Here is a 57671-nt window from a genome sequence, read left to right as displayed (position 1 = left end):
GTTGCAGTGACATGGCCCTGCACCTTTGATCCAATCTGGCGTAAATCTGCATCCCGCGCTTCGGCAATGACCAGCAGGTCATCAAAACGGTTGGATACCACACCGTACCAATAGTCGGCTTCTTCCCCGGCGCATCCATTCATTGCCATGCTGGATTTGTGAGCCAAGTCATCAATGCAAGATCGGGTGTAAGCGCCAGCGCATGACTTTCGTTCATTATCATTTTGCGCGGTTGCGTAGCAGGACGCGGCAATGGTTTCGTATCGGTCATGTTTGTTGTCATCAGCGACAGCCTGAGATGCCATGACTAAGACAATGCCGGAAAAAAATGAGCGTGTTTGGCAGGAAAAGAGGGTCATTTCGTCTGTCCCTCACTGGCGGCCCGCACTTTCAATTCCTTCCGAATGACCTTGCCCGTGACGGTCATGGGCAGCTTGTCGATAAACGCAATTTCCCTTGGGTAGGAATGCTTTGCAAGGCGTTCTTTGACCCAGTTTTGCAGCTCATCGGCCAATTCCGCCGTCACGTCGAACCCCGGCTTTAGCACCACGTAGGCCTTCACGATTTCGGTTCGTTCCGGGTCGGGTTTCCCCACAACACCCACAGTTGCCACGGCGGGATGGGTCAGCAGGCAGTCTTCGATCTCGGCCGGGCCGATGCGGTAGCCTGCGCTGGTGATCACGTCGTCGTCGCGGCCCACGAAGCGCAGATAGTCACCCTGCCAAATGCCTCGGTCGCCGGTCAGCATCCAGTCGCCGCGGAACTTTTCCGCCGTGGCGTCCGGGCGGCGCCAGTATTCCAGCAGCATAGCGGCCGAGCCACGGTGGATCGCCACGTCGCCTTCGTCGGTGGTGGGTTGCCCTGCCTGATCGATGACCTCGACCCGATGGCCGGGGACGGGTTTGCCGATGCAGCCGGGGCTGGCGGGGAACAGCGCGCCGCATGACGACACGACCATGTTGCATTCGGTCTGGCCATAGAATTCGTTAATCTGCAGGCCAAAGGCCTGTTGGCCCCAGTCCAGCATCTCGGCGCCCAGGGGTTCGCCGCCGCTGGCGACCGAGCGCAGGCCGGGTATCGAGGCATCGGCAGCCTTGAGCATCCGCAAGGCAGTGGGCGGGAAAAAGATATTTCTGACAGAGGCTTGCTGGCAGATGTTCATGCAAAAAACGGCAGAAAACTTATCGGTGCGCGCGGCCACAACCGGCACGCCCAACGCCAGACCAGGCATCAGCACGTCGAACAACCCGCCGATCCAGGCCCAGTCAGCGGGGGTCCAAAGGCAATCGTCCGGCTGACCCAGAAAATCATGACTTAGCTCGACCCCCGGCAGGTGTCCTGTCAGCAGACGATGCCCGTGCAACGCGCCCTTGGGCGCGCCGGTGGTGCCGCTGGTATAGATCAGGATCGCGGCATCGTCGGGGCCGGTTTCAGCCGGCTGACCCGCGTTTATGGCCTCGGGCAGAGTATCGGGCTGCAGCACATTCACCGCCAGCCCGTCCAGCATGTCTGGCGCGTCCGTGATCACAATGCGGGCGTCGGCATCAGTCAGCCGCGTTTCCAGGGCCTGCCGCTGAAACAGCTTGAACAGCGGCACCGAAATCGCCCCCATCCGCCAGATCGCAATATGCGCCGCCGCCGTCCAGGGGGACTGAGACAGCAGCACACCGATCCGGTCCGTGCGTTCGACACCCCGATCCAGCAGCGCATATTCGATCCGCCGCGACATGTCCCAAAGCTGCCCATAGCTGATGTTGCGGCGGGTGCCGTCGGACAGATCGATGATCGCCGTCTTGTCTGGCTGAGTCACCGCCCACCGGTCACAGGTCTGTTCGGCCATGTTCAACCGGTCCGGCAGGTCCCACCGAAAGCGGTCATAAAGCGCCTGATATGATCCGGTCTTGGTCAGCATCTACTTCATCTTGCGCAGGGCGATGACGCGGTCGACTGTCGTTTCAAGCAGGCATCGGACTTGTTCGGGCCCCTCGCCCGAACCGCCAAACATGGATTTCATGACCATGTGGCACTGCGCGTCGCGGTAGGTTTCCCATGCGGTTTGCGAGGCGAGGACGGATTGCGAGAAGCTGTATTCGTAAGGGGTGTCCTGATCGTATTCGGCGCCCATTTGCATCAGTCGGACAAGGTCTTGCGCCATCAGGCCGTTCCAGTACTCCAACTCACGCGAGGCGCAGAAGACAAAAGGTTCCTCGGCCTCACATTCTCGCGTCGACAAAAGGAAACAGTCGCGCAGTTTGGTGGGATCGTCGTTAATGCCGGAATTGTCCTGCACGCAGGTTTGGCTTGTCTGGGGAGAAGGTGGGGGTGGGTCGGCAAATAATGATCTGCAGAATAAAATCGAGAACAGCATGACGAACGAACAAAGCTTGAATTTGGTACGTTCTGAGCAAATCATTCAGCCATCTCAATATCCAAATAGGACTGAAGCCATTTGACTTCATCAATACGTCGATCAATCAGGCAGTCCACCAATGCAACTTCTGCTCCAATTGGCTGTTGAAAGCAGTTTTCTCTCGTATCAGCATGGCGCTGTTCCAGTTCAGCCAGAAACTCTTCTTCTGAGAAATCGGATTGTTTTACGTTATCGGGGGTGACCTGGCTTGAGTAGACAAGAGCCAATCGCGTCCACGCGTATTCTTCGACACGCGCACAATCGAACCTGCGCTTTACATCGTCAGCTTCAATCAAGGTATCTTCGCAAGATGATGCAACAGTGCTTTTGCAAACTGATATATCACGTTTATTTTCAATAGCTTCTTCAGTACATCGCTTCAAAGCGGCATAGTCAGAGGGCGAGGTGCCTGAAACAGGATTTGACCATGCCTGCATCGCCGCCCCCAAAATAATGAGAAGCGCTAGAACCCTCACCCCATCGCCCCCATCAATTCCCGACCGACCAGCATGCGGCGGATTTCGCTGGTACCGGCGCCGATTTCCATCAGTTTGGCGTCGCGGAACAGGCGGCTGACGGGGGTGTCGTTCATGAAGCCTGCACCGCCCATGGCCTGAACGGCCTGGTGGGCCTGTTTCATCGCCTCTTCACTGGAATAGAGCACACAAGCTGCTGCGTCCTGGCGGGTGACCTGCCCACGGTCGCAGGCCTTGGCGACCTCGTACACATAGGCGCGGGCGGTGTTCATGGCGGTGTACATATCGGCGATTTTGCCCTGCATCAGTTGGAAGCTGCCGATGGGTTTGCCGAACTGTTTGCGCTCGGACAGATAGGGCATGATTTCGTCCAGGCAGGCGGCCATGATGCCGGTGCCGATACCCGCCAGCACAACGCGTTCGTAATCCAGTCCCGACATCAGGACCTGAACGCCGCGGCCTTCCTCGCCCAGCACATTTTCAAAGGGGACCTCGACGTCTTCGAAGATCAGTTCAGCCGTGTTCGACCCGCGCATGCCCAGTTTGTCGAAATGGGGGCTGGTGCTGAAGCCCTTCATGGTTTTTTCGACAATAAAGGCGGTGATGCCTTTGGACCCCGCATCGGGGTCAGTCTTGGCGTAGACGACAAGCGTGTCGGCGTCGGGGCCATTGGTGATCCAATATTTCGTGCCGTTCAGGCGGTAGTGATCGTTGCGCTTTTCGGCACGCATTTTCATGCTGACGACATCGCTGCCTGCGCCAGCCTCGCTCATCGCCAGGGCACCCACGTGGTCACCGTTGATCAGGCCGGGCAGGTAATGCTGTTTCTGTTCTTCGGTCCCGTTCAGGCGGATCTGGTTGACGCACAGGTTCGAATGCGCCCCATAGGACAGCGAAACCGAGGCTGAGGCGCGCGCGATTTCCTCAATCGCGATGGTGTGGGCCAAATAGCCCATGCCCGCGCCGCCGTGTTCTTCGTCGACGGTGATGCCAAGCAGACCCAGTTCACCCATCTCAGGCCACAGCTCGGGCGGGAAATTGTTGGATTTGTCGATCTCGGCCGCCATCGGTTTGACGCGATCCTGCGCCCATCTGTGCACCATTTCGCGCAGTGCATTGACGTCCTCACCCAGATCGAATTGCATGGATGCAGTGAACATATCGGACCCTCCCTCGCGCATTATTGAACGCTTGTTCAATATTTAGCGCAGAGGATTTATTCTGTCGAGTCCTGTGTGGTTAGGTTACCGGCCCTCCTCCTCAAACGCCGCCTTGAAAATTATATCATGAAAGGAAGTGCAAAGGGCAGCGACCGTCCGCGGGTGGGCGTGAAGCGCCCGCCCATGGGGGGCGGTCGGGCGCTGCCCGGTGGTGCCCACCGGGCGAAAACGGTTCAACAGATCAGTAAGTTTTTTCAGGGCCTTGCCTTAGAAAGAAAAGGTCAGCCCGACCACGCCGCTGATCACCTGGTCTTCATCGACGATCGGACTGTCCGAGATTTCGTCGCCCAGAAAATCAGCCCGCAGACCCCCGATCAACATCGCGCGATCGGACAGGGGAAACCCGGACGAGACGCTGACAAAGGGTGTCGTTGTCGCATCAAGGTCATAGCGGGGGCGACCGGCGCGAACCTCATCAGAAAAAACGCCGAACATATAGTTGCTTAGATCATCACTTTTCCAGCTGATGCCAGCCCCAAGACGAACCGGCACGGGGCCAAGGCGCACTGTATTTTCGACCTCGCCAATGAATTCCTGTCCGTCATGTTCGCCGGTGACTTCCTGCAGCAGCGTGGCCGAGATCATCAGGTCATCGGTGAAATTATACGTGGCCTGCAAACCGGCGTCCAAGGTCAGGTCGCGGTCGATGCCGTCCAGTTCGTCGGCATCGGGATCATCCAGCGCGGTAAAACGCGGGCGCGCAACCAGGTCGAGTTTTGAGGTTTCGGCAGACAGCGCCGTGAAGGACGCCCCGCGTGTTCCGACGGAAAACCGGTCGCCACGATATTCCAGCAGCGGCAGCAGCGCGGGATCGTTTTCGTCACCGATATAAAGATCAGTGGAAAAGCCCAGTGCGACACCCGCGCTGAAGCCTGTTCGATTTTCCTGGGCAAGCGCAGGCGATACACCCAAGGCTGCAGACATCAGCACAGCTGAATGAAACTTCATCGTTTTCTCCGTCAGTTGAATTTTAATCCCTCTGCAGAGAATATTGATGCCGGGCGGGATCATATCAATGATCCCACTTCCTTATGTGATCAACACCGGCGAAAACCCGCGATCAGACGCGCAAAGCCTCGACAGTAGCGCCATAGCCGCCCTCATCGATAAAGGCCGCTTCGGACACGGTGGTTTCGCGGGCCAGGGCCTCATTCCGATAGGGGAAGCGGCCGAAGCGGCGAATGACTTCGCGGTGGGCCTTGGCATGCAGCAGGTTGTCAGCGCCTGTTTTCGGCATACGGGTCAGGATCAGCCGTACCGCACGTTCCTGATCGCACAGGTTTTCCGAATGCATCATGGGCAGATAGAAGAACTGCCGCGCCGGTTCGTCGATTTTCATATCCCACCCGTGGTCAACAGCCATCTTGGCCGCTGCCATCGCATGTTTGTCACTGGCAAAAGCCTTGGCCGTGCCGCGGAACATATTGCGGGGAAACTGATCCAGCAGGATGATATAAGCCAGCGTGCCGCTTGGATAGGTCAGCCACAGTCCGCAGGTGCCATCCATGGCGTCCTGCCAGGCCTGTTCGAATTTCTCGCGGATCTGCCGGTCCAATGCATCATTTGATTGGTACCAGTATTTCTGATCCACCTCATCCAGCCAAAAGGCCAAAATCTCTTCTGGTGTTGTCATTTCTTCCGGGCCTCCCTTCTTCGGCCACCCCCAAGGCTTGTTATCTATCAAAGCCTTACAAAAGAGATTTCAAGGCGCAACAGGTTTGCGTTAACAGGTCTGCAGATTTACGCCGATGCATCATTTTCAGCACTTTCGTCTTCAATAGATGTTTCAATGAACACCTCTTGTGCGACCTCAACCGCAACAGGTGACGCCGAGGGCGTCAGCGGGGCATAGGATGTGGTGTCGTCGACAGCGATGCCTGCGGGGCGCTGCGTCATCCGGTAAAGCGCATAGCCTGACAGGCCGAACATCAGGATGCCGACATAGACAAAGAACCCCGCCGGTCCGATCAAGCCCATGATCCAGCCTGTGATCAGCGGACCAAAGATGGCACCGATCCCGTTGATAAAGATCAGCCCGCCTGAAGCCGCCGCCATGTCTTCGTATTCCAGGTAGTCATTGGTATAGGCGATCAGCAGGGCGTAAAGCGGTGTCGACATACCCCCGATCAGAAAGGCCGACGTCAGAATGGCAGCATAGGTGCCGTTGAACAGAAAACCAATGGCGCTGCCAACACCACCAATGGCTGCCAGAATAAGGATAAGACGTCGCCGGTCCACCCGGTCTGAAATCCAGCCGATAGGATACTGCAACAGCAGCGCGCCCACATAAAAAGTCGAGATAAAGATCGAGATTTCGGTCAGCGACAGACCGGCCATCGTGGCATAGACCGCCGACATCCCGAATTGCGCCGCAAAGACACCGCCCAGCAAAAACATCCCCATGCAGCCCAGAGGGGATGCCTTGATAAGGTTTTGAATTGTCATGGGTTTTGCCGTGTCAAAGGCGGGCGTCGGCGAAATCGACAACAGGATCGGCGCAAAGGAAATCGACACCAGAACAGACGGGATCACGAACAGCAGAAAGCCCGACGGGTCAGGCAGCACCAGCATGCCCTGCGCGGTGACCACGCCTGCCATCTGAACAATCATATAGAGCGACAGCGCCTTGCCGCGATTGTCATTCGTCACCGCGTTGTTCAGCCAGCTTTCGGCGGTCACATAGACGCCTGAAAAGCAGAACCCGATCAGCATCCGGCCCAGGGTCCAACTGGTCAGATAGGGCAGCGTGGGGTACAGGATCAAGATGGCCGAGATGAATGAGGCGAGCGCCGCAAAGACGCGCACATGTCCCACACGGCGGATCAGCTCGGGCGCCAGGCGTGAACCGCCCAGAAAGCCCACGAAATAGGCCGACATGATCACCGACATTTCGAATGTGGAAAACCCGAAATCTTCGCCGCGAATACCGATCAGCGAACTTTGTAGGCCATTGCCGATCATCAGCAGCATGATCCCCAGAAGCAAAGCCCATGAGCCGCGCAGAACTTCAATCATCGGATGCTCCTGTTCAGTTCACGGGCAATGGACACGACACGGGCGGACAGATCAATCCGGTTTGCGTCGTTTTATGTCGTCTTCGGGTTGTCGGGGATCAAAAGCGATGCATCACCGTACGAGAAAAAACGGTAACCTTCGTGAACGGCGTGGGCATAAATCTGCTTAATGGGATCCACCCCCATCAGGGCCGAAACCAGCATCATCAGTGTCGATTTCGGCAAATGGAAGTTGGTCATCAGCCCGTCGGTGACACGGAATCGGTAACCGGGTGTGATGAAAATATCGGTGTCGCCGCGCCAGGCCTGCATGGTGCCGTCAGGTTGCGCCGCGCTTTCGATCAGGCGCAGGGCGGTGGTGCCCACGGGGATGATCCGACCACCGGCGGCACGGGTTTCGTTGATCTGGGCTGCGGCCTGCCCCGATACCTCGCCCCATTCGGAATGCATCTTGTGATCGGCGATATCATCAACCTTGACAGGCAGGAAGGTGCCCGCACCGACATGCAGGGTCACTTGCGTGAACTCAACGCCTTTGGCGGCGATCTGATCCAGTAGATCCTGATCGAAATGAAGCGAGGCCGTGGGCGCCGCAACCGCGCCTTTGTGTTTGGCAAAGACGGTCTGATAATCCTGGCTGTCCTGGGCATCGGCCTTGCGCTTGGCCTCAATATAAGGCGGCAGTGGCATGGCACCGGCTTCAGCAAGGGCGGCATCGAAATCATCACCGATCAGATTGAATTGCAAAATCGCCTGACCATCCTGCCGTCCGGTGACCGTGGCGCTTAGATCGGCGGCAAATTCGATCACTTCGCCATCCTTGACCTTGCGCAGGGGCTTTAACAGGGCGCTCCAACCGCCGTCGGGCTGCGGCGTCAGAAGCGTGACCTCGATCCTGGCTTCGACGAGGCCCTGCAAACTGTCGCGACGGCGTGTACCCGTCAGGCGGGCCGGGATCACCTTGGTATTATTCAGGATCAGCCGGTCGCCGGGGCGCAGAATGTCGGGCAGATCAAAGACATGTCTGTCCTGAAGGACGCCCCCCTGCGCCAGCAGCAGCCGGGCCGAGGTCCGAGGGCGGGCTGGCCGCGTGGCGATCAGCGCCTCGGGCAGGTCAAAGTCAAAGTCGCTGAGTTTCACTGGGATACGCTTGGTGGGGGTCTTCTGAATATTTCGCGGAACATGCCGGGCGTTAACGCGGAAAGCGGGTTGACCGCAACCCTTGGGTCGGATGCCGTGCCGCGCAGGTTAAAGTTGAAGCCGATCAGCCCTTCGCCCCGTCGGGTCAGGACCGATCCGATCGAATTCACCATATAGATGGGCGACAGCACGCCCTGCATATCCATCTGGCCGGAATTGAAGTTATAGGTCCCATCCATCGACAGGCCAATGGCAGGACCAACAGCACTGCTTTCGGTCAGGATCACCTGATTTGGCGTCAGGGCAAAGCGCGCCTGCACATCGCTGAACAGAATGCCCGAGTTCGCCATCTGATCCAACAGGCCCACGATGCTGACCGCACTTAGAATACTGGCCAGAGCGGGCGCGTTATGAATGCGCGTGTCCGCCACGGCCAGCCTTCCATTATAGGTGCCTTCGCGGCGTGCGGGCCAAAGCGTCATGTCGAAATCACCACCACGGGCCTGCGACAGGACACCGGCGGACCTCAGAACACCGCCCGCGTCGTCGGATCTGATGCGGATCGCGGTGCCGGTTTCACTGGGTGCCAACAGACCGCGCACCAGGGTCTGGCCATTGACGCGGCCGGTGAACTGCCCGTTGAAGGCGCCCTCGGCGCTGAAGGCCCCGCGAAACTCGGACAGGCGGATGCTGTCACTGACGATCATTTCGTCCAGTTCCAATTGCATCGGCCCGCCCTGCCCCGTGCCGCCGCCATCGCCAAAGGTCGTCTTGCGCAGATCGATGCGACCGCCGTTTATGACAACCTCGGGCGCACGGCCCGCGCCGCGTCCATTCAGCGTCACGGGCGCATCCAGCCATTCCCCGACACGCACCTGTGAAAACTGCGCGGTTCGCATACCACCGGTTTCGTTCAGTTCGACCGATCCCGCAGCCTGCAGGCCGCCGCCGCTGATCTCGACCGCGTCGATGCGGGCCGGCACCCCAAGCGCGCCGCTGATCGCAAACTGACCCGCCTGATTGGCGCGTTTTGTCCAGCCGATGTCGCGCAACTGCAGATCCATGCCCTGCAGATCCGATGACATCAGGAAGCGCACCGGCTGGTCGCGGTTGATCTGCAATGTGAAATCACCCTGCCCCGTGCCGCGTACACTGCCAGCGGGCAAAGCAATGCCGAATTCATCGATGAAACGTTCCGACAACTCAAGCGTGCCCTCGACCCGGCTGCCCGCCTGGTCCGAACCGGGGCCAAGGGGTTGCGTCCAGACGGCATCGACCGGCACCTGCCCCAGACGGGCGCGCCCGCCAACGGTCAGTTGTGTGGGGGTCGCCGTCACCTGCAGATTGGCCGCAGCCAGAAGACGGTTCTTGATCAACCGGCTGGTGCGCATGTTGCGCAGGTCGCCGCGCACGTCGAAATTGACATCCTGGATCGTCAGTCCGCGTTTCAGGGGCAGCGCCAGATCAATCGACATCAGCGCCTGCCCGTCGGCCAGATCAACCGGTTGATTGGCCTTGGTCAGAAATTCGAACGGTTTTTCGTCCAGGATCGCCAAAGCAGCAGTGATTGTGCTGTTGGTCTGAACACTGATTTCAGCAGGCGCCGGACGCGCCTTCAGATCGTTGATTTCGAATGTCGCGCCGGTCACATCGATCCGGCCACCCTGAGGCGCGGTGACCTGGGCCCGATCCACCACGGCGATCAGTCTGTCGTTGGTGATCGTCATGCGACCCACCGCATTGCGCATCACGGGCAGCGATTTGATATACCGCAACGCGCCATTTTTAAAATCAAATCCAACGTGAAAAATCGGCTTGCTGCCCGCATCAAAGCGCAGCACGGCGTGGCCATCGGTGACTTGCCCATTGATCACATTCTGCGCAAACCAGTCCCGGACGCGCGGCTTGAAGGTTGCGGGCCAGTGGGCCAGCACCTGTTGAGGTGACAGCTGTGACACCGTGCTGTCCATCTTGACCTGCCAGCCGTTTTCAGCCGCACGCACGCGGCCGCTGGCCTGCACCTTTGTATCGCCCTGCATCAGAACAACCTGTCCGACATCGACGGTAAAGGGGTCAAGCCGCAGCCTGAAATCCAATACGGCCTGTTCGAACGGCAGGGCTGTTTCAAAGATACCTTCGGGGTTCGCCGTCAGATCTGTCAGCGACAGTTGCGACAGCAGGGTCTGCGGCAATCCGTTTTCAAAATCGCGCAGATAAGTCCGCCCTTCGCCCTGAACAGAAACGGCGTCACTTATGACGTTGACCTGATCAAAGCTGATCAGTTCCTGTGCGGGGTCATAGGTGAAATAGGCCTGGGCCTTTTCAAAGCGGATCGGTTGCGTTTCAAGCGTTGGCTGCAGCGCGCCCTGGCCGATCTGCATCCGACCAAAGAGCGGCCCCAGGGTGGCGTCTTCGTTCACATCAAACCGCATATTGCCCGAAATCGGCGCGTCCAGACCGGCCATCCAGGCCAGCGCCGGGGTCTGCAGCGCAATATCGGTCGCCCGGACATTTTTCAGCGTCATCCCCATCTGTGCGGCGATCTGCCCTTTGGGGCTTTCGTAGGTCATCATCAGCGTTGCCACATCGGCCCCGCCACTGAGCAACGCAAAATCGGTGCGCAACCGCAGGCTTTGCGCATCTTGCGTCAGTACAACGCGGCCACCATCGGCGATCCAGACACGCCCCACGCGCAGATCTTCATAGCGCAGGGTCAGACCATTGATCGCAATGCGTCCGATGCTGGCGTGCTGCGGTTCCTGAAACAGTGCGTCAATACCGGCCAGCAGTTCGGCCAGCGTATCGGCCTGGTCGACGGCCTCGGCATCTTCGGCAAAGGCCACGTCCAGCGATCCGTCCTGCGCCCGCCGCAACCGCAACAGCAGACCATTCACATCCAACTGCTTGACGCTAAGTTCGCCGCGCATCAGATCACTGCGCGACAGTCTGGCCTGGATATTGCCCAGTTCCGCCAGCCGCCGCCCGTTAGCGTCATACAGGTTCAATTCGTTCAACCGGACCGTGGGCACAAGCGCGTCTGACACCTGAACCTCAATCTCACCCAGGGTCAGGCTGCCGCCCTGCAACATGGTTGAAATGCGGCCCTCGACCTCGGTCCGGATCCAGTCGGGCGCGGTGACAGGCTTGCCCAGCATCAGATATCCGGCAAAGGTCAGCGCACCGATCAAAAGTACAACCATCGCACCGGACCGCACACAAAAGCGTCCGACGCGGCGACCGATGGGCCGCTTGACAGGTTTCTTTTTCTCAGGTGCGTCGGTCATTCTGCGGCATGTTGCTGTTTCATCCCTTTAAGTCCATCTTACCGGCACTAGAACGGAAGTCACAACTGTTTGCATCAAGGAAGGCGAAAAAATGGCAGATATCGGAGAAAAGGCACCCGATTTCACACTTCCACGGGACGGCGAGGGCCAGGTCAGCCTGTCTGATCTGAAGGGCAAGAAGATTGTCCTGTATTTTTATCCCAAAGACGATACGTCGGGCTGCACGAAAGAGGCGATTGCCTTTACCGACCATATTGCGGCCTTCGAAGACGCAGGCGCAACCATTCTGGGTGTGTCAAAAGACAGCGTCAAGAAACACGACAAGTTCCGTGATAAGCATGAGCTGAAGGTGACACTGCTGTCGGATGAGGAAAGCGATGTCTGCGAACGCTATGGCGTGTGGGTCGAAAAGCAGATGTACGGCAAGAAATACATGGGCATCGAACGCGCGACGTTCCTGATTGATGGCGATGGCAAGATTGCGCAGGTCTGGCGCAAGGTGAAGGTGCCCGGTCATGCCGAAGCGGTGCTTGAAGCTGTGAAAGCGCTGTGATCAAGCCGCTTGCAGAAATGGCCTGCGACGTGTTGCAGACCGCCGATGCGGTGGCCAAGACGCAACTGTCGCGGCGCTATGCGGCGGATTGGTTTGCAGCGCGTCAGGATGATGCCCGCCCCGATATCGGTCGGGCTGATCCGCCGTTGCGCCCGGCGCGACCTGACAAACCGGAACTGTTGTCGCCCCGTGATGTCCCCCGCCGCCGCCCCGGCACGCCCGAGGGCCGCGCAGCCATTCTGCATGCGGTCGCTCATATCGAGCTGAACGCAGTTGATCTGCACTGGGACATCATCGCGCGGTTTTCCGATGTGCCGATGCCTATTGGGTTTTTCGACGATTGGGTGAAGGCGGCAGATGAGGAATCCAAACACTTCGGTCTGGTCTCGGACTGTCTGGCGCGGCTTGGCAGCCACTATGGCGCCCTGCCCGCCCATGCCGGCATGTGGCGCGCCGCCGAAGACACGGCACAGGATTTCATGGGGCGGCTGGCTGTCGTGCCCATGGTGCTTGAAGCGCGCGGCCTGGATGTGACCCCCGGCATGATCGACATCTTCCGCAAAGCCAAGGACGATCAGGCTGTAGCGGCACTTGAGGTCATCTATAGCGAAGAGGTGCACCATGTGGCCTATGGGTCGAAATGGTTTCACTTTCTGTGTGGGCGACATGACAAGGATCCGAAAGAGATCTTTCACGATCTTGTGCGCCGTTATTTTCACGGGCCCCTCAAGCCGCCTTTTAACGAAGAAAAACGCGCCGAAGCGGGCCTGCCACCTGATTTCTATTGGCCCCTGTCTGACGAGGTTCCGTTGCGGAAATAAGCAATTTTACGCCACCATAACGCAATAATGTCACTAAACTTGCCGATAGTTTTCCAAAAATCTTGCGGTTATCGCGCAGGAAAGCTAATTGAATTCAGGACCGCGTTTGGGGGAACGCGATAAAAGAACCCGGGTAACAGAACAGGGCAGTTGAAGTGAAGCCACCGCTAATCAACAGAATAAACCACGCGCTTGAGCGTGTGTTCCCTGAGCGTCGTCTTTTTCTACGTTCAGATACCGACACCAGATTTATCTTGCTCAAGCCAACCTCTCAGCTGCTGTTTTGGGTTGGCGGATCGGCCTTGATCGCCTGGTCGATCATCGCAACGGCGATCCTGCTGATGGACAACATCGGCGCAGGTAATTTTCGTGAACAGGCCAAGCGCGACCAGACAATGTATCAGGCCCGCCTGAATGCACTTGCCGAAGAACGCGATGCCCGCACGGCCGAAGCGCTTGCCGCGCAGCAACGCTTTAATGCAGCCCTTGAGCAGGTGTCGCAGATGCAAACCCAACTGCTGCAGTTGGAAGATCAGCGCAAAGAACTTGAAACCGGGATGGAGGCCGTCCACGCCACCCTGCGCCGCGCGATGCAGGAACGCGACGAGGCCCGCTATGATGCCAATGTTCTGACCGCGAAACTGCAGGACGCAGAGATTGGGCCAAATGGACCTGTGCGCACAAACGATATGGCAGGTGCTGTCAATTTCCTGAGTGATGCACTGGAACAGACAGCCAAGGAACGCGACACCGTTATCGCCGATGCTGCGGACGCCATTGAAACGGCTGATGACCTGGCCCTTCAGATCCAGATCATGGAAGACGAAAATGACGCCATCTTCCGTCAATTGGAAGAAGCCATGACCGTTTCTGTCGAACCGCTGGAAAAGATGTTTTCGGCCGCGGGTATGGATACCGATTCAATACTGCGTCAGGTCAAGCGCGCCTATTCCGGTCAAGGTGGCCCGCTGACCCCCCTGTCGTTTTCGACCAAGGGCGAACAGCAAAGCCAGAACCGCATCCGCGCCAATGAAATCCTTAACCAGATGGACCGGCTGAACCTCTATCGTCTGGCCGCTGAAAAGGCGCCCTTTGCCGAACCGGTAAAATCATCCTTCCGCTTCACCAGCCCCTTTGGCTTTCGCCGTGATCCCAAGACCGGTGGTCGCCGGATGCACAATGGCGTTGACTTTGCAGCACCTTCAGGCACCCCGCTTTATGCGACCGCCGATGGCGTTGTGACCCACGCGGGCTGGCAATCGGGCTATGGCCGTCTGGTCAAGATCAAACATGAATTCGGAATTGAGACGCGCTATGCTCATTTATCCGCCATTCGCGTGAAAGTTGGCGAAAGGGTCTCGCGTGGGGACCAGATCGGTGATATGGGAGCGTCTGGACGTGTAACGGGTGTACACCTGCACTACGAAGTGCGCGTCGGAGGGAATCCCGTCAACCCAATGACCTATATCAAGGCTGCAAGAGATGTTTTCTAAGAGCAAAATCAACGAACCAACACCAAAACCAACCGAGGCCCCGAAGCCCACTGAGAATAAGGTAACATCACCAGTGTCATCTTCAACAGATCCAAAACCGACTTCGACCCCAAAACCAAAAGCACCTGCATCGCTGATTTCGGCTGATTTGCATGTCAAAGGTAACATCAAGACACCCGGCGACATTCAGGTCGAAGGCAACGTCGAAGGCGATATTCGCGCCCACCTGCTGACTGTCGGCGAAACTGCCGTGATCAAGGGCGAATGCATTGCAGACGATGTCGTGGTTCATGGCAAGGTCCTGGGCCGCGTCCGTGGTCTGAAGGTGCGCCTGACGTCGACCGCCCGTGTCGAAGGCGACATCATCCACAAGACGATCGCGATCGAAAACGGTGCCCACTTTGAAGGCTCGGTTCAGCGTCAGGACGAACCGCTGTCCGGTGCCAAGCCCGGCGCGCCCAAGCCTGCAACAGCAACAGCAGCACCGGCCGAGAAAAAAGCCTAGGTTGCCAGGAATATGACGATCCAGCAGGCGCCGAACATACCTTCGGCGCCTGCTTTCTATTCCGACCTGTGTCAGGCACGCGCGCGGCGTTTTATCCTGATCGCGGCCATTCTGGCATCTTCCATGGGCTTCATCGACGGATCGGTCGTGGCCATCGCCCTGCCTGCCATGCGCGCAAGTCTGGGCGCCACCCTGGAACAGGCGCAGTGGTTTTCGAACGCCTATATGCTGACGCTGTCGGCGCTGATCCTGGTGGGGGGCGCGCTTGGCGATCGGTTTGGCCTTGTGCGCATCTTTTCCATCGGCATCTGCTTTTTCGTCCTGGCGTCCCTGGCCTGTGCGGTCGCCCCCACGTCTGAAACCCTGATCATCGCCCGCTGCCTGAAAGGCATCGGTGCCGCATTCATGATACCGGGGTCGCTGGCGCTGATATCGCGCACCTACCCGAAAGAGGAACGCGGCCGGGCCATCGGCATATGGGCTGCAGCATCGGCGCTGACCACGGCGCTTGGCCCAATCATCGGCGGCGTTGCCCTGACCCTGGGCGGGGATGAGATGTGGCGCTGGATCTTCGCCGTCAACCTGCCCTTCGGCGCACTGGCACTCTGGTTGTTATGGCGGCACGTGCAATCGGACCCGGTGGCGGGCCCGCGTGGTATCGACTTGTCAGGCGCCCTGCTGGCCACGGCGGGACTTGGGTTGGTGGCCTATGCCCTGACCGCAACAAACGGCCCGACGATGATCTACGGCGCCGCCGGGGCGGCCTGCCTGGTGGGTTTCATTCTGGTCGAACTGAAATCGCCACACCCCATGATGCCCCTTGGACTGTTCCGCCTGCCGGGGTTCGCAGCCGCAAACATAGCAACGCTGTCGCTTTACTTCGCCCTGTCGGCGATGCTGTTCTTTCTGCCAATGACGCTGATCGCGGGCTGGGGGGTGACAGAAATTGTGACCAGCGCGATCTTTGCGCCACTGTCAGTCTTTATCTCGACCCTTTCTGCTGTATCGGGGCGTCTGGCCGACCGGTTCGGTGCGGGACGGATGATTGCCTTTGGATCACTGATCGTAGGGCTGGGGTATGGGTTACTGGCTGCCACCATGGCAGATCAGGATGTCTGGTTCCGCGTCTTTCCTGCGATGATGCTGACTGGCTTTGGCATGGCCTTTGTCGTGGCCCCCCTGTCGGCCGCTGTAATGGGCGCTGTGGATGATCAGAATTCAGGCGCGGCCTCGGGTGTGAACAACGCCATCTCGCGCATTGCGGGGCTGTTGGCGGTGGCGGCTATGGGCAGTCTGGCGGCGTCGACCTATGCCATGGCAGGCGGACTGGACAGTTTTGGCGCCGCATCCGATACGGCAGGCCACATCATCGCCATGAACGCCGCTTTCGCCCGCATCGCGTGGATCTGCACCGGGCTTTGCCTGATCTCGGCCCTGATCGCGTTCTTTGGCATTCCGCGGCCTGTGACCGCTGATCAGGGCATCGCACCGCAGTGATTATGCCGCGGCCCGATTGCCCAGAAGACGTTCAATATCATCGCGTATATCCTGCCGCACCGCACTGGAAAAAATCGGGCGATAGTCAGCAGTCAGCCGGGTGATTTCGGATACAAACCCATCATTTGACCAGGTGCCGTCGAAGAACAGATCGCGTTCTTTCTCGCGCCTTGGAATGATCTCGGGCGGGCGGCGCCAATTGAGGAAAGCGCGGCGCGCCCCGTCGACATCCCCGTCTTTCCACAGCCGCACCCAGGTCGCACGGGTTATCCCGCCAGTGTTGAAATCAAAGGACAGGGCTGCGGCGAATTGCGCCTCGGTCAGGTCGAACCCGTCAAAGGCACCGCGCACGCGAACCGCATAGCGTTCCAGCGCCCAAAGCCAGACCTCAAGACAACGGCGAATGGGTTGCGGGTTGTCGAGATAACGGGGATAGACCTGATGCCCCGAAGCATTGGTCAGCCCGATGCTCCAGGTCCAGACACCGACGCTGTCGCGATAGGCCTGGCGCACCAGGGCTTCATGCCAGGCAATTTCCAGAGCGGTTCGGGATGTGATCTGCATGACGGCAACCTCTTTCAATCAGATGAAAGAAGCGTCGCAAGGGCTGGCTAAAAGAACCAGCAACCTTTGGGCCAGGCCAGCAATCCGGCATGCATCAGCTAATCCGCCGAGATTTCATCGGCGAAGACCAGCAATCCGGTGATTTTTCGCCGAAGGCTGTCAGATCACCAGCGACCGATACAGATGCCACGTCGCATGTCCAAGCAGCGGCAGGATAACGAACAGCCCCAGAAACGCCGGGATCATCGCAGCAAAGGTCATCAACGCAATGATCAGCGCCCAAAGCAGCATCGGCACAGGATTTTCCATCACGACATTGAAGCTGGTGATCATGGCAGTGACGAAATCGATCTCTCGGTCCAGCAAAAGCGGCAGGGCGACAACGGTGATGGCATAAATCAACAGCGCAAAGGCGCCACCGACCGCCGTTCCAAAGGCCAGCATCATCAGGCCGTTCGGGGTCAGGTAAATCTCGTACGAAGTCGAGACATTCGTCATCGTCGACAGGCCCAGAAACAGGGCAAAGATCATATGGGCAATGAAAAACCAGAACAGAAAAATGATAATGATGATCGCACAAAGCCAGGGCAGTTGCCGGTTGCGCTGATACATGACGACGCCCAGAATGCTGGCCCATTGCAGTGGCAGGCCCGCTTCAAGCCTGCGACTGACTTCATAAAGCCCCACGGCTGCGAAAGGTCCGATCAGCGGAAATCCGATGGCCGCGAAAATGAGCCAATAGGTCTGACCGGTGATCTGCGTGACCCAGAACATCAACAGACCGCCCAGAATATAAACACTGGCAAAGAAAAGCCCGAACAGCGGCGCCGTTTTGAAATCACGCCACCCATGGGCCAAGGCATCGCGCAGCGTCTGCATATTGACGCGCCCAAGGTCGGGCACGCCCAAGGCCGGAGTGTCTGTCATGGCTGCCTCCCTACTTATTTACATTATCATATTCACCCAAACGCCACGCGCCACAGTTTTTTCCGCAGCCTACAGCTGCATTGCCTTCGGCGAGAGTGTGAGGACCGAAAAAGAAATCGCCCAGGGGACGATTTCAGGCCCGAACGGACGGAGCCCAAGCCAAGAAGAAGATATAAGGCGCAGTACACCCATTCTTCTTGGCCCAAATACTCAAGGCCGTCAGGCCAAGCGACCAGAGGTCGCTAAAAAACAAAAGGGCCCCCGAAGGGACCCTTTCTAAGAATAGTGGTTTGATTAAACAGCGATTTTGCCGCCGCCTTGTTTCGTGACGACCACGACGGATGGGCGCGGTGGCATGCCGTCCTGGAAGTCGGGCCAACGGGTCGCAGGGTCTTCGAAGGTCGAGTCACGCTCGAACCCCTCGAAGTCCTTTGTGCCGTCGGTGCCCGGGTGCTGAACCGCGAGGAACAGCGTTTCGGCGTCGTCGGTGAAGTACGGGCCACAGAGTTCACCGCCGACAGGGCAGCGGAAAAACAGTTTCGAATGACCGCGCAGATCACCTTCGGTTTCCAGGGCATAAAGGCCATCGGACTTACCCGTGCGACCCCAGTTACTGCCCTGGTCGGTCGAAATCCACAGACGACCATCTGCGTCGATCGCACAGTTGTCGGGTGATCCGAACCAACCGCTTTCGCTGGTCTCGGGGTTCCACTCGGCGCCCACTTCGGCCACGGTCGGGTCACCACATTTCACCAGAATGTCCCAGGTGCCGCGGGTGGCTGCGTGGTTGCCGCCCTCTTCCTTGATCTCGATGATGTGACCAAAGGCGCTCTCAGCGCGCGGGTTGGCAGCATTGACCTGATCGGCCTGACGACGGGTGTTGTTGGTCAGCATGATATAGGCCGTGCCGTCGCCACGTGGCTGAGCGTCCTCGGGGCGGTCCATCGGTGTGGCGCCCAACAGGTCGGCGGCCAGGCGTGTGTCGATCATTACATCACCCTGATCCTTGAAGCCGTTTTCAGCGGTCAGCGGGCCCTCACCATGGCGCAGCGGCAGCCAATCGATGGTGCCGTCTTCGTTGAACCGCGCCACATAAAGCGTGCCGTCCGACAGAAGGCTGCTGCCGAAGACAGCGGTTTCTTCGTTCACCACGTTCCGCGACACCCACTTGTACTGATAGTCAAAGCGGTTGTCGTCGCCAGAATAGATCACCAGGCGACCGTCGCTGCTGACGGTGGTTTCCGCGCCTTCGTGGCGGAACCGGCCAAGCGCCGTGTGCTTGATCGGCGTCGCGGTCGGGTCGCGCGGATCAACCTCGACAATCCAGCCAAAACGGTTCGGCTCATTCGGTTCTTTGTCGATGTTGAAGCGGTCATAGTACTGACCCCAGGCGTACCAACGACCAGGCACACCATAACGGCGCATCGATACGGCCTCGGGCTGGGCCGACACATCGGGGTCGCCATCGGCATCCACGACATCGGTCCAGAAATATCCGTGGAAGTTTTCTTCGGCCATCAGGTACGTACCCCAGGGCGTCATACCACCGGCGCAGTTGTTGATCGTGCCGATCACCGCCAGGCCGGTTGGGTCGGCGTTGGTTTTCATCCGGTCATGTCCTGCAGCCGGCCCCGAGAATGTCATTTCGGTATCAAAAGGCGAAATACGGCGATTGTACCAGCTGTTGCGGTTCACCGACCATTTGCCGTCGCTACCCTTCTGGATTTCGACGACCGTGCCACCATGGGCGGCCATTTCGATGTCGACGATCTCTTTCGTCATGCCTTCAAATCCGGCGCGATCCTGACGACCAAGACCGGGGAACATGACCTCTTCGTTGGTGTATTCGTGGTTCACACATAGGATGCCACGATTTTCGTCCAGCGCGGTATAGCCGACATAGTCGTTGTTATAGCCAAACTGCTTCAGTTGCGCCTCAACCGTCTGGTTTTGCGGATCAAACTCGGGCGCATCGGCGGTGATGGGGTCACCCCACCGCAGCAGCACGTCAGCGTTATACCCGTCGGCGATGTGGTGATTGATGTCGTTGCCCCAGGTCAGTTCGTCAAAATTATAGCGGCTGTTCGCAGCTGTCTGGGCAGCTGCCTGCTTGGGCGAGATCAGGGCGGATGTGCCAAACAGCGCCGTCGCAGCCGTCACACCAAGCGCACCCCGCAGCATGTCACGGCGACCGTACCGGCGGTTGATCACGTCACCAATGGTATTCGACAGATTCGGGTTTGTCGGGATGTCGTCGAATGCCTCGAATGCCTCGGCCTTGTTGCCATATTCGGGGTCATTCACAATTGTCTTGCGATCCATCTTTATCCTCCAACTGGGTCTTGCGACATGCAAGCCTTGCGATGCAGGACACGTTACATTAACCAATGTTACAGCCACGTGACATGGGACTTGAAGTTGTCATAAACAGGCATGCTGCGCGGACGCGCAGATTGCCGCACCGGATTTCCTGTAAAAACCGTCAGTATCTAAATGAAATAAGGCACCACCACCGCATCCCCCTCTTGCGTGTTCCGGCGATATGTTGCACCACAATCCACGCATAGACGTGAGGGTATGATGATGGCGGACGGGACCATGGACATGAATGCAAAACCAACCGAAGAAATCTCTGTCCGCGAGGTATTCGGCATCGATACCGATATGAAAGTCAAGGGCTTTGCCGACCGGTCCGACCGCGTGCCTGATCTGGACGGCACCTATAAATTCGATCCCGATACGACGCTGGCGATCCTTGCAGGCTTCAGCCACAACCGCCGTGTCATGATCCAGGGCTATCACGGCACCGGGAAGTCGACGCATATCGAACAGGTGGCCAGCCGTTTGAACTGGCCCTGTGTGCGCGTGAATCTGGATAGCCACATCAGCCGGATTGATCTGATCGGCAAAGATGCGATCAAGCTGAAAGACGGCAAACAGGTCACCGAATTTCAAGAAGGTATCCTGCCCTGGGCGCTGCGCAATCCGACGGCGATTGTGTTTGACGAATACGACGCCGGTCGCGCCGATGTGATGTTTGTGATCCAGCGTGTGCTTGAGGTCGACGGGAAACTGACCCTGCTGGATCAGAACCAGGTGATCACCCCCCACCCCTATTTCCGCATCTTCGCCACGGCCAACACGGTGGGCCTTGGCGACACGACGGGGCTTTATCACGGCACCCAGCAAATCAACCAGGGCCAGATGGACCGGTGGAGCCTGGTGGCCACGTTGAACTATCTGTCCCACGATGCCGAGGCCGCCATCGTTCTGGCTAAAAACCCGCATTACAACACTGAAAAAGGTCGCAAAACCGTGGGCCAGATGGTCACCGTGGCTGACCTGACCCGGACGGCGTTCATGAACGGCGATCTGTCGACTGTGATGAGCCCAAGGACAGTGATCGCCTGGGCCCAAAACGCCGAAATTTTCCGCGACGTGGGCTACGGCTTTCGACTGACCTTCCTGAACAAATGCGATGAACTGGAACGCCAGACTGTTGCCGAATTCTATCAGCGCTGCTTTGACGAGGAACTGCCTGAAAGCGCCGCCAGCATGAGCCTGGGGTAAGATTTGCGCTGCGCGCAATTGCGGCTTTGCCCCGCCTGGGCTTCGCCCGTTCAGGCCTGAAACGCTCTGCCAGAGCGTTTCAGAGACGGCCTTCACCCCCAGAGTATTTTAACCAAGAAGAAGATGACATTCTGTTATACTAAGCGGGCTTGCCAAAAAACAACTTTTAGATGTATTGTGTCGTTGATGAATCCGTAATTGCATATATTGGATGATCAAGATGCGTTGGATTATAGCCTTGCCTGCATTTGCACTGTTCGCATGCGATCTACCGGAACCATCTGAAACGATGATATCAGACAGATCCAATACATCTGCCAGTTATCGTGCAGGTTTCGATGACGGATGCCATTCTGGACGCCAGGCCGCCGGTGATCTGTTCGAACAATTTCGCAAGGACCAGACACGCTTCAATTCTGACCGCGACTACGCCCAGGGCTGGTCCGACGCTTTTCGTCAGTGCGAAACCCAATCCGAGGCACAAATGCGTCAGATGCGATCTGCTGCAACCATCAATGCCATCAAGTCCCGTGAACCTGACAAATTTGATCGCGTCCTGAGGAATATCGACTACTCAGGCCTAGAAGGCTTGTAATAACTACACCTTCTTTTATTGTTCCAAAAATACTCGCGCCGCAGGCACGGCGACGCGCGCCAGCGCGGCGCAAAACCTCAAACCTGATGCCGCAGGCATCTCATTCGGATTGGTCTTTACCATCGGCAAATCCGCCATATGATGCAGCGCTATGACAAACTCTGACAATCCCGCTGATCCCTTCAAAAAAGCCCTGGCCGAGGCCACCAAGGTCATGGCCGATGATCCTGAGCTATCGGTCAGCTATACGGTCGACCCACCGGGGCAAACGGCCGACACGATCAGGCTGCCACAGGTCAGTCGCCGCATGACACGGGACGAAGTTTTGTTGGCCCGCGGGACCGCCGACGCGCTGGCTCTGCGGCACAAGTTTCATGACACCGGAACCCACGCCCGTTACGCCCCACAAGGGCAGATGGCGCGGGATCTGTATGAAGCGATGGAAACGGCCCGCATCGAAGCCGTTGGTGCGCAGCATATGCCCGGCACAGCGGGAAATATAGACGCCAAAATCGGGTCCGAGGCAATGCGGCGGGGGTATGATCAGATCAAGGACCCAACCGAAGCACCACTGGCCACCGCTGCGGGCTATCTGATCCGGCATCTGGCCACAGGTCGCGACCTGCCCAAAGGGGCCGATAACGTGATGCAGCTTTGGCGCGGCTTTATCGAAGATCGCGCAGGCGGCACGCTGGACGATCTGGAAGCAACCCTTTCAGATCAAACCGCTTTTTCCAAATTTGCGCGTCAGATCATCAGCGATCTGGGCTATGGCGATCAGTTGGGCGATGACCCCGACCAATACGATGACGATCAGGAAGATGAAGCCGAAAGCGGTGATGACCCGGATCAGGAACCCGACAGCACCGGGCAGGACGATCAGGACCAGGAAGATGACGTCGAGGCCTCGCCCGAGCAATCGCAGGAAGAACAGCAGGATGCGGCTCAAGCCAGTGTGACACTGGATGACATGGCCGATGCGGAAATGGGGGACGAGGCTGATATGCCCGAGGGCGAGGCCCCGCTTGAGCCTCCCGCCCCGCAGCCCGTGTCCGACGCTGATCCGAATTACCAGGTTTTCAACACCGAAAACGACGAAGAAATCGCTGCCGAAGATCTGGCCGAACCCGCCGAACTGGAACGCCTGCGCGCCTATCTGGACCAGCAGTTGGACCCTCTGAAAGGTGCCGTCAGCCGCTTGGCGAATAAACTGCAGCGTCGCCTGCAGGCGCAACAAAGCCGCAGTTGGGAATTCGATCTTGAGGAAGGCATTCTGGACGCAGGCCGGCTGGCCCGTGTGGTCGCCAACCCCACGACACCACTTAGCTTCAAGGTCGAAAAAGATACCGAGTTCCGAGATACTTGCGTGACGCTGTTGCTGGATAACTCGGGGTCCATGCGCGGGCGTCCGATCAGCATCGCAGCCATCTGCGCCGATGTCCTGGCCCGCACGCTGGAACGCTGTCAGGTCAAGGTCGAAATTCTGGGCTTTACCACCCGCGCGTGGAAGGGCGGGATGTGCCGCGAACAATGGCTGGCCGACGGGCGTCCGCAACAGCCCGGCCGCCTGAATGACCTGCGCCACATCGTCTATAAATCCGCCGATGCCCCCTGGCGGCGATCCCGCGACAATCTGGGCCTGATGATGAAAGAGGGTCTGCTGAAAGAAAACATCGACGGCGAGGCGCTGGAATGGGCGCATCGCCGGATGGAGCGCCGTGTCGAGGCCCGCAAAATCCTGATGGTGATCAGCGACGGCGCGCCGGTCGACGACTCAACCCTGTCTGTTAACCCCGCGAATTATCTGGAAAAACACCTGCGTGACGTGATTGCCATGGTTGAAAAGCGGAAAGCGGTTGAGCTGATCGCCATCGGCATCGGCCACGACGTCACCCGCTATTACGACCGCGCCGTGACGATCACCGACGTCGAACAACTGGCCGGCGCTATGACCGAACAACTCGCCAGCCTGTTCGACAGCGACCCAAGGGCAAGGGCGCGGGTCATGGGACTGAAGAAGGCAGGGTGACGTCAGCGTGCATATTCGTCAGGCCGTTCGTACAGACCTAGAAAACCTGCTGGACCTCTATCGGCACCTTATGCCAGAGGACCGGCGCCCCTCAAAAACACAGGCCGAGACGGTTTTTGACGCCTTTCTGAAGTACGACGGCAGCGGTATTTTTCTGGGCGAGATTGATAGCCAACTTGTTGCATCCTGCACTCTGGTCGTTGTACCGAACCTGACGCGCGCGGGCACGCCATATGGTCTGATTGAAAATGTTGTCACCCATACGGATTTCAGACGGCGCGGGTTGGGAAAGATGATCCTTGATGCGGCGACCGAGATTGCGTGGCAACAGGGGTGCTATAAGGTCATGCTGCTGACGGGATCAACCCGCTCTGACGCTATTAACTTCTATCATCAGGCAGGCTTCGAGCAGACAAAAACCGGATTTCAAAAACGGCGTATTCCACGACGGGCTTAACTGGAAAACTAGTGGCGCGGTCCCGGACTTGATCCGGGACCTCCTGAAAAACATTGAATAAAGCACTTCAACTATCAACTTACTCCCCCTCGACAAGCCCCGCCCCAAAAGGCACAACATCTGAAACCGCAAAAGGGGCGCCATATGTTTCAGACCTTTGATCCCACGACGACACCGGAACAGGGGCCTCCGCGTTTGGCGAAACTGCGGGGCGCGATGGGCGATCAGGGGCTTGATGGCTATATCATCCCGCGCGCAGATGTGCATCAGGGCGAAAATGTCGCCCCGCGGGATGAACGCCTGGCGTGGCTGACAGGGTTTACGGGCTCGGCCGGGTTCTGCATCGCCCTGAAGGATATCGCGGGCGTTTTCATTGACGGGCGCTATCGGTTGCAAGTACGCGATCAGGTGGCCGATGTCTTTACCCCCGTCAACTGGCCCGAGACCAAGCCGGGCGATTGGCTGAAAGATCAGCTGACCGGCGGCATCATCGGCTTTGACAGCTGGCTGCACACGCAACATGAGATTGAGCAGATTGAGAAAACGCTGAAGGGTACCGATATCACCCTACGCCCCGATCCGGCGAACCTGATTGACCACATATGGGATGATCAGCCCTCTGCCCCCGACGGCAAGACCATCGTCTATCCCGCCGATCTCGCGGGAAAAACTCATGACGAAAAACGCAGTGAAGTTGCGCAAACACTGAAAGACGCAGATCACGATTGTGCCATCCTGACCCTGCCCGACAGCATCGCCTGGCTGCTGAATATCCGCGGCAGTGACATTGATCGGATGCCGGTCGTGCAGGCTTTTGCCATTCTGCGCGCCGATGAGACCGTGGACCTGTTCAGCAACAACTCTAGCTTGGGCGACCTGACGGATCACATTGGCGGCGACGTGCGGCTGCACCCGATCACTGATTTCACCGATCACCTGAACCAACTGACCGGCACGGTCCGTGTTGATCCGAAATCGGCCCCGCTTGAAGTAACGCGGCAGGTGACGAAGGCTCAGATTGCCTATGACGAAGACCCCTGCATCCTGCCCAAGGCCTGCAAAACTGACGCCGAGATTACAGCCACGCGCGAGGCGCACCTGCGCGATGGCGCGGCGGTGGTTGAATTTCTGGCCTGGCTGGATGCTCAAGACGCCGAAACCCTGACTGAGATCGATGTGGTCAAAGCGCTGGAGGGCTATCGCCGCGCCACCAACGCCCTGCGCGACATCAGCTTTGAGACCATCAGCGGCACCGGCCCCAACGGCGCGATTGTGCATTACCGCGTGACCACCGAAACCAACCGCAAAATCCGCGACGGTGATCTGTTGCTGGTCGACAGCGGCGGGCAATATATCGACGGCACCACCGATATCACCCGCACCATCGCCATGGGTGACCCCGATGAAGAGCCACGCAGATGCTTCACCCGCGTGCTGCAGGGGATGATCACGCTGAGCCGCGTGCGGTTCCCCAAGGGGCTGGCGGGCCGCGATCTGGACGCGCTGGCGCGGTTTCCCCTTTGGACCGCGGGGCTGGATTTTGACCACGGCACGGGCCACGGCGTTGGCGTTTATCTGGGCGTGCACGAAGGCCCGCAACGGATCAGTCGCGCGTCCGAGGTTCCGCTGAAACCCGGTATGATCCTGTCGAATGAACCGGGCTATTATCGCGATGGGGCCTTTGGCATCCGCATAGAAAATTTGATCGTCGTGCAACCCGCGCCCGAATTGCCCGGCGCGGATGACCGTCAGATGTTGTCTTTCGAAACGCTGACCTATGTTCCCATTGATCGACGTCTGATACGACTGGATATGCTGACGACGGCGGAACGCAGTTGGCTGAATGACTATCACGCCGACTGTTTCACCAGGTTGCAGGACCGGTTAAGTGACAGTGCGCGGGCGTGGTTGGAACGGGCCTGCAGGCCACTTTGACACAGTGCTGTTACGAACGTCATGCAAGGAAAAGGGGGGATCACATGGCAGATCACATCAAAATTCGCAAGGCACCCGGCACTTGGGTTGTGCGCGTCGGCGGCGCGGTGATCGGTGAATCCAGCGATGCACTTGAGCTGAGCGAAGGCCCCTATCCGCCCGCCATCTATTTCCCCCGCAGCGATCTGGCGATGGCGTTTTTGGAACCGACTGACAGCACCACCCGCTGCCCTTATAAGGGCACTGCGAATTACTTTTCGATCGTGACCAAAAGTGAAACGATAGAAGACGCGGCCTGGACCTATGAAACCCCCATCGACGGTGCGGCGGAAATCAAGGATCATCTGGCCTTCTATCTGACAAAAGTGACGGTCGAACAGCTTTGAAATTCAGCCTGGGCATCACATCAGTCGCTTGCGGTTTCACAACGACGTTTTTTGTTCAAAGCCCACCGATCGAACCCCGTTTTCGCTTGACCTTCGCCAATTGCCTGTCAAAACGCGCTAATGGCGACGGGAACACTGACCATTGACCTGAATGCGGTGGCCGAAAACTGGCGCGCGCTGGACCGTTTGACCGGATCGGGAACGGAAACGGGTGCCGTGGTCAAGGCGGACGGATACGGTCTGGGGTCAGGCCGTGTGGCCCGCACACTGGCCAAGGCGGGGGCACGCAAGTTCTTTGTCGCCGTGGTCGAGGAAGGCGCAGCGGTGCGGCAGGCTTTGGGGGAAGGCCCTGAAATCTTTATCTTTTCGGGACATATGGCCGGTGACACCGACATGATCAGTGATCTGGGACTGGTCCCGATGATCAACTCGGTCGATCAGCTGACCCGTCATTTTGAAGCCCTGCCAGGACACCCCTTTGGCATCCAGCTGGACAGCGGCATGAACCGCCTGGGGATGGAACCCGGCGAATGGGCCGCGGTCGCCGAACTGGTCATGGCGCAGGGACCGGCGATGGTTATCAGTCACCTGGCCTGCGCCGATGAACCGGGGCATCCGATGAACGGATTTCAACTGGAAGCCTTTCGCAAGATGACCGAAGGCCTTGATTGCCCCCTGTCCCTGTCGGCCACGGGCGGCTGTTTGCTGGATCCGGGCTATCACTTTGACATCACGCGTCCTGGCATCGGTCTTTACGGCGGGCAACCTTTTGATACTGCGTCAAAACCCGTGCAATTATCACTGCCGATCGTACAGCTGCGCGAACTGGTTCCGGGTGAGGCCGTGGGTTATGGCAACACCTGGATCGCCGACGGACCCGCCACGATTGCGACCGTTTCCGCAGGTTACGCCGACGGACTGATCCGCGCGATGGGCAATCAGGGGCAGCTTTATGCCGATGACACCCCCTGCCCTATTGTGGGCCGCGTCTCGATGGATTTGATTACGATTGATGTCAGCGCCCTGTCGCATGTGCCGTCGCATCTGGATATCCTTGGCCCCCATCAGGGCGTCGATGATCTGGCCGCGACAGCAGGGACAATCGGGTATGAAATCCTGACATCGCTTGGGCAACGCTACAACAGACGGTACATCGGATGAACCTGATCCTGACGCCCCTTGGCGCGCTTGGCCGCCAGACACTGAACATGCTGGCCGGGATCGGGCGGTTCACAGTGTTTGTGCTGCAAACGATCAGCCATTTCTTTCGCCCGCCGTTCTATGTGGGCGAGTTTTTCAACGCTATTCTTGTGATTGGGTATTTCTCTCTGCCCGTCGTCGGGCTGACAGCGCTGTTCACCGGCGGCGCGCTGGCCCTGCAGATCTACGCAGGTGGTGCACGTTTCAACGCCGAGGCTGTCGTGCCCCAGATCGTCGCCATTGGCATGGTGCGGGAACTGGGTCCGGTCATGGTCGGGCTGATGATCGCGGCCCGCGTGACATCATCAGTCGCCGCTGAAATCGCCACGATGCGGGTGACCGAACAGATCGATGCGCTGGTTACCCTGTCGACGAACCCTATGAAATATCTGACTGCCCCCCGCGTTCTGGCCGCATTGATCGTGGTCCCCATACTGGTGGGGATCGGCGATATCATCGGCATCGCCGGCGGTTTTATCGTGGGGGTGCAGACACTTGGATTCAACCCGGCCACCTATCTGCGCAACACGGCTGATTTTCTTGAGGCGGCCGACATCATATCATCGCTGATCAAGGGCGCGGCCTTTGGTGGGATCGCGGCACTGATGGGCTGCTACTATGGCATGAACTCGGGCCGTGGGGCACAGGGCGTCGGCAAGGCCACCAAATCCTCGGTCGAGGCCGCAGCGGTTCTGATCCTGGCTGCGAACTTTGGCCTAACAGCATTGTTGTTTTCCGCATGATCCAGCTTAACGACGTTCATAAGGCCTTTGGCAATAATCAGGTGCTGCGCGGCATGACACTGAATGTACCCAAGGGCGAAAGCATGGTCATCATTGGTGGGTCCGGCACTGGTAAATCGGTCGCGCTGAAATGCGTTCTGGGGCTGGTCACACCCGACAGCGGCCAGATCATTGTCGATGATCAGGATGTCACCGAAGCCGACCGCGATGCATTCCTGGCCCGCTTCGGCATGCTGTTTCAGGGGGCGGCCCTGTTTGACAGTCTGCCCGTCTGGCAGAATGTGGCGTTCCGTCTGCTGCGCGGCAAATTGAAACGACCCAAGGCCGAGGCACGCGAAATAGCCATTGATAAGCTGCGCCGCGTGGGTCTGAAATCTGATGTGGCCGACCGTTTTCCGGCCGAACTTTCGGGGGGTATGCAAAAACGTGTGGGCCTGGCCCGCGCCATCGCGGCGGACCCCGAGATCATCTTTTTCGACGAACCCACCACCGGGCTGGACCCGATCATGGCCGGTGTCATCAACGATCTGATCCGCGAAATCGTGGTTGAAATGGGCGCCACCGCGATGACCATCACGCACGACATGACCTCCGTCCGGTCCATTGCAGATCGCGTTGCCATGCTGCACGACGGGGTGATCCAGTGGACCGGCACCGTGGCCGAGATGGACCAGACCGATGACCCTTACGTCCAGCAATTCATTCACGGCAAGGCCGAAGGCCCGATTGAAGCGGTGCGTTAAACTTGACTTAATCCTGCGGGCCTGCCACCTGACCGACATGACATTTCAAACGACCCCCTACGGATGGGTGCTGCGCATCCTGAACCTTTCGCTGCTGATCCTTTTTCCCATTGCCTGGTTTGCCCCCCTGATGCGCGCGGGACTTCTGCCGCTGTTCGGACTGTCGGAAATCAGCGTGATTTCGGGCCTGCAGTCGCTTTGGGGCAGCGACGTGTTTCTGGCGCTGATGGTCACGTTGTTCGCATTGTTTGCGCCATATCTGAAAACCATCGGATTGGCTTTGCTGCAATTCGGCCTGCTGGATCACCGCACATCTCCGGTGATCGGATATCTGGGCAAGCTTGCGATGGCAGACATTTTTCTGGTCGCGCTTTATGTCGTTGTGTTCAAAGGCATTGGTCTGGGCAAGATCGAAATCGCATGGGGTCTTTATCTGTTCACCGGTTGCATTCTGGCCTCTATCGAGTTGTCGATCGCACAGTCCCGCCTGGACGTTACAACCACGACGGCCAAGGCATAGATATGGCCAAATCCCCCCAGTTCACCTGTACGGCCTGTGCCGCGACCTATACCAAATGGTCGGGTCGCTGTGAAAACTGCGGCGAGTGGAACACGATCATCGAAGAAAAACCGCTAAGCGCGGGGCCATCCTCGAAATCCTTGGGGTCGACGCGGGGGCGGGCGATTGCGCTGACGGATCTGTCGACCGAAGAAACCCCGCCTGAACGGACCCTGGCCGGAGTGGCGGAATTGGACCGTGTTCTGGGCGGCGGGCTGGTACAGGCATCGGCCCTGCTGGTGGGCGGCGATCCGGGCATCGGGAAATCGACATTGCTGCTGCAGGCCGCCGCCCGGTTTGCGCGCAACGGGCTGAAGGTCATCTATATCTCGGGCGAAGAGGCCGCCGCCCAGATCCGGATGCGCGCGCAGCGGTTGGGGTTGACGGAAAGCCCCGTCGCGCTGGCCTCGGAAACCAATCTGCGCGATATCCTGACAACGCTTGACACCGAACGGCCCGATCTGGTGATCATCGACTCGATCCAGACCATGTGGGCCGATAATGTCGAGGCAGCGCCAGGGTCGGTCAGTCAGGTGCGCGCGGCCGCACATGAACTGACCAGCTTTGCCAAACGGCGCGGTATCTCGGTCATTATGGTCGGTCACGTGACCAAGGACGGCCAGATCGCTGGCCCCCGCGTGGTTGAGCACATGGTGGACACCGTTCTTTATTTCGAGGGCGAACGTGGCCATCAGTTCCGCATTCTGCGCGCCGTCAAGAACCGGTTTGGCCCCGCCGACGAAATCGGTGTGTTTGAGATGACTGGCCGTGGGTTGGTTGAGGTCAAAAACCCCTCGGCCCTGTTTCTGTCGGAACGCGGCGATCCTGCGCCCGGATCGGTGGTCTTTGCCGGCATCGAAGGCACTCGGCCTGTTCTGTGCGAATTTCAGGCCCTTGTTGCGCCGTCGCCGCATTCCCAGGCGCGGCGCACCGTTGTGGGCTGGGATGGCGGACGGCTGGCGATGATTTTAGCCGTTCTGGAGGCGCGATGCGGCATACCTTTCACCGGCTTAGACGTCTATCTTAACGTTGCGGGCGGGCTACGCATCACCGAACCAGCTGCGGATCTAGCGGTTGCAACGGCTCTGCTTTCTGCACGTGAAGATGTTAGTTTGCCGCAAGACTGTGTCCTTTTTGGCGAAATCAGCCTGTCCGGGGCATTAAGACCCGCCGTTCAAACGGAAAATCGGTTGAAAGAAGCCCAAAAACTTGGTTTCAAAACGGCCATGGCACCTTCAAGTGCGAAACAGTCGCAGATCAACGGGATCGCTGTTCGTCAATTTGGTGATCTGGCCGGTTTTGTCGGTGATGTCTTCGGCGCAGATTAGCGCGACCAAAGGAGCGAGGGAATGGAAGGTTTTAACATTGTTGACGGCGGCGTCGTCGTTTTGGTTATCGTGTCTGCCATTTTGGCCTATTCCCGTGGATTTGTCCGCGAAGCAATGGCGATTGTCGGTTGGATCGGTGCAGCCGTTGCGGCATTTTTGCTGACACCTCAGGTCGAACCGCTGGTGAAAGAGGTTCCTGTGGTCGGCGATTTTGTCGGTGACAGCTGCGAGATAGCGATTATCGTTGCAGCAGCCGCAGTCTTTGCAGCAGCTTTGGTTGTCTTTTCACTTTTCACGCCGCTTTTGTCTGGCATGATACAACGATCTTCGCTCAGCGGGATTGACCGCGGTCTGGGCTTTTTGTTCGGGGTGATCCGTGGGCTGTTGCTGGTCGCAATTGCATTTTTTGTCTATGATATTGCCCTGGGTGGATCGGTCGATGCAGATGGGAACCCATCCGGCTATGCAATGATCAACGACTCTCGGTCATCCGAGGTCTTTGCATCGCTGACGGGTCAAATCGAAGATCGCGACCCGGAACAGGCGTTGAGCTGGCTGCGGCAGCAGTATCAGACACTTCAGGGGGATTGCGGCCCCGCAGCACCAGAAAGCCCCGCGGCCGAACCCGCACCGGCCCCGGAAAGCCCCGCAATTATCATCGAATAAGATCGCAAATCACGTGGCATAGTCCGAACACGGTCTATGCCATCTTTGCCTTCACATCGCTGTCATTGTTAAAAAGGGGGATAAGATCCTCTGCAGGCATGGGTTTGTAGAAGATATACCCTTGCACGATTCCATATCCTGCGGCTTTGACCACCTGCAGTTCTTCCTGCGTCTCGACCCCTTCGATGATGATCCTGGATCCTGTGGCGTGGATCATCTTGTGAACCGCACTTAAGACGACCTGTCCGTTTTGGCGCAGATCACAGTTGGTGACCAGTGATCGGTCAACCTTGACGCAATCGGCGGGGTATTTATGCAGATAACTCAGCGACGAATAGCCCGCGCCGAAATCATCGACGGCGATTGAAATTCCTTCCTGTCTTAGCTTGCGAAGGTTGTTGGCCACAGCATCACTTGTTTCAAGCACCTCGGATTCTGTGATCTCGATACAAAGGCGATCTGGCGCGAAATCAATGGCCTGCAACAGATGGATCACCTCGGATGAAAACCGGCTGTCTTGCAGTTCACTTGCGGTGATGTTGACCGACACAAAGATCGGATCAGGCCAAGTGGACGCGGTCGAGATCGCATTTTGCAGAACATATAGCGCCAGGTCGAAACTGCAGCCTTCTTCTGCGGCCAATTTGACGATCTTGTCCGGCCTGATGGGGCCGAAAACGGGGTGCTGCCAGCGCAACAGCGCCTCGGCGCCCACGATGTTTTGGCCGTTTACGGAAACAAAAGGCTGGAACACCAGGTTAAGCTGCCCTTTATCTATGGCCGATTTCAGATCAAGGGCCAGTTGTCTTTCCTGCTTCAGTTCTTCGCCCATCTTTGCGTCATAGAACACAAGCCGCGCTTTGCCGGCCATTTTCGCACGATAAAGCGCGCGGTCCGCTTCAAGCTCTAGCTCGGCCGGGTTTGCTTCCAGGGCTGTTTGCAGGCTGACACCAATGCTGCAACTCAACGGTACCGAACGCCCCTTGTGATCCAACCCGCGACTCAGGGCTTCATGCACGCAATGTGCAAAGGCCCGCGCGTCTTGATCGGTATCGAAACTTTTACAGACCAGGAATTCGTCACCGCCTTTGCGTCCAACCAGACCGTCCTGCCCGACCAACTGACCAATCCGGTCCGCGACGGTTTCGATCAGTTTGTCGCCTGCTGCATGACCAAAATTATCGTTGACCGATTTCAGGTTATCCGAGTCGACAAACAGGAAAAGGATCACCGTATCCGGCCCTGGAACAGCCTCGATGAATTCACTGGATCGACGACAGAACTCGGCATAGTTGAAGATGCCTGTCGCCACATCATGGGTCGCCAGATAATGCACCCGCGCATTCGCCTTGGCCTCTTGCGTGATGTCTTTGACATAGCCCTGATAGCCCAATGTCAGGTTCGTGTCGTCATTAGCCCGGCTGCCTGCAATGATCAAAACACGTTCACGCCCGTGCAGATCCTGGGCTTTGACTTTGACCTCGAACTGACCACCCACCAAGGATGCACCGCTGTTCAGAATTTCAAATTGATCCTGATACCGATCATCCGCAGCGCGCGCCGAAATCATGTTCAGAAATTCACTGATCTTCGGCATCTGAGACACATTTTCCGAAAATCCAAGCGCCAGCAACAAAGGTTTGGACGTGGTGGAAAACACCATATTCTTATCGGCCTGCCACAGCCACGACCCGCTGTTCTGATGAAACTGACCCAATAGCAATGAGATCATATCGCGTTGTCGCTCGGCATCGATTTTGCCTTTGAACTCAGACAGGAAAAGGCCCGTATGCCTGTTGCTTGAGGATACGACGACCGCGAAAAAAGCCCCCATGACGATCAGGAATGGCCCAAGCTGATCAACGCCGCTGATGATCAACCCAACCACTGATGCCGTGAATAGCATGCCGGAATACAGCATGGCGGCCAATGGCAGGGGGTAAAGCGACAAAGCGCCGCCTGCGATCATCCCTGCTGTCAAAGCAGCGATGAAGGCCACCTCAAGCAGCCCGCCCTGAGGCATGATGTATAAAACCGGATACATCCAGACGATGGCCAGAAAGACCGACGACGTCACAATAGCACCCGTTGCGCGACTGCTGACACTGTGCCGAAACCCGGTTTTCCTGATCCGTTTCACACCAGTAAAGCCCTTGATTACAAAAGAACACACCAACAGACACCATAGCGCGGTCACTGGTGTCATGTTGTTCAGACTGACCTCCAGGATCAAAAGGGCGATGGCATTGCACAGGTTTGCGATCATCATCGTTGGGGTCACCGACAATATTGCCGAAAACTGCGCCCCGCGAATGACGCCCGTCATATCTTGACTGATTTCCGCGCCCTCGGATGTATCACCGCGATTGAGCAGCCTTGTCATCATCTGGTCACCAACGCGGCCGAAAAATCCAGACAGGATGCGGAATTTCATCTTGAGGCTCCGTTAGAGAATGTTAACAACCCTAATGCGCGTTTCTTAATCAATGCTTAACATTTGCCGGGCGGAGGAACGTCATTTGTCGAAAATCCGTCTCTAAGTGGCTTGAAACATGGTTAAAATCCCTAAAGCTTCATTCGAACGGTTCGCATCTTTTTGCTTTCCGTCTGGTCAAATTTGATGTGAGATAAGCTTAAGATGCCGTCAGATACTCATACAATCAAAGGTCTGAAACTGGTCAGTCCACCGCTTTTATACGCAGTTTTGCTGCTGGCGGGGCCTTTGGGGATGATATTGCTGTTCAGCTTCCTGCCGCAGCCCGACAACCCGACCGAGGCGACCTTCACACTGTCGAATTACGCCGAGGCTTTCAATGACCCCATCTACCCCGAGCTTCTGCGCCGGTCTTTGCTGATTTCAGGCGCGGTGACGGTGGTGACTGTCTTGCTGGCCTTTCCGATTGCCTATTTCATCAGCTTCCATGTATCGCCCAGACATAAATCCCTTTGGCTTTTTCTGATCACCATTCCGTTCTGGACCAGCTATCTGATCCGGGTATTTCTGTGGAAAGTGATCCTGGGCTTCAACGGAGTTGTGAATTCCAGCCTGATGGGATTGGGCCTCATCGAAACACCGCTTCAGTTCATCCTGTATAATCCGACAGCCGTCGTCATCACACTGGCCCATGCCTTTGCGCCCTTTGCCATTCTGCCGATCTTTGTAGCACTGGAAAAAATTGACCGATCGCTGCTTGAGGCGTCACGGGATCTGGGCGAAAACCGCCTGACGACATTTATCCGCGTGACCCTGCCGCTGGCGATGCCGGGGGTTCTGGCCAGCATTCTGATCGTGTTCATCCCGACGGTGGGCGACTATGTTACGCCGGAACAGGTTGGTGGCCCCGGCGGCACCATGATTGCCAACATGATCCAGCTGCAATTCATGCGGTTGGACAATCAGCCCATGGGCGCAACATTATCAGTGCTGACAATGGCAAGCGTCACGGTAATTGCGCTGATCCTTCTGGTCCTGAACAGGCCCTTTCTAAGGACACAACGATGAGTGGACGCAGCCTGCGTATCTATGCGTTTGTCTATCTGGTATTTCTTTACGCACCCATCGCGCTGTTGCCCATCTTTGCCTTCAATGACGGCACGATTATTGCCTTTCCCTTGCAGGGCGGAACAACCAGATGGTTCACCGAGCTTTTCGCTGCACGATCAACCGCGCTGCATGAAAGTGTGATCAACAGCCTGATTGTTGCGTCGATCACGGCGGTCTTTTCAACGCTGCTTGGGATTTGTGCCGCGCGGGCGGCCACCCGCTATCGGTTTCCCGCCCAACGCGGCATCATGGGTCTGATCATGCTGCCACTGGTCCTGCCCGAAATCATCGTCGCTGTTTCGCTGCTGATCGTCTTCATGAATGTCGGTCTGGGCATCAGCCTGTGGACGGTCATCATGGGCCATGTCCTGATCTGTACACCCTTCTGTATCGCTATCCTGAATTCCAGCTTTCAAAATCTGGACCCGGCGATCGAAGAGGCCGCGCATGATCTGGGGGAAACCCAGTGGAATACCTTCCGTCTGATCACCCTGCCGCTTGTGATGCCAGGCATTATCTCATCTTTGCTGATTTCGTTCACGATCAGTCTGGATGAGTTCATCATCGCCTTTTTCCTAAGCGGAACCGACCCGACCTTGCCGGTTTACCTATGGAGCCAGCTAAGGTTTCCGCAGCGATTGCCAGTGGTGATGGCATTGGGCACCATCCTGGTGGTTCTGTCGATCCTGATCCTGATCCTGGCGGAAACCATGCGGCGCTATGGGTTACGACGTGCGGGCCTGAAAGACAAAGGGGGCTTTTTATGACCATGATCACGCTACAGGGCGTTGAAAAGCATTATGGCGACTACCACGCCCTTCGTGGGATCAACCTGGATATTCAGGCAGGCGAATTCTTTTCGCTTCTGGGCCCGTCGGGCTGCGGCAAGACCACCCTTTTGCGTACAATTGCAGGGTTTGAGGATGTCACCGACGGCACCGTCACCATCGACGGTCAGCCGATGGCAAATGTCCCGGCCAACCGCCGCCCGACGAACATGGTTTTTCAAAGCTACGCGATTTTTCCCCACCTGAACGTCGCACAGAACGTGGCCTTTGGTCTGCGCCGCCGCAAGGATCTGAACGCTGCCGCGCGCAACACACTGGTCGAAGATGCTCTGGATATGGTCGGACTGGACGGATACGGCAAGCGCGCGGCCCATGCTCTGTCCGGGGGTCAGCGTCAACGGGTGGCTTTGGCACGTGCACTGATCCTGAAACCCAAGGTCCTGCTGTTGGATGAACCGCTGTCGGCGCTGGACAAAAAGCTGCGCGAACAGATGCAAAGCGAATTGCGCAGGCTGCAGCGACAGGTCGGGATCACCTTCATCCTCGTCACCCATGATCAGGAAGAGGCGCTGATCATGTCCGACCGCATCGCTGTGATGTTCGAAGGCCAGATCGCGCAACTGGCCGACCCGCAGACGCTTTATCGCCGACCGATCAGCCGACAGGTGGGCGAATTCATCGGCGTGATGAACATTTTACCGGCCGAGGTCAAAATAGCCGTGGGCGCCCGCATCGCGGTCGATGTGGCGGGGCTTGGCCCCGTCATGCTGACACCAGATCAATGCCCGGCGGGGGCCAAGACCGGGCAAACTCATGTGGGCATCCGGCCGGAAACCATGGCCATTGCCTTTGAAAACGACACCGACACGGGTAATCTGATCGATGGTCAAGTCGAGGAGGTCGCCTATTACGGTGACATGACCTACTACGACGTCCGTCTTCAAAATATCGAACGCCCGGTGACGATTTCGATGAAAAACCTGGTGGGGCGCCATGTGTTGCAACGCGGTGAAAAGACCAAAGTGCGGTGGGACGAAAGATCTTTGGTTTTGTTCAAACAATAATACAGGTATTGCGTCGTTTCAGCCGCAACTGAAAGCACCCCGTTCCCATGACCCCCGCCGCCCGCGTCGCCGCCGCGATTGAGATCCTGGACGATATTCTGAATGACGCCCCGGCTGAACGCGTGCTGACCACCTGGGCACGTCAGCATCGGTTTGCGGGGTCAAAAGATCGTCAGGCCATCCGTGACCTGGTGTTCGACACGCTGCGGCAGCGCAATTCACTGGCCCATATGGGCGGCGGGTTGACGGGGCGTGGCCTTATGATCGGCCTGACCATGACCCACGATACAGATATAAAAGAGATTTTCTCTGGTATCGGTCACGCCCCTGCCCCCCTGTCAGATGCCGAACATGTGGCCCTGCGCCATGATAGACCGGATGCCACCGTCGATATGCCCGACTGGCTGCATCCTGCCCTTCAGTCCAGCCTGGGGCCCGATTTCACCGACATCTGCACCCTGATGCAGCACCGCGCGCCGGTTTTTCTGCGGGTGAATACCGCACGAACGACACTGACCGCGGCCCAGGATGCACTGCGGGCCGATGGTATTGAGACACACCCCCATGCCTTGGCCCCAACAGCACTTGAGGTCACCCATCAGACAAAACGCATCCAAACCAGCGCCGCCTATCTGGATGGCCTGGTTGAGCTGCAGGACGTCGCCAGTCAGGCCGTTCTGACGGATCTGCCTGTTCAGACCGGTCGCGTTCTGGATTACTGCGCGGGCGGGGGCGGCAAAAGCCTGGCGCTGGCGGCAAAGGGATTCGATGTCTACGCCCACGATATCAATCATCGTCGACTGCAAGATATTCCGGTTCGCGCAAAACGTGCAGGGACACGGATTGATATTTTAAAAACTGAGGCATTGGCTGCGCAAGCACCGTTTGATCTGGTTGTCGTCGATGCGCCTTGTTCCGGCAGCGGCGCATGGCGGCGCACGCCCGACGCCAAATGGCGCCTGACACCGGATCGCCTGCGGGATTTGACCCAAAAACAGGCTGATATATTGGACGATGCGGCAAAACTCGTGTCGCAGACGGGCGCGCTGATCTATCTGACATGCTCACTTCTGCCACAGGAAAATCATGCTCAGATCGACAGTTTTCTGACGCGCAATCCATCCTGGGCCTGCGATGATCGCCGCCTTCTGACGCCCCTTGACGGCGGCGACGGATTTTTCCGCGCCACCCTGCGTCAAAATTAAATCAATCTGAAGTTGAAAAAACCAACCAATTAAGGCACTGTTAAGACTTACGGCGTGATAAGCACGAAGTGTAAGTTGATCGGAGTATGTGTTGACGAGTCCGTCGATATCAATGAAGCCAATTGTTCACATGGCTTTGCGTTTGTCGCCCCAGACGCGGCTGATGTTGTTGACGGGAATTGTCTTGATTGCCGTCTCAGCATTCCTAAGCGATCCTCTGACATTCACGCTTGTCTTGGGCCTGTCCGGTATTTTTCTTTGCCTGGCTGGCCTGATATGGTGCATCACACATCTGGCCCTACGCCGCGAAACCCGAACCGCACGGGGTGTCGCAGAATTTGTCCAACATGACAGCGCGAACTGTTACCTGACAAACACCGATGGTATCGTCGAATATCAGAACAAAGCCGCCTTGCCAGATGGCGATGAATGGCAGGGCAAACCGCTTGCGGACTATCTGAAACGCCTCTTTGCCAATCCCTCGGCTGTTCTTTTTCGTTTGCAAAACAAAACGCTAACAGCCGGATCGGCACTGGAAGAGGTCATAACGCGTCAGGGTCATATGCGGCTTTCGGTTCATCTGATCGGGACCCGTCATTTCCTGTGGCGCATTGAGGAAATCGAAGACACCGCCCCTCCGGTCCGCGGTCTGGACGCCATACATCTGCCGATGATGACGACAAATACATCGGGCACGGTCCTTTTTGCGAACGATGCGATGAAGACACTGCTCGGCCAGACACCCAAAGCGTTGGGGCAGGTCTTTGTCGACCTTCCGCTGCGCCACGGCGGCGTTCATACCATCGACAGCGCGACCGGGCTGATTTCTGTCCGTGTGGCCGCCATTGACAGCGTCGGTGGACGGCGAGAGATTTATCTGACACCCAACGCCAAACCCGACGGAACAGGCGAGGCGAACTGGACCCTATTTCAGGTCTTGCCGGTGCCCTTGCTGAAAATCAGCCCCGATGGAAAGATCGTCGCGCATAACGCATCGGCGCAGGATATTTTTGATCAGCCGATCCAGAATGGCGTGCGGCTGAGCGATCTGGTCGAAGGGCTGGGGCGCGCGGTGACCGACTGGATCGCCGACACTTTGGACGGTCGCGGCCTGTTGCACGCCGAAGTCCTGAAGGTCAAAAATGACGATCATGACAAATACGTCCAGATCACGCTTAGCCGTATCATGGACGACGGCAAACCGGCCCTGATCGCCGTTTTAAATGACGCGACCGAATTCAAAACACTTGAGGCCCAGTTTGTACAAAGCCAGAAAATGCAGGCTATTGGTCAGCTTGCCGGTGGCGTGGCCCATGATTTCAATAACTTGCTGACGGCAATCTCGGGTCACTGCGATCTGCTGCTTTTGCGGCATGATCAGGGGGATCCGGACTACGGCGATCTGGTTCAGATCAATCAAAACGCCAACCGTGCCGCCAGCCTTGTCGGGCAGTTGCTGGCTTTTTCACGTAAACAAAATCTGCAACCCGAAACGATGGATCTGCGCGACACACTGTCAGATCTGACGCATCTTCTGAACCGTCTTGTCGGTGAAAAAATCACGCTGTCACTGATCCATGATGCGGGCTTGTCACCCATCCGAGCGGACAAACGCCAGCTGGAACAGGTTCTGATGAACCTGGTCGTGAATGCCCGCGATGCGATGCCCGATGGCGGCGAGATCATGATCGAGACGAAATCGCGCATTCTGTCCGGCCCGCTAGAACGTGACCGCGCCGTCGTGCCCGCAGGTCATTATGTGACGGTTAAGGTGTCCGATCAGGGCGTGGGCATTCCACCCGAAAAGCTGACGAAGATCTTTGAGCCGTTCTACACCACCAAACGCACGGGCGAAGGCACGGGACTTGGGCTGTCAACGGCCTATGGTATTGTCAAACAGACAGGCGGCTACATTTTTGTCGACAGCGTCGTTGGATCTGGTACGACCTTCACACTTTATTTCCCTGCACATGAAAGGCCGCTGGATGCCCATGCCCCCATCGTGCAAAGCGCCGAGCCGAAAGAGCAAAGCGACCGCCAAGGGGACGGCGTTATCATGCTGGTCGAAGATGAAGCCCCAGTGCGCGCCTTTGCGTCCCGGGCGTTGCAGCTACGGGGCTATACGGTGATCGAAGCTGATAGCGCCGAGCAAGCCCTGGACATTCTGGAAGACGAAACGCTGGATATCGACCTGTTTGTGACCGATGTGATCATGCCGGGCCTCGACGGGCCGACATGGGTAAAATCTGCCTTGGAAAAACGTCCAGATGTAAAAGTCGTCTTTGTGTCCGGCTATGCCGAGGATTCGTTTTCCGACGATCAGGCGGACATCCCGAATTCGGTTTTTCTGCCCAAGCCGTTTTCATTGACCGAACTGACCTCGACCGTTCAAAAACAATTGCAATAAGGTATCAGGGCCCCTGATTGGCCCGGGCGGCCGCGATTGCAGGGCGTATCTGCTGATCCAACACGCGTTGCGTCACTGGACCCGCAATTCTCAGCAGGATCGTGCCATCGTCATCAATCACATAGGTTTCCGGAATACCGTAAACCCCCCAGTCCAGCGCAGTATCCCGACCTGTGATGTCTGTCCCGACTGCGGCATAGGGATCACCCAGATCATTCAGAAACCTCAGGGCGTCACTGGCGTTGGGTTCTTTGTAGTTAATGCCGTAGATCGGAAAGCCCTCATCCGCAAGCATCATCAGGTTGGGATGTTCAACGCGACAAGGCGTGCACCAACTGGCCCAGAAATTCACCAGTTTGATCCCATCCTGCCGCAGCACATTGTCATCGAAAATCGCCTTTTCGCCCAATGGCGCAATGTCGATCTCTGGTGCGGGCTGCCCGATCCGGGCCGACGGCAGTGCGTCGGGGTCATCGCGCATCATTGCCACCATCGCCAATGTGGCAAAACCTACAAAAATAATAGGCGGTGTCACAACAAGCGGCTTAAATTTGAATTTAACAAGTTTAACCACGTCGCACGCTCCGCTTTTCGACCTCTTCCAGGCGGGCTTTCGTTTTGCGCGCCTGCCACAATGTCAGCGCGACAATAGCCAGAATAATCACAATAGATACCACATAGGCCGAAATCACCTCGGTCGCGTACCGTCCAAGATCCGGCATCATCAAACCATCCTTTCACGTGCAATCAATGCTTTCATCCGCCGTGCCCGGATTTCCATCCTCGTGCGCACCAGAACCAGCGTTATGAACAAAAGGACAAATCCCGCAATACAGAGCAGCAGTGGATAATAAAACACATCCGCAATATTGGTTTCCTTATCCAAGGACAGCGAAGCTTCCTGATGCAGGCCACTGTTCCAGAACAAGAACGCATAGCGGGACAATAGCGCAAAGACCGACCCGACAAGACACAGAATCGAGGTCATGTCGGCGGCTGTATCCATATCATCCAGGGCCTGCCACAGCACGATATAGCCGATATAGAACAGGAATAGCCACAGAAACGACGTCAATCGCGGGTCCCAGGCCCAGGGTTTGCCCCAGATCGGCGCCCCCCAGATTGCGCCGGTCAAAAGCGCGATCAAGGTCATCGCGATCCCAACGGGTGCCGCCGCCTTGGCCGCCAGCGCACTGACATGATGTCTTCGGATCAACCAGATCAGCGACGCCACCAACATCATCAGCCAGGCATTAATCGCCATCAAAGCCGATGGCACATGCAGGTAGATAATCTTGACCGTGGACCCCTGCCTGAAATCATCGGGCGTGAAGAAAAACCCCCAGATCAGCCCCACCACCAGGCACGCGATCGTTCCCGCCCAGAACCAAGGCAGCACCACATCGGTTGTGGCAATGAATTTGCGGGGGTTGGCGTATTCCCAAAGAGACATGGTGTATAATTAAACCTCGGATCCTTGCGCAACAAGAGACATGACAGCTATTCCTTTATCTTAGACCCACACGAATTGCCGCAGCTGCGGCAAAGGGTATCAGCGCAATGGACCCGGCGGTGATGCCCGCCAGCATCATCAAGGCTGGCGCGATGGACAATCCTTCGATGCCACGGCGCACGACCTCGGCCCCGAAAATAAGTGTGGGCACATAAAGCGGCAGAACCAGCAACGACAACAGCAACCCCCCCCGTTTGATGCCAACTGTCAACGCAGCGCCAAAAGTGCCGATCATGCTAAGGGCAGGCGTTCCCAAGGCAAGTGACAGTGTCAGCAGTCCAAAGGCAGAGAACGGCAGATCCAACAACAGACCAAAGGCAGGCGCGGCCAGTGTCAGGGGCAAACCGGTTGTCAGCCAATGGGCCAATGCCTTGACCGTCACGATGCCCTCCATGGGGATCGGCGCGGTGGCCAGCAGATCAAGTGATCCGTCCTCGTAATCCAGCGCAAAAATCCGGTCGAGCGACAAAAGACAGGCCAACATCGCCCCCAGCCACAATATACCACCCGCGATGGGGGACAGTATCTGCGGCTCGGGGCCAACCGCGAAGGGGGTCAGCACCACGACAATCAGAAAAAACATCAGACTTAGACCAAAGCCCCCGCCCGACCGGATCGCCAGACGCAGATCGCGGGTCAGGATGGCAATCACAAGAACGCCTCGTCAAAGGCATCATCAATCGGGGCCAGGGCCTTGAACGGGGTCAGGTCCACCGTTTCGGCCTCTAGCCCCAGATCGATATGTGTCGCCATGATCGCCGACCCACCCGATGCGCAATGGGCGCGCACGGCCGTGGCAAACTGTGCGACGCTGTTTGTGTCCAGCGATACCGTGGGTTCATCCAGCATCCAGATCGGCCGGTGCGTCACCAAAAGCCGCGCCAGACCAAGGCGGCGTTTTTGCCCCGCCGACAGATCATGCGCCTTGCGATCCTGCAAATCCATCAGATCAAAGGCGTCCAACCCGGCCTGGATACCGGATGTCCCATAAATGCGCGCCCAGAACAGCAGATTCTCTTGCACGGTCAGTGTGGATTTCAGCCCATCGGAGTGACCGGCATAGGCGATCTGATCCTCGGCGCCCTGAATATCACCCGCGTGCAATGGCTGAAGCCCAGCCAGGGTCCGCAACAGGGTCGTCTTGCCAATTCCGTTCGGGCCCCGCAGCATCAGAATTTGCCCCGGATGCAGGTCGAACGAGACATTGGCCAGAATTGGAATGCCCCCGCGCATGCAGGTCAGATTGGAAACGCGTAGAACCATCTGCATTGCCTATCCCATTCTTTGGAAAAGAAAAAGACAGATGTGATAGTGGTGGGGAAGTGGCGCGGTTGACGGGGCTCGAACCCGCGACCCCCGGCGTGACAGGCCGGTACTCTAACCAGCTGAGCTACAACCGCGCATCGTCGTATGGGTGTGGAATCATCGTCCACGTGCCCGGATCGGGCATGGCAGTGATGGCGCGGTTGACGGGGCTCGAACCCGCGACCCCCGGCGTGACAGGCCGGTACTCTAACCAACTGAGCTACAACCGCTCACTGCACGTCCGGTCGGGCCGAACGTGAAGTGTGGTTTATTCTGCCGCTTTGATCCCGTCAAGCGCTTGAATCGCTCAAACACAAGATTCCTTGGGTCAGCCTTGATAGCTTAGCGATCCGGCAGCGGAATGAATTCATCGTCATCGCCCGGCGGCAGTTGAAAGCGGCCATGTTGCCAGTCACCCGCGCGCCAGGCTTCCTTGGCCTCTTCAATGCGTTCTTTCGAAGAGGCCACGAAATTCCACCAGATATACCGCGACCCTTCCAGCGTTTCGCCCCCCAGCAACATCAACCGCGCACCGACCTCGCCTGCCCGCAGACTGATATGGTCACCGGGCCGAAACACCATCATCTGGCCTTTGTCAAAACGCTGACCTGCGATTTCAACGGACCCGTCCAGCACATAGATACCGCGATCTTCGTGATTGTCGGGCAAGGGCAGCACTGCCCCGGCCTCAAGCGTGGCGTCGGCGTAAAACATCTCGGACGGGGTTTCGACCGGCGCGCGTTCACCGTAGGCGGCCCCCAGAATCAGTCGCAGATGCTTGCCTTCGCCCGTCAGAACCGGCAGCTGATCTTCGGCGGCGTGTTCAAAAGCTGCTTCGCGATCTTCGTGGTCCTTGGGCAAGGCCACCCAGGTCTGAATGCCAAACAGCTTATGCGGCGCCTTGCGGATTTCGCCATCGGTGCGTTCGGAATGGGTGATGCCATGGCCCGCCACCATCCAGTTCACCGCGCCCGGCTCGATCCACTGATCGGTGCCCAGACTGTCGCGGTGATGGATTTTGCCATCGAACAGATAGGTCACCGTGGCCAACCCGATATGAGGATGCGGCCGCACGTCGATACCTGTTCCCGTGATGAACTCAGCGGGCCCCATCTGATCGAAAAAGATAAAGGGCCCGACCATCTGGCGTTTGGGCGCGGGCAAGGCACGACGTACCTCAAAACCACCCAAGTCTCTTGCCCGCGGCACAATCACCGTTTCAATCGCATCGATACTGGCGTCATCGATGCATTTACTCTCTAAAGCAGGATTCCAACTCATCGTTTCTGTCCTTTGCATTGATTGGTCTGATCAATACCTAGGGCAGGAACGTTACTGGTGAAACCGCACAGCAGGACAGACCTGCTGTGCGGAACTACACATTACCGAAAGATACTCACTACATTATCAGCAGATTTTGCTTCGCTTTCGCGAAAACCGTCTGCCAATCTCTCTAACTCGGCGGCGTATACGATTAACTTTGATACCTCTGACGCACCGGCCTTGCCGGCCATATTATACGCTGCCGTCTCTAACATCAGAGCTGCGATTTCGATCGCAGCTGCCGATTTTGGTTGTCCGTCCGTACTCTCTACAAAACTTAACAATGACGACGTGACAGCCTGTATCGCGCCCCTGTCTTCCCATGCACTCATTCCCGTATCCCCCATACCAGCGGTCAGACACCCAACCTTGCGATGGATTTACTTATAGCTTCCAAAGCGCTTTGGACATATCACGCAATCACGTGACAGACGCTACGTCATTAACTATTTTGGGTGGTGGTGAACTGTAAAAGACCCGATCCGATGCCTTTGATCGCGGCTGTTGTACGGTCTGCAACGTTCAATTTGTCGAACACGCGTCTGACCAGCGTATCGACCGTATGGGGCGATACCCCCAGTATGTCGGCAATCACACGATTGCTTTTGCCACGGGCGATCCAGTGAAGGATTTCGAATTCACGCGGCGACAGATCACGCTTTTTCCGCGCGCGTTCCGCCGTTAATTCGCAATAGCGCATATGGGCAATCTGGGCCGCGCATTGCAATTCGATGATCTGCGCGGGTGCCAGATCGGGTTTATCGCCCCCAAAACCCAGCCCGACATAGCCATTGCGAAACGCCGGTCCAAAGACCTGCACGGCAATGCCATCGCCCAGATCAGCATCATTCAGTTCCTGCAGATAGTCTTTCTGTTCTTTCAGCAACCCTTTGACCTGGGTTGCGTCGGACCAGAAAAAGGGCTGCGTGCTTTCCATCGCCAAAGCAGGGATCGGATCAACCTTATAAAGCTGGTCCGATATATAATAGTCGACCCAGTCCTGTGGAAAACCTGACGAATTGATAGTGATTCCGGTCAGCTCCAGTTCATTGCGATCCTGGGCGCCATAATGATGATAGCTGGCCATCTTGACGCCGTGCCCGTGAAAGTAATCAAGGGCAATACCCCAAAGATCAGTCGAATTGTTACACTGCTGACATCTTTCGGTGAACCAGCTTAAAGACTTTTGGTCCATTGCAACCCCTTTTCAGATCTTCAATAATGCTGGCAATATGACGTTACGTCAATATACACTTTAAGTTGCATTGACGCACCCGGCATCATTGTCTCTTCAATGCTTTTTGCAGGGCGAAATAGGATACTTTGGGCGTTCGGACCAATGTTTCAAAATCCATATGCACCAGGCCAAAGCGCTTGTCATACCCCAGGGCCCATTCGTAGTTGTCCAATAGGGACCAGATGAAATATCCTTTTACATCAACGCCTTCGGCCATCACTTGGCGCAATTGAGCAACGTGTTTTTCCAGATATTCGATGCGCACCTGATCGGACACACGACCATCTATGACCTGATCGTCATGTGACATCCCGTTTTCCGTGACATAGATCGGCCTGTCGCCATAACGGCTATGAATGTTTCTTAGAAAATAGGCCAGGCCTTCTGGATATATCTCCCATCCCATCGTGGTTTTCGGGGGCGGGCCATCGATTTCGGCAAGCGCTGGAAAGGGGCCGTCGGCGGCGGCAATGATCTTTTTGGTATAGTAATTCAGCCCGATCCAGTCGACCGGCGCGGCAATCATGGGGAAATCATCGGCCCAACCCGCGGGCAAATGCGGTTCCAGCCCGTCCAGTGCGGCTTTGGGATAGCTTTGCAGCAGGGCAGCATCAAGAAACCAAAGATTATAGATCGCATCATAGCGTTCGGCGGCGGCGATATCGGCCGGGTTTTGGCTGACCGGCTGAGCGTACTCCATATTCGCCACCAGGCCGATGTTGTCGATCCCTTCGGCGCGCATCGCCTGCACCGCCGCGCCATGGGCCAGCAAAACATGGAGCATCGACCGCGCAGTGGCCCGGATGTCCCGCAGCCCCGGTGCGTGATGACCCAGAAAATGGCTTAGCCAACTGACACACCATGGTTCATTGATCGTGGCCGTTGCATGCACCCGGTCCCCGATCCGCCGCATCAGAATAGACGCAAAATCGGCGAACCACTTCGCAATATCCCGATTGCGCCAGCCCCCCAGATCCGCCAGGGGCGCTGGCAATTCCCAGTGATACAGCGTCGCAAAGGGCTTGATCCCACGATCCAACAAACCATCGACCAGCCGATCATAAAAATCCAAGCCCTGCGGGTTTGGCTGGCCCGTCCCCTCTGGCAGAACACGCGCCCAGGATGTCGAAAACCGATAGGCATCGGCGCCCATGGCTTGGATCAAATCCAGGTCTTCGGGCCATTTATGGTAATGATCACAGGCCGTTGCGCCGTTTTCGGCACCTTTGATATTACCGGGTGTCGCCGCAAAGCTATCCCAGTGGGTCAGACCGGCACCGCCGAATTGATGCCCCTCAATCTGATAGCTTGAGGTCGCGACCCCAAAGATAAAATCTTCCGGAAAATCCGCACGTTTGAAACCGATCTCTGCCATCTTGCCCCCCCAGTTCCCCAAGCGCAGCTTTCGGCACTTCTGATCCGGTGACAAGGGCGGAATAAAAAAATGCGCCAACAAAGGGCGCATTTTCAGTGGTGATGCTTGGCGGTTATGCCCGACTGCTGCGCCAGTCGTCCAACGCCGGATTGCGGTCCGGCTGAACCGCCGCCATTGTCAGATTGGCACTTTGGGTCGTTTCAGCAACGCCAGGCGTGTCAGCCGACAGGTCCGCCAAAGCCCGCGTGTTTTCAATAACCTGAGGCACGCGCGTCATGGTTTCATTGATCGATCGCTGAAATTCCTGGCTTTTGACCTGATGGCGAGCGCCGAAGTAAAAGCTGACAATCGCACCCAGCAACCACCACAGCGGTTCGGGCACCAGCGCGATCCCCTGCATGCGGCTCGCAAACCAGATCGGGTCAACCATCGCCGCCACGAAAAGCCCCAATGTGCCCAAAGCCAGCGCAGGCCGTGGAATACGGTTCACCCCATCCATGAACTGGTCAAAACCGCCCTTGCGCGGCACAACGAATTCACTGCCATATTGTTGCAGGGCCTGGGTCCGCAAGGCCGCCTCGCGCACGGCACTTTCTTCCTTGTTCTCGATAAAGACCTCGGCGGTTTCTTTGATCACATTGCGACCGCCGCCAAAGATGAACCCAAAAATACGTTCAATCAGCCCCATGACGCGATCCTCTTGGCATGTTCTTCGTCTGTCAGATGATATTTTGGCGAAATGAATTCTTCGGCCCGCAGGATCCAACCGCCCTTGCCGCCATCCCGACGGCGTGCATATTTGCGTGACGCCGGGCGCGCATCGGCCAGACGGTAATAATAGTTACGGCGCGCGATGCCATAGGCATCGGCCAGGTGATCGGGCGCAGCTGTATTCGCCTCTTTTGTGGCAGTGATGGTCTGGGGTCCGATGACCCCATCAACCGATACGCGCCAGCCCATCTGCCCCAAAAGCCGCTGCAAAATCTTCACCGCATTGCCGCCCGCGTTCACATACATGTCGAAAACCGACGCGTGCAAAACGCGCGGCAGCGACGCTATCCGCGGCCGGTTGAAATAATGATCGATAAAGATTTCGATGGCCTGACCGCGACTTAGCCGCCGCACGTCCTGTTCGGTGACACGGCCATCGCCGGTCAGGTCCAACCCCAACCGGCGCATCGTATGGATCGTGACACCGTATTTTGTCGCCCCGCCCGGATCATCCGGGTCGTTGACATAGCCGCCCTCTCGGACAACGATTTCTTCTGCAATTTCCTGAACGGTTTGCATTGCCTATGCCCCATTATGGTTAACTGTGGGGCAAAGTTTGCGTAATGAAGGTTAATTCGTCGCTATATCACCGTTCGGATCCTGATAGACGCCCTGCTCTTTCAGCGCATCGATCACCTCGGCGGGCATATAAGTTTCATCGTGGCGCGCCAGAATTTCAGTCGCCTGAAAGGTGCCATTGATCAGCCGCCCGGTGCCCACCATGCCTTCACCTTCACCAAAAAGATCAGGCAAAACACCGGTATAGGCCACAGGGACCGAGCCACCGCCATCCGTCACCATAAAGGTGATCGTTTCCCCCTGATCCCGGATCAGCGTGCCCTCTTCCACCAGACCGCCAATGCGAAACACCTCATTTTCCGGGGGCGGCGCGGCGATCACCTCGCTTGGGGCGCGGAAGAACTGAAAGGCATCCTGACTGGCATACCAGATCAACAGAAACGACACGATCAGCGCCCCTGTTGTCAGCAGGACCACCTGGATACGACGTTGTTTTTTCAGTCCCTTCATACGCGCCTCATGGGAAAACAGGGGCCATCATCAGCCCCGTGGTTTCATCCTCACCTAACATCAGGTTTGCATTCTGCAAGGCCTGACCGCTTGATCCCTTGGTTAAATTGTCCAGCGCCGCGATCACAATGCTGCGCCCGGCAATCCTGTCCGCAACGACACCCAGATGGCAAAGGTTTGACCCCCGTATATGCCGGGTCGAGGGATGCTGACCAAAGGGCAGAACCTGAATGAACGGCTCTGACTGATATACTTCGTTCAGGGTCGAATGGATTTGATCTGCATCACCTTTTACATAGATCGTCGCCAGAATACCGCGGTTCGCGGGCATCAGATGTGGCGTGAACTGAACCTGAACGGGGCGACCCGCCAGCCGCGAAAATTCCTGATCAAACTCACCCAGATGCCGGTGCACACCGCCCACACCATAGGCATGTGCGCCCTCGCTCAGCTCGGCATGCAACAGGTTTTCCTTCAGCGACCGGCCCGCACCGCTGACGCCGGTTTTCAGATCGATGATGATATCGTCCAGATCAATAATACCCGCCGAAATCAGCGGCCGCAGGGCATATTGACCGGTCGCCGCATTGCAGCCCGTACAAGCCACCAGCCGCGCCGTTTTGATCTGATCGCGATAAAACTCGGTCAGGCCATAGACCGCTTCGGCCTGTAAATCGATTGCACTGTGTGGTTGGCCATACCATTTTTCGTACTCTGCCGGATCGCGCAGCCTGAAATCTGCTGATAAATCAACGACTTTCAGATCGTGCGGCAACTTGCTGATCACCGCCTGCGACGTCGCATGCGGCAAGGCGCAGAACACCAGTTCAATGCCCGAAAACTCAATCTGATCGATCTTTTGCAGAACCGGCAGATCAAGGTGACGCAGATGCGGAAAAACCTCGGCCATTGTCATCCCCGCCTTGCGGTCAGCAGACAGGGCCTCAATTTCGATCGTGGGATGGGTCGCAATCAGACGCACCAGTTCCGCGCCAGTATATCCACTTGCCCCTAGAATAGCGATTTTATGGGTCATTGACCTCTCCAAAGTTCTTAAAATGTCTGTAGGTCAGCTGGTCTGGAATTTCAAACGGGATCGCCTGTGGCAATCCCCAAGATCAGGCGGCGGTGAATGAAATGCGTCGTTTCAGAAACTGGGTCGCCTTGTTCGACACACGCCCCGGATCACCCGTCGTCAGGAACATCGAGTCCTGACCAGGCCCCATCATATCGGGGTGTCGGCCCAGATAGTCGGCCAAGCTGTCCGCCACCAGATTGGCCTGCGAATAGACCTTGACCTCGGGCCCCAGGGCATCCTGAAAAACATCCTCAAGCAGCGGATAATGCGTGCAGCCAAGTATCGCGGCCTCGGGCGTCGGCATCTTGCGTTTCAGCGCATCGACATGGGACCGCACCAGCGCTTCGGCCAGGATCAGGTCGCCTTCCTCAATCGCGTCCACGACCCCGCCGCAGGCCTGCGCTTCGACATCGACGCCAATCGCGCGAAACGCCAGTTCGCGCTGAAATGCACGGCTGGACACTGTCGCTGGCGTCGCAAACAGCGCCACATGCTTCACCGAAACCTCGCGCGGGGGTGAATTATCGCCCCACTGCCGTTCTGTCAGCGCCTCAATCAGCGGTACGAAAACACCCAAGACCCGTTTGTCGCGTGGAATCCAGCTTTCCTGCATCCGCCGCAGCGCCGCCGCCGACGCCGTATTGCATGCCAGAATAACCAGATCGCAGCCCGCGTCCCACAACCTCTGAACGCCCATGGTCGTCAGGTCATAGATATCATCCGCATCACGGACCCCATAGGGCGTATGCGCATTATCGCCCAGATAAACAAAGGGCACCTCCGGCAGCCGTTTTGCTGCGGCATTCAGAACCGTAAGACCACCAAGCCCGCTGTCAAAAATACCAATCGCCATCAGTTTTTATGTTGCTTTTCAAATTCATAGCCCTGATCAGACCATAGGATGGGTTTTGATGACAAACTATAGGTCGCCCGACGCAAATACGCCATCATCGCCTGGGGATCCTTACGCCGCACGTCTATTTCAGCGGCATCCAGCGGCTTGCCAATCACGATCCGCACCGGTTCATCGATGCGCGATTTGAATTCCTTGATCAGCAGCCCCATCCGCAACGTCGTATGCAGGTGGCTGGCAATCTGGAACAGGCGTGAGTTATGGCCCTCAAAAAACGCAGGCACCACGGTCGCCTCGGACTTTGCCACCATCTTGGCCGTGAACGACCGCCAACCGGGGTCCATCGGCCTGGCAAAGGGCTTGGCCGCCGTCGAAACAGTCCCACCAGGAAACACACCAATCGCCCCGCCCTGCGCCAGATAGGCCAGCGCATCCTTGCGGGTCTGCAGGTTCAGCTGCACCGCCTCTTTCGTCTGATCAAACGACACCGGCAGCACCACATCGTCCAGTTCTTTCGCTTTACGAAACACGCTGTTGGCCAGAATACGGAAATCGCCGCGCACGTGGCTTAGGATATGGCCCATCATCAGCCCGTCCAGAATGCCATAGGGGTGATTGGCCACCATGATCAGCGGGCCGGTTTTCGGGATGTTTTCCAGCGATCCGCCAACCACATCCAGGCTCAGGCCATAGCGATCAACCATCACCTGCCAGAAATCGCGACCCGCCGCGACCTCTTGTTCATAGCCCTTGGCGCGTCGGATCAGCCGCAACCGACCCGTCGCGTTTTCCATCAACCGAATAACCGCGCGCCCGCCCCGGCTGTTGGCCGAGCTGGCATAGCTGATCTCGCGGGCAATCTGACGCTGGTTCATGCGCTTAACCTTAATAATACTCAGCGCTATCTATGCATGTTTGGCCAATGTGGCTAGTCAGATTTTTGTCATCACGGCTATTCTGCCGCAGTGGAATATTCGGTTTGGGGTGCCCGAAACGCCTGCAGCAGTTCAGTGCGGCGGTTTTCAGCAGCCTTTGCGTTGGCGTCCTTCACCGGACCAAACCCCCGAATTTGAAGGGGCAGTTCCGCCAGTTCCACTGCGATTGGCAGCTTGTCAGACGTCAGATTGCCCAAAACCTCGTCCATATCGGCCTCATACTGGGCAATCAGGCCACGCTCCATCCGGCGTTCGGCGGTATAGCCAAAGATATCGAACGGCGTTCCGCGCAGCCCCTTCATGCGGGACAACGGGCCAAAGAAACGTCCGATCCAGCCACCGAACGCTCGCTTAACGGGCCGACCATTCGCGCCCATCGGACTAAGCAACGGCGGCGCCAGGTGATAGGTCAACGTCAGGTCGCCATCAAACTCGGCCTGCGCTTTTTCTTTTGTCGTCCGCAACAGCCGCGCGACTTCATATTCATCCTTGTAAGTCAGCAGCTTGTGATAGCCCATCGCCACAGCTTCTTTCAGCGCAGGGTCCTTGACCCGATCCAGCAGCGCCAGATACCGATCCGCCAGTTTGCGCGATTGATAGTCGGTGATGTGCTGCACGCGAAAATCAATTTTTTCCTTCAAAGACTTGGGCTTGTCGACCACAACATCCGTCACCAGACGCGCAGCTTCTTCGGGAAATTCAATACACCACCGCCCGATCTCAAACGCGCGTTGGTTTTTTTCGACCGCCGCACCGTTCAGCGCAACCGCGCGCAGGATCGCATCGCGGGTCAAGGGGATCAGCCCTTTTTGCCAGGCCGCACCAAACAGCAGCATGTTGGAAAAGATCGAGTCGCCAAGCAATTTCTTGGCAATCTCGGACGCATCGAACAGGCTTAGCCCATCCTGCAACCGCGCCTGCAGCGCCAGCGCAAGTTGGTCCGAGGGAATGCGGAATCCAGTATCGCGGGTGAAATCGCCGGTGATAATCTCATGGCTGTTCACCACCCCACCCGTGCGGCCGGTTTTCATCAGCCCCAGAGTTTTAGCCCCCGCGCTGACCACCAGATCACCGCCGATCAGCGCATCGCATTCCCCCGTGGCCACGCGGATCGCGCTGATATCTTCGGGCTTTTCTGCCAGACGGCAATGGATATGCACCGCACCGCCCTTTTGCGCCAGACCCGCCATTTCCATCATGGCAGCGCCCTTTTCATCAATATGGGCGGCCATCGTCAGAACTGCGCCGATGGTCACAACGCCCGTGCCCCCAACGCCCGTGATCACAATATTATGGGTGCCCTTGATCGCGGGCAGCTGCGGATCAGGCAGAGCGGGCAGCTCAAAATCCGTCGCCGCCTGCTTGCGTATCTTGGCCCACTGCACCGTCACGAAACTGGGGCAAAAGCCATTCACGCAAGAAAAATCCTTGTTGCAGGACGACTGGTCAATCGCCCGCTTGCGGCCCAGTTCGGTTTCCACCGGCACGATCGACACACAGTTCGACTGTACCCCGCAGTCGCCACAGCCCTCGCAGACATCCGTGTTGATAAAGACCCGTTTATCCGGGTCCGGAAACTGCCCGCGCTTGCGACGGCGACGTTTTTCCGCAGCACAGGTCTGAACATAAACAATGGCCGATACGCCTTTGATTTTCTCATATTTCTTCTGAACCGACATCAGATCGCTGCGCTCGAATTGTTCGACCTGGCTGGGGAAAACCGATAAATCCAGACCTTCCTTTGGATCATGTACCAAAGCGACGTTCCGAACCCCCATCGCCAGCAGCTCATCGCAAATCCGATCCGCGCTCAGGTCGCCCTCATTCGCCTGTCCGCCGGTCATGGCAACCGCATCGTTATAAAGGATCTTGAAGGTGATATTCGTGCCCGCCGCCAGCGCCGCCCGAATGGCCTGCGCGCCCGAGTGGTTATAGGTGCCGTCGCCCAGGTTCTGAAAGACATGATCGCGGGTCGAAAACGGGGCCTCGCCCACCCAGTTCACGCCCTCGCCGCCCATCTGAGTGAACCCGACCGTTTCCCGGTCCATCCACTGCACCATATAATGGCAGCCGATCCCGGCATAGGCGCGCGACCCCTCGGGCAGCTTGGTTGAGCTGTTATGCGGACACCCCGAACAGAAATAGGGCAGCCGCGCTGCGATTTCTTCGGCGTTATCGGCCTTGCGCGCCTCTTGCAGCGTCTGAAGCCCTGCGCGGATGCGATCCGTCTCGCGTCCTTCCTCAATCAGAATCTCGCCCAGCTTTTCCGCAATCCAGATCGGGTCTAGCGCGCCGCGGGTCGGGAACAGTTCGTCCCGGTGCATCCCACCTGCCCCGCCTTTGTACCAGCCATAAACACGCCGCCCGCGCCGGTCATCAAAGATCGCTTCCTTGATCTGCACCTCGATCAGCTTGCGCTTTTCCTCAACGACAACAATCAGATCCAGCCCCTCGGCCCAATCATGAAAGCCCTTCATATCCAGCGGGAAGGTTTGCCCGACCTTATAGGTTGTGATGCCCAGACGCTCGGCCTCGGCCTCATCAATATTCAACAGTGACAGCGCATGCACCAGATCCAGCCAGTTCTTGCCCGCCGCCACAAACCCGATCCTGGCGCCGGGCTTGCCCCAGACGCGCTTGTCCATCTGGTTGGCGTGGGAAAACGCCTCGGCCGCGAAGCGTTTATAATCGATAACCCGCGCCTCTTGTTCCGCCGGCGTATCCGGCAGCCGGATGTTCAGCCCACCCTGCGGCATGTCAAACTCTGGGCGCATAAAATCAAGCCGGAACGGATCACCGTTGACGACACTCGTCGCCTCGACCGTGTCCTTCATCGTCTTCAGCCCCACCCAAAGCCCCGAAAACCGGCTAAGCGCCCAACCATAAAGACCGTAATCCAGAATTTCCTGCACACCGGCGGGGCTGACAATCGGCATGTAGAAGTCGATCAAAGACCATTCGGACTGATGCAAAACAGTCGAACTTTCGCCCGTGTGATCATCGCCCATCGCCACCAGCACACCGCCATGCTGCGACGTGCCCGCCATATTCGCATGCCGAAACACATCGCCGGTGCGGTCGACCCCCGGCCCCTTGCCGTACCACAGGCCGAAAACTCCGTCATACTTCCCTTCGCCCCGCAACTCGGCCTGCTGCGACCCCCAAAGGGCAGTGGCGGCCAGATCCTCATTCAGCCCCGGCTGAAACAGAACCTGCGCGGCCTTCAGCTGCTTTTCCGCCCGCATCATCTGCATATCAACCGCGCCCAGGGGCGATCCGCGATAGCCAGTGACATGCCCGGCCGTATTCAGCCCCGCCCGTTCATCCCGCGCCCGCTGCATCAGCATCAGCCGCACCAGCGCCTGCGTGCCGTTCAGCAGAACCTGCGACTTGGCCAGATCATACCGATCGGACAAAGAAATATCCTGTCTGCTCATCGCGCACCTCCCCGTGTTCTGTTAGAGTAATTATAGGTCAAAAAACCTGACCTACAAAATGAATTTGACGTTAGGTCAGATTTTGTCGAATACGAGAAACAAAAGCCAAGGTAGCGGGCAGAAACGTTTAGGGTGATTGCGCAAAAATGGACTGGGACAAACTAAGAATATTTCACGCCGTTGCCGATGCCGGCAGCCTGACCCACGCGGGCGAGGTTCTGCACCTGTCTCAATCCGCCGTCAGCCGCCAAATCCGCGCGCTGGAAGAATCACTCAACACCACACTCTTCCACCGACACGCCCGCGGTTTGATCCTGACCGAACAGGGCGAGCTGCTTTTTGATGCAACATCGGCGATGAATAAGCGGCTTGATGCCGCCTCGGCCCGCATCCGCGACAGCGAAGAAGAGGTGTTCGGCGAACTGAAAGTCACCACCACAACCGGCTTCGGCACCCTGTGGCTGGCCCCCCGTCTGGCGACATTCTATGACACATACCCCGACCTGAAAATCGACCTGATGCTGGAAGAACGCGTGCTGGACCTGCCCATGCGCGAAGCCGATGTCGCCATCCGCATGAAGGAACCCTCGCAGGCCGATCTGATCCGCAAAAAGCTGATGACCGTGCGCATGCGGCTCTATGCAACGCCTGCATACCTGGCCCGTAACGGCACGCCGGAAAAGATCGAAGACATCCGAAACCACCGCCTGATCTGTCAGAACCCCAGCTCGACCCAGGTGGGCGCCGGCATGACCATGGTACAGCATTTGATGACATTTGACCTGCAAAGCCTGCTGACGGTGAACAATTATTTCGGTGTTTTACAGGGCGTTATCAATGACTTGGGCATCGGTGTCCTGCCCGATTACGTGATCAAGGACTTCCCCGACATGGTCCGCGTGCTGCCCGATCTTGAATCAGGCGAAGTCCCCGTCTTCCTCGCCTACCCCGAAGAACTGCGCCAATCCAAACGCATCGCCGCCTTCCGGGATTTTGTACAGGATGAAATCATCGCCCACCGCAAGCGACCAGAGGACCCCCCAAACAACTGAGGCTTGCACGCAACGCATGCCGGTTATGTCGCACTTGCGGCATGTTTGACCTTGTCTTGTTAATCTATGACACTTATCTCAATCCATGAAGGCGACTTATGACGTCTTCATACCTCCCTGTTGGACTTCGGCCGAGCATATGCTCGGCCTTTTTTCTTTTATTGTAATGTTGAGGCCAAATATCCGCTTTGCTGGACAAACCAAGCTTTCGCCCATCGCGAACCAAGGTCTGAGTTGAGGCGCGATCCTATTCAGACCGTGAAGCGACTTCGCAAATCTCTGTTAGTTCTTCGGATGTCATTTCAAGAATCCGGCTTTCTGCCCTAGCGAGGTAATGAGCATACGCCAGCTGGAATTCCTGTTGATCAGCGCGGTCGAAATCGTATCGTCCAGCCACACCATCGTATCCCCGAAAGGTCGGCATGAGGCCACAAGTTTGACGTAGAGCAATCATGTTTGCCAAAGACTCAGCACCCTTTTCCAAATTACTTTTCGCCGTCAGTACTAGAGCAAGATGAGATCAGGTTGAAGCGTATCCTGAGTTGACAAGGTAATTCGCACATTCCTGCGGGGTGAAGCGGTCGAGCAGCTTACCGATCCTGCGCCATGTTGCCTCTATCGTGCGTTCGGCGGCGTCTCG

53 protein-coding genes and 2 tRNA genes (1 of these 55 running past the window's edge) are annotated in these 57671 nt (G+C 57.4%); 23 read left to right on the top strand and 32 right to left on the bottom strand.

Annotation, left to right across the window (positions count from 1 at the left end):
• The 10 genes from H7848_RS12555 to H7848_RS20260 form a co-directional block, all read right to left on the bottom strand.
• Positions 1 to 149: the start of a lysozyme inhibitor LprI family protein gene (locus tag H7848_RS12555; protein ID WP_336512095.1), read on the bottom strand. 181 nt of this gene lie to the left of the window's left edge; 149 of the gene's 330 nt are visible here — the first part of the coding sequence; it begins with the start codon at positions 147 to 149; the stop codon falls past the left edge of the window.
• 206 nt (positions 150 to 355) lie between these two features.
• On the bottom strand, positions 356 to 1912 hold the full coding sequence (locus tag H7848_RS12550) for an AMP-binding protein (protein ID WP_208352038.1): 1557 nt from the start codon (positions 1910 to 1912) through the stop codon (positions 356 to 358).
• Complete coding sequence (locus tag H7848_RS20205; RefSeq protein WP_208352037.1) at positions 1913 to 2290, bottom strand: lysozyme inhibitor LprI family protein; 378 nt, start codon at positions 2288 to 2290, stop codon at positions 1913 to 1915. It abuts the gene before it with no gap.
• Between the two features lie 119 nt (positions 2291 to 2409).
• Positions 2410 to 2847 carry a hypothetical protein gene (locus H7848_RS12540; protein WP_208352035.1) on the bottom strand — a complete coding sequence of 146 codons (438 nt, stop codon included), beginning with the start codon at positions 2845 to 2847 and terminating at the stop codon, positions 2410 to 2412.
• Positions 2848 to 2882: 35 nt separating this feature from the next.
• A complete protein-coding gene (locus H7848_RS12535) occupies positions 2883 to 4046 on the bottom strand; it encodes an isovaleryl-CoA dehydrogenase (RefSeq protein WP_208352033.1) in 1164 nt (387 codons plus the stop codon).
• Between the two features lie 267 nt (positions 4047 to 4313).
• Positions 4314 to 5054, bottom strand: coding sequence for a MipA/OmpV family protein (locus H7848_RS12530; RefSeq protein WP_208352031.1), 741 nt, complete (start codon positions 5052 to 5054; stop codon positions 4314 to 4316).
• A 112-nt stretch (positions 5055 to 5166) separates the two neighbouring features.
• Complete coding sequence (locus H7848_RS12525) at positions 5167 to 5739, bottom strand: DUF924 family protein (RefSeq protein ID WP_208352028.1); 573 nt, start codon at positions 5737 to 5739, stop codon at positions 5167 to 5169.
• Between the two features lie 107 nt (positions 5740 to 5846).
• Positions 5847 to 7121: an MFS transporter gene (locus H7848_RS12520; RefSeq protein ID WP_208352026.1), complete on the bottom strand. Its 1275-nt coding sequence runs from the start codon at positions 7119 to 7121 to the stop codon at positions 5847 to 5849.
• Between the two features lie 71 nt (positions 7122 to 7192).
• Positions 7193 to 8260: a tRNA preQ1(34) S-adenosylmethionine ribosyltransferase-isomerase QueA gene (queA, locus tag H7848_RS12515; RefSeq protein WP_208352024.1), complete on the bottom strand. Its 1068-nt coding sequence runs from the start codon at positions 8258 to 8260 to the stop codon at positions 7193 to 7195.
• Complete coding sequence (locus H7848_RS20260) at positions 8257 to 11544, bottom strand: YhdP family protein (protein WP_208352022.1); 3288 nt, start codon at positions 11542 to 11544, stop codon at positions 8257 to 8259. Before H7848_RS20260 ends, queA begins: the two co-directional genes overlap by 4 nt.
• A gap of 91 nt (positions 11545 to 11635) precedes the next feature.
• On the opposite strand from H7848_RS20260, the gene bcp reads away from it, so the two are divergent.
• The 5 genes from bcp (at position 11636) to H7848_RS12485 (ending at position 16413) form a co-directional block, all read left to right on the top strand.
• Complete coding sequence (gene bcp, locus H7848_RS12505) at positions 11636 to 12097, top strand: thioredoxin-dependent thiol peroxidase (RefSeq protein ID WP_208352020.1); 462 nt, start codon at positions 11636 to 11638, stop codon at positions 12095 to 12097.
• A 17-nt stretch (positions 12098 to 12114) separates the two neighbouring features.
• The gene (locus H7848_RS12500; protein WP_208352073.1) at positions 12115 to 12918 is read left to right on the top strand and encodes a ferritin-like domain-containing protein; all 804 of its coding nucleotides are present in this window, start codon (positions 12115 to 12117) and stop codon (positions 12916 to 12918) included.
• A 155-nt stretch (positions 12919 to 13073) separates the two neighbouring features.
• Entirely contained in the window at positions 13074 to 14411 is a 1338-nt protein-coding gene (locus H7848_RS12495) for a DUF5930 domain-containing protein (RefSeq protein WP_208352017.1), read from the top strand.
• Positions 14401 to 14916, top strand: a complete 516-nt coding sequence (locus tag H7848_RS12490; protein WP_208352015.1) for a bactofilin family protein — start codon at positions 14401 to 14403, stop codon at positions 14914 to 14916. The genes H7848_RS12495 and H7848_RS12490 overlap by 11 nt, the downstream gene beginning before the upstream one ends.
• A gap of 12 nt (positions 14917 to 14928) precedes the next feature.
• Positions 14929 to 16413, top strand: coding sequence for an MFS transporter (locus H7848_RS12485; protein WP_208352014.1), 1485 nt, complete (start codon positions 14929 to 14931; stop codon positions 16411 to 16413).
• On the opposite strand, the gene H7848_RS12480 is transcribed toward H7848_RS12485, so the two are convergent.
• The 3 genes from H7848_RS12480 to H7848_RS12470 all read right to left on the bottom strand — a co-directional run bounded on the left by H7848_RS12480 (position 16414) and on the right by H7848_RS12470 (position 20226).
• Entirely contained in the window at positions 16414 to 16977 is a 564-nt protein-coding gene (locus H7848_RS12480; RefSeq protein ID WP_208352013.1) for a lysozyme, read from the bottom strand.
• 159 nt (positions 16978 to 17136) lie between these two features.
• Positions 17137 to 17904 (bottom strand): DUF2189 domain-containing protein, encoded by a 768-nt coding sequence (locus H7848_RS12475; RefSeq protein WP_208352012.1) that lies wholly within the window; start codon positions 17902 to 17904, stop codon positions 17137 to 17139.
• Positions 17905 to 18198: 294 nt separating this feature from the next.
• Positions 18199 to 20226 (bottom strand): PhoX family protein, encoded by a 2028-nt coding sequence (locus tag H7848_RS12470; protein WP_208352011.1) that lies wholly within the window; start codon positions 20224 to 20226, stop codon positions 18199 to 18201.
• 261 nt (positions 20227 to 20487) lie between these two features.
• On the opposite strand from H7848_RS12470, the gene cobS reads away from it, so the two are divergent.
• The 12 genes from cobS (at position 20488) to H7848_RS12410 (ending at position 32115) form a co-directional block, all read left to right on the top strand.
• Positions 20488 to 21474: a cobaltochelatase subunit CobS gene (gene cobS, locus H7848_RS12465; RefSeq protein ID WP_208352009.1), complete on the top strand. Its 987-nt coding sequence runs from the start codon at positions 20488 to 20490 to the stop codon at positions 21472 to 21474.
• Between the two features lie 220 nt (positions 21475 to 21694).
• The gene (locus H7848_RS12460) at positions 21695 to 22069 is read left to right on the top strand and encodes a hypothetical protein (protein WP_208352007.1); all 375 of its coding nucleotides are present in this window, start codon (positions 21695 to 21697) and stop codon (positions 22067 to 22069) included.
• 151 nt (positions 22070 to 22220) lie between these two features.
• A complete protein-coding gene (gene cobT / locus H7848_RS12455; RefSeq protein ID WP_208352004.1) occupies positions 22221 to 24098 on the top strand; it encodes a cobaltochelatase subunit CobT in 1878 nt (625 codons plus the stop codon).
• A 7-nt stretch (positions 24099 to 24105) separates the two neighbouring features.
• Complete coding sequence (locus tag H7848_RS12450) at positions 24106 to 24555, top strand: GNAT family N-acetyltransferase (RefSeq protein ID WP_208352001.1); 450 nt, start codon at positions 24106 to 24108, stop codon at positions 24553 to 24555.
• Between the two features lie 144 nt (positions 24556 to 24699).
• Positions 24700 to 26490, top strand: a complete 1791-nt coding sequence (locus H7848_RS12445) for an aminopeptidase P family protein (protein ID WP_208351998.1) — start codon at positions 24700 to 24702, stop codon at positions 26488 to 26490.
• Between the two features lie 44 nt (positions 26491 to 26534).
• The gene (locus H7848_RS12440; protein ID WP_208351995.1) at positions 26535 to 26876 is read left to right on the top strand and encodes a DUF427 domain-containing protein; all 342 of its coding nucleotides are present in this window, start codon (positions 26535 to 26537) and stop codon (positions 26874 to 26876) included.
• 120 nt (positions 26877 to 26996) lie between these two features.
• Positions 26997 to 28037: an alanine racemase gene (gene alr / locus H7848_RS12435; protein WP_208351993.1), complete on the top strand. Its 1041-nt coding sequence runs from the start codon at positions 26997 to 26999 to the stop codon at positions 28035 to 28037.
• Positions 28034 to 28819 (top strand): MlaE family ABC transporter permease, encoded by a 786-nt coding sequence (locus tag H7848_RS12430; protein ID WP_208351991.1) that lies wholly within the window; start codon positions 28034 to 28036, stop codon positions 28817 to 28819. The genes alr and H7848_RS12430 overlap by 4 nt, the downstream gene beginning before the upstream one ends.
• The gene (locus tag H7848_RS12425; protein WP_208351990.1) at positions 28816 to 29562 is read left to right on the top strand and encodes an ABC transporter ATP-binding protein; all 747 of its coding nucleotides are present in this window, start codon (positions 28816 to 28818) and stop codon (positions 29560 to 29562) included. Before H7848_RS12430 ends, H7848_RS12425 begins: the two co-directional genes overlap by 4 nt.
• 37 nt (positions 29563 to 29599) lie before the next feature.
• The gene (locus H7848_RS12420) at positions 29600 to 30082 is read left to right on the top strand and encodes a paraquat-inducible protein A (RefSeq protein WP_208351989.1); all 483 of its coding nucleotides are present in this window, start codon (positions 29600 to 29602) and stop codon (positions 30080 to 30082) included.
• Positions 30083 to 30084: 2 nt separating this feature from the next.
• The gene (gene radA / locus H7848_RS12415) at positions 30085 to 31449 is read left to right on the top strand and encodes a DNA repair protein RadA (RefSeq protein ID WP_208351988.1); all 1365 of its coding nucleotides are present in this window, start codon (positions 30085 to 30087) and stop codon (positions 31447 to 31449) included.
• Between the two features lie 21 nt (positions 31450 to 31470).
• Entirely contained in the window at positions 31471 to 32115 is a 645-nt protein-coding gene (locus H7848_RS12410) for a CvpA family protein (protein ID WP_208351986.1), read from the top strand.
• A gap of 34 nt (positions 32116 to 32149) precedes the next feature.
• Here the strand turns inward: H7848_RS12410 and H7848_RS12405 are convergent, their stop codons facing one another.
• Positions 32150 to 34549, bottom strand: coding sequence for a putative bifunctional diguanylate cyclase/phosphodiesterase (locus H7848_RS12405; protein ID WP_208351984.1), 2400 nt, complete (start codon positions 34547 to 34549; stop codon positions 32150 to 32152).
• Between the two features lie 204 nt (positions 34550 to 34753).
• On the opposite strand from H7848_RS12405, the gene H7848_RS12400 reads away from it, so the two are divergent.
• The 5 genes from H7848_RS12400 (at position 34754) to H7848_RS12380 (ending at position 41123) form a co-directional block, all read left to right on the top strand.
• Entirely contained in the window at positions 34754 to 35617 is an 864-nt protein-coding gene (locus H7848_RS12400; protein WP_208351982.1) for an ABC transporter permease, read from the top strand.
• Complete coding sequence (locus tag H7848_RS12395; protein WP_208351979.1) at positions 35614 to 36426, top strand: ABC transporter permease; 813 nt, start codon at positions 35614 to 35616, stop codon at positions 36424 to 36426. Before H7848_RS12400 ends, H7848_RS12395 begins: the two co-directional genes overlap by 4 nt.
• Positions 36427 to 36428: 2 nt before the next feature.
• Positions 36429 to 37511 (top strand): ABC transporter ATP-binding protein, encoded by a 1083-nt coding sequence (locus H7848_RS12390; protein WP_419555509.1) that lies wholly within the window; start codon positions 36429 to 36431, stop codon positions 37509 to 37511.
• A gap of 47 nt (positions 37512 to 37558) precedes the next feature.
• A complete protein-coding gene (locus tag H7848_RS12385; RefSeq protein ID WP_208351973.1) occupies positions 37559 to 38716 on the top strand; it encodes an RsmB/NOP family class I SAM-dependent RNA methyltransferase in 1158 nt (385 codons plus the stop codon).
• A gap of 112 nt (positions 38717 to 38828) precedes the next feature.
• Complete coding sequence (locus tag H7848_RS12380; RefSeq protein ID WP_208351970.1) at positions 38829 to 41123, top strand: ATP-binding protein; 2295 nt, start codon at positions 38829 to 38831, stop codon at positions 41121 to 41123.
• Between the two features lie 4 nt (positions 41124 to 41127).
• On the opposite strand, the gene H7848_RS12375 is transcribed toward H7848_RS12380, so the two are convergent.
• The 18 genes from H7848_RS12375 to H7848_RS12290 form a co-directional block, all read right to left on the bottom strand.
• Positions 41128 to 41697, bottom strand: coding sequence for a DsbE family thiol:disulfide interchange protein (locus H7848_RS12375; RefSeq protein ID WP_336512094.1), 570 nt, complete (start codon positions 41695 to 41697; stop codon positions 41128 to 41130).
• The gene (ccmD, locus tag H7848_RS12370; RefSeq protein WP_208351967.1) at positions 41690 to 41848 is read right to left on the bottom strand and encodes a heme exporter protein CcmD; all 159 of its coding nucleotides are present in this window, start codon (positions 41846 to 41848) and stop codon (positions 41690 to 41692) included. The genes H7848_RS12375 and ccmD overlap by 8 nt, the downstream gene beginning before the upstream one ends.
• Positions 41848 to 42576 (bottom strand): heme ABC transporter permease CcmC, encoded by a 729-nt coding sequence (gene ccmC / locus H7848_RS12365; RefSeq protein ID WP_208351964.1) that lies wholly within the window; start codon positions 42574 to 42576, stop codon positions 41848 to 41850. The genes ccmD and ccmC overlap by 1 nt, the downstream gene beginning before the upstream one ends.
• Before the next feature lie 55 nt (positions 42577 to 42631).
• Positions 42632 to 43288, bottom strand: coding sequence for a heme exporter protein CcmB (gene ccmB, locus H7848_RS12360; protein ID WP_208351958.1), 657 nt, complete (start codon positions 43286 to 43288; stop codon positions 42632 to 42634).
• Positions 43285 to 43899, bottom strand: coding sequence for a heme ABC exporter ATP-binding protein CcmA (ccmA, locus tag H7848_RS12355; RefSeq protein ID WP_208352067.1), 615 nt, complete (start codon positions 43897 to 43899; stop codon positions 43285 to 43287). The genes ccmB and ccmA overlap by 4 nt, the downstream gene beginning before the upstream one ends.
• A gap of 60 nt (positions 43900 to 43959) precedes the next feature.
• Positions 43960 to 44036, bottom strand: a tRNA-Asp gene (locus H7848_RS12350).
• A gap of 58 nt (positions 44037 to 44094) precedes the next feature.
• Positions 44095 to 44171 (bottom strand) — tRNA-Asp (locus H7848_RS12345).
• A 112-nt stretch (positions 44172 to 44283) separates the two neighbouring features.
• Positions 44284 to 45222, bottom strand: coding sequence for a pirin family protein (locus H7848_RS12340; protein ID WP_208351956.1), 939 nt, complete (start codon positions 45220 to 45222; stop codon positions 44284 to 44286).
• A 101-nt stretch (positions 45223 to 45323) separates the two neighbouring features.
• Positions 45324 to 45596 (bottom strand): hypothetical protein, encoded by a 273-nt coding sequence (locus tag H7848_RS12335; protein ID WP_208351954.1) that lies wholly within the window; start codon positions 45594 to 45596, stop codon positions 45324 to 45326.
• A gap of 110 nt (positions 45597 to 45706) precedes the next feature.
• Positions 45707 to 46459: a helix-turn-helix transcriptional regulator gene (locus H7848_RS12330; protein ID WP_208351952.1), complete on the bottom strand. Its 753-nt coding sequence runs from the start codon at positions 46457 to 46459 to the stop codon at positions 45707 to 45709.
• 85 nt (positions 46460 to 46544) lie between these two features.
• Positions 46545 to 47867 (bottom strand): GH1 family beta-glucosidase, encoded by a 1323-nt coding sequence (locus tag H7848_RS12325; RefSeq protein ID WP_208352066.1) that lies wholly within the window; start codon positions 47865 to 47867, stop codon positions 46545 to 46547.
• 121 nt (positions 47868 to 47988) lie between these two features.
• Positions 47989 to 48564: a holin family protein gene (locus tag H7848_RS12320; RefSeq protein ID WP_208351949.1), complete on the bottom strand. Its 576-nt coding sequence runs from the start codon at positions 48562 to 48564 to the stop codon at positions 47989 to 47991.
• The gene (locus H7848_RS12315; RefSeq protein WP_208351948.1) at positions 48555 to 49166 is read right to left on the bottom strand and encodes a holin-associated N-acetylmuramidase; all 612 of its coding nucleotides are present in this window, start codon (positions 49164 to 49166) and stop codon (positions 48555 to 48557) included. The genes H7848_RS12320 and H7848_RS12315 overlap by 10 nt, the downstream gene beginning before the upstream one ends.
• Positions 49167 to 49217: 51 nt before the next feature.
• Positions 49218 to 49676, bottom strand: a complete 459-nt coding sequence (gene ccmE, locus H7848_RS12310; protein ID WP_208351946.1) for a cytochrome c maturation protein CcmE — start codon at positions 49674 to 49676, stop codon at positions 49218 to 49220.
• Positions 49677 to 49683: 7 nt separating this feature from the next.
• Positions 49684 to 50712 (bottom strand): N-acetyl-gamma-glutamyl-phosphate reductase, encoded by a 1029-nt coding sequence (gene argC, locus H7848_RS12305; RefSeq protein ID WP_208351944.1) that lies wholly within the window; start codon positions 50710 to 50712, stop codon positions 49684 to 49686.
• Between the two features lie 82 nt (positions 50713 to 50794).
• Positions 50795 to 51607, bottom strand: a complete 813-nt coding sequence (locus tag H7848_RS12300; RefSeq protein ID WP_208351942.1) for a glutamate racemase — start codon at positions 51605 to 51607, stop codon at positions 50795 to 50797.
• A complete protein-coding gene (locus tag H7848_RS12295; protein ID WP_208351940.1) occupies positions 51607 to 52482 on the bottom strand; it encodes a lysophospholipid acyltransferase family protein in 876 nt (291 codons plus the stop codon). The genes H7848_RS12300 and H7848_RS12295 overlap by 1 nt, the downstream gene beginning before the upstream one ends.
• A 77-nt stretch (positions 52483 to 52559) precedes the next feature.
• Positions 52560 to 55979 carry an indolepyruvate ferredoxin oxidoreductase family protein gene (locus H7848_RS12290; RefSeq protein ID WP_208351937.1) on the bottom strand — a complete coding sequence of 1140 codons (3420 nt, stop codon included), beginning with the start codon at positions 55977 to 55979 and terminating at the stop codon, positions 52560 to 52562.
• Between the two features lie 146 nt (positions 55980 to 56125).
• Between H7848_RS12290 and H7848_RS12285 the strand changes: the two genes are divergently transcribed.
• Entirely contained in the window at positions 56126 to 57031 is a 906-nt protein-coding gene (locus H7848_RS12285; protein WP_208351934.1) for a LysR family transcriptional regulator, read from the top strand.
• The last annotated feature ends 640 nt before the right edge of the window (positions 57032 to 57671 follow it).

It is taken from the genome of Pseudaestuariivita rosea (assembly GCF_017592335.1).
In the GTDB taxonomy this organism is placed as follows: domain Bacteria; phylum Pseudomonadota; class Alphaproteobacteria; order Rhodobacterales; family Rhodobacteraceae; genus Parasulfitobacter; species Parasulfitobacter rosea.
Note: the sequence above shows the minus strand (reverse complement) of the source record. Positions and strands in the feature narration are given on the sequence as shown.

Coding starts and splice junctions, on each gene's coding strand:
- H7848_RS12550 (WP_208352038.1), bottom strand. CDS start 1,912: ATGCTGACCAAGACCGGATCATATCAGGCGCTTTATGACCGCTTTCGG.
- H7848_RS12540 (WP_208352035.1), bottom strand. CDS start 2,847: ATGCAGGCATGGTCAAATCCTGTTTCAGGCACCTCGCCCTCTGACTAT.
- H7848_RS12535 (WP_208352033.1), bottom strand. CDS start 4,046: ATGTTCACTGCATCCATGCAATTCGATCTGGGTGAGGACGTCAATGCA.
- H7848_RS12530 (WP_208352031.1), bottom strand. CDS start 5,054: ATGAAGTTTCATTCAGCTGTGCTGATGTCTGCAGCCTTGGGTGTATCG.
- H7848_RS12525 (WP_208352028.1), bottom strand. CDS start 5,739: ATGACAACACCAGAAGAGATTTTGGCCTTTTGGCTGGATGAGGTGGAT.
- H7848_RS12520 (WP_208352026.1), bottom strand. CDS start 7,121: ATGATTGAAGTTCTGCGCGGCTCATGGGCTTTGCTTCTGGGGATCATG.
- H7848_RS20260 (WP_208352022.1), bottom strand. CDS start 11,544: ATGACCGACGCACCTGAGAAAAAGAAACCTGTCAAGCGGCCCATCGGT.
- bcp (WP_208352020.1), top strand. CDS start 11,636: ATGGCAGATATCGGAGAAAAGGCACCCGATTTCACACTTCCACGGGAC.
- H7848_RS12500 (WP_208352073.1), top strand. CDS start 12,115: ATGGCCTGCGACGTGTTGCAGACCGCCGATGCGGTGGCCAAGACGCAA.
- H7848_RS12490 (WP_208352015.1), top strand. CDS start 14,401: ATGTTTTCTAAGAGCAAAATCAACGAACCAACACCAAAACCAACCGAG.
- H7848_RS12485 (WP_208352014.1), top strand. CDS start 14,929: ATGACGATCCAGCAGGCGCCGAACATACCTTCGGCGCCTGCTTTCTAT.
- H7848_RS12480 (WP_208352013.1), bottom strand. CDS start 16,977: ATGCAGATCACATCCCGAACCGCTCTGGAAATTGCCTGGCATGAAGCC.
- H7848_RS12475 (WP_208352012.1), bottom strand. CDS start 17,904: ATGACAGACACTCCGGCCTTGGGCGTGCCCGACCTTGGGCGCGTCAAT.
- H7848_RS12470 (WP_208352011.1), bottom strand. CDS start 20,226: ATGGATCGCAAGACAATTGTGAATGACCCCGAATATGGCAACAAGGCC.
- cobS (WP_208352009.1), top strand. CDS start 20,488: ATGGCGGACGGGACCATGGACATGAATGCAAAACCAACCGAAGAAATC.
- H7848_RS12460 (WP_208352007.1), top strand. CDS start 21,695: ATGCGTTGGATTATAGCCTTGCCTGCATTTGCACTGTTCGCATGCGAT.
- cobT (WP_208352004.1), top strand. CDS start 22,221: ATGACAAACTCTGACAATCCCGCTGATCCCTTCAAAAAAGCCCTGGCC.
- H7848_RS12445 (WP_208351998.1), top strand. CDS start 24,700: ATGTTTCAGACCTTTGATCCCACGACGACACCGGAACAGGGGCCTCCG.
- H7848_RS12440 (WP_208351995.1), top strand. CDS start 26,535: ATGGCAGATCACATCAAAATTCGCAAGGCACCCGGCACTTGGGTTGTG.
- alr (WP_208351993.1), top strand. CDS start 26,997: ATGGCGACGGGAACACTGACCATTGACCTGAATGCGGTGGCCGAAAAC.
- H7848_RS12430 (WP_208351991.1), top strand. CDS start 28,034: ATGAACCTGATCCTGACGCCCCTTGGCGCGCTTGGCCGCCAGACACTG.
- H7848_RS12425 (WP_208351990.1), top strand. CDS start 28,816: ATGATCCAGCTTAACGACGTTCATAAGGCCTTTGGCAATAATCAGGTG.
- H7848_RS12420 (WP_208351989.1), top strand. CDS start 29,600: ATGACATTTCAAACGACCCCCTACGGATGGGTGCTGCGCATCCTGAAC.
- radA (WP_208351988.1), top strand. CDS start 30,085: ATGGCCAAATCCCCCCAGTTCACCTGTACGGCCTGTGCCGCGACCTAT.
- H7848_RS12410 (WP_208351986.1), top strand. CDS start 31,471: ATGGAAGGTTTTAACATTGTTGACGGCGGCGTCGTCGTTTTGGTTATC.
- H7848_RS12405 (WP_208351984.1), bottom strand. CDS start 34,549: ATGAAATTCCGCATCCTGTCTGGATTTTTCGGCCGCGTTGGTGACCAG.
- H7848_RS12400 (WP_208351982.1), top strand. CDS start 34,754: ATGCCGTCAGATACTCATACAATCAAAGGTCTGAAACTGGTCAGTCCA.
- H7848_RS12395 (WP_208351979.1), top strand. CDS start 35,614: ATGAGTGGACGCAGCCTGCGTATCTATGCGTTTGTCTATCTGGTATTT.
- H7848_RS12390 (WP_419555509.1), top strand. CDS start 36,429: ATGATCACGCTACAGGGCGTTGAAAAGCATTATGGCGACTACCACGCC.
- H7848_RS12385 (WP_208351973.1), top strand. CDS start 37,559: ATGACCCCCGCCGCCCGCGTCGCCGCCGCGATTGAGATCCTGGACGAT.
- H7848_RS12380 (WP_208351970.1), top strand. CDS start 38,829: ATGAAGCCAATTGTTCACATGGCTTTGCGTTTGTCGCCCCAGACGCGG.
- ccmD (WP_208351967.1), bottom strand. CDS start 41,848: ATGATGCCGGATCTTGGACGGTACGCGACCGAGGTGATTTCGGCCTAT.
- ccmC (WP_208351964.1), bottom strand. CDS start 42,576: ATGTCTCTTTGGGAATACGCCAACCCCCGCAAATTCATTGCCACAACC.
- ccmA (WP_208352067.1), bottom strand. CDS start 43,899: ATGGTTCTACGCGTTTCCAATCTGACCTGCATGCGCGGGGGCATTCCA.
- H7848_RS12340 (WP_208351956.1), bottom strand. CDS start 45,222: ATGAGTTGGAATCCTGCTTTAGAGAGTAAATGCATCGATGACGCCAGT.
- H7848_RS12335 (WP_208351954.1), bottom strand. CDS start 45,596: ATGAGTGCATGGGAAGACAGGGGCGCGATACAGGCTGTCACGTCGTCA.
- H7848_RS12330 (WP_208351952.1), bottom strand. CDS start 46,459: ATGGACCAAAAGTCTTTAAGCTGGTTCACCGAAAGATGTCAGCAGTGT.
- H7848_RS12320 (WP_208351949.1), bottom strand. CDS start 48,564: ATGGGGCTGATTGAACGTATTTTTGGGTTCATCTTTGGCGGCGGTCGC.
- H7848_RS12315 (WP_208351948.1), bottom strand. CDS start 49,166: ATGCAAACCGTTCAGGAAATTGCAGAAGAAATCGTTGTCCGAGAGGGC.
- ccmE (WP_208351946.1), bottom strand. CDS start 49,676: ATGAAGGGACTGAAAAAACAACGTCGTATCCAGGTGGTCCTGCTGACA.
- argC (WP_208351944.1), bottom strand. CDS start 50,712: ATGACCCATAAAATCGCTATTCTAGGGGCAAGTGGATATACTGGCGCG.
- H7848_RS12300 (WP_208351942.1), bottom strand. CDS start 51,607: ATGGCGATTGGTATTTTTGACAGCGGGCTTGGTGGTCTTACGGTTCTG.
- H7848_RS12295 (WP_208351940.1), bottom strand. CDS start 52,482: ATGAACCAGCGTCAGATTGCCCGCGAGATCAGCTATGCCAGCTCGGCC.
- H7848_RS12290 (WP_208351937.1), bottom strand. CDS start 55,979: ATGAGCAGACAGGATATTTCTTTGTCCGATCGGTATGATCTGGCCAAG.
- H7848_RS12285 (WP_208351934.1), top strand. CDS start 56,126: ATGGACTGGGACAAACTAAGAATATTTCACGCCGTTGCCGATGCCGGC.